The sequence below is a fragment of the Polynucleobacter sp. AP-Titi-500A-B4 genome (assembly GCF_018688095.1).
Lineage (GTDB): Bacteria > Pseudomonadota > Gammaproteobacteria > Burkholderiales > Burkholderiaceae > Polynucleobacter.
This window is the reverse complement of record NZ_CP061311.1, coordinates 1,009,575-1,067,245: the sequence shown is the minus strand read 5'-3', so window position 1 is coordinate 1,067,245 and position 57,671 is coordinate 1,009,575. Positions and strand designations below refer to the sequence as shown.

Sequence of the window (57,671 nt, the reverse complement as noted above, 5' to 3'; positions counted from 1 at the left end):
TAACTACGGTAATGCGCTATTTGATTTAGGTCGCTTTGATGAGGCGAGATTAGCTCATGAAAAAGCATTAACTCTTAACTCAAATTACCCTGAGGCTTGGTCAAATCATGGAAATGCCTTGCTTGAACTTAAGCTTGATGAGCTAGCATTAGAAAGCTACCAAAAAGCCTACTCCTTAAAGCCTTTTCATCCTTACTTAATGGGTCAGCTGATCGGCGCAAGGCATTCATTATGCATTTGGAATGATTACGAACCATCGGTATCTCAATTACTTGATGCCTTGGGTTCTAAAAAATTGGTCACTATTCCTTTTGGCATTTTGCAAACTCCAGCAAATAGTGAATTACAAAAACGCTGTGCAACGATTTTTGTTAAAGATCGCTTTCCCACAATCGAGGCTCAAGAGGTGCAAAAGCGCATTAAGCCTCCAGAAGACAGGATCAGAATAGGCTATTTTTCATCTGATTTCAAGAATCACCCCGTTGGCATCCTCATGCTCAATCTGATTCAGGCGCATGATCGCTCTAAGTTCGAGGTTTTAGGATTTTTCTTAAATAAAAAATCTGGTGATGAAGTTGAACAAGGGTTGATTGCAAGTTTTGATCGAACCTTCGATCTCTTTGGATTAAATGATGTAGCAGCTAAAAATTTGGTCCTAGAGCAGGAGCTTGATATAGCCATAGATCTTAATGGCCATACAGCTGGTGCTAGGACAGGCTTATTTGCCAAGAAAATTGCGCCAATTCAAATAAACTATCTTGGTTATGCAGGAACCTCTGGCGCTGATTTCTACGATTGTTTGATAGCAGATTCGGTAGCCATTCCTAAGGTACATGAAATGCATTACACCGAGAAGATTGCTCGGTTACCGCATTCTTTCTTTCCAGTGGATACAAGCATTTCTCCTGATGAATTCGGTGAGTTACCTACTAGGGAGAGTCAGGGTCTGCCACAAACTGGCTTTATATTTTCTTGCTTTAACAATCCTTATAAAATCACGCCACAAATTTTTGATCTATGGATGAGATTATTGAAGCAGGTTCCCGAAAGTGTTCTCTGGCTTTCAAAGACTTCTGAGAAGGCGATGAAGAATCTACAAGGCGAGGCAGTTGCGCGTGGAATTGATTCCAATCGACTAGTATTTGCTACACGAGTGCCAGCCAGAAAAGATCACTTAAGCCGTTTGCGCTTAGCAGATTTATTTTTAGATACACCAAACTACAATGCTCATGCAACGGCGGCTGATGCTTTATGGGCTGGTGTTCCCGTTTTAACGCAAATAGGTGAGACCTTTGCTGGAAGGGTGGCGGCCAGTCAATTAGCCGCCTTAGATATGCTTGAGTTGATCGTGAATACTCCTGAGGAGTATTTTGAAAAGGCTTTAGAGCTTGCCTCCAACCCTCAAGCATTAAAAGATTTACGTTTTAAGCTGGAGGCTAATCGTTTAACGGCGCCCTTGTTTAATACAAATCAATACGTTCAGGATCTTGAACAACTCTATACGGAGCTTCTAGAGCAGAAGTCTTAGCTAGCAGTACTCACAGGACTCCAAACGGGATCCTTCTTGCTCGATTTAGCGATTTCCGCCAAAATCTTTTCATGCTGCTCGAGATCTTCATTACTTGCAGTTAAGACTTTTAGGCTAGTTGGTAAAGCTTTAGCATGGCCATCAGAGTCAGCACCCACGGTGTAATCAATGAGATCTATAGAAAGATCTTCTTGACCTCTCGTCATGGCGATATAGACTTCAGCTAGTAACTGGGCATCTAATAGCGCGCCGTGAAGAGTACGGTGCTCGTTACTGATTGAGAAGCGATCACACAGTGCATCCAAGGAGTTGCGTTTACCTGGGAACATCTGACGTGCATCGAGAAGCGTATCGATAATTTTGGACGCTAAACCACGAAATGGCGGTCGTTTAAGTAGCGCAAATTCATTATCCAAAAAGCCCAAGTCAAAGGCTGCGTTATGAATCACGATTTCAGCACCATCCACAAATTCAATGAGTTGCTCTACGATGTTTCCAAATAATGGTTTGTCAGACAAAAATTCTCTAGAAAGACCGTGGACTGCAAAAGCGCCGGCATCAATATCACGTTCGGGGTTTATGTAATAGTGGAAAGTGCGGTCTGTGAGGCGCCGATCAATGACTTCAACACAGCCGATTTCAATAATACGATCGCCAGTTGCAGGATTTAAACCAGTAGTTTCAGTATCGAGAATGACTTGACGCATTAAGTTCCCTCAAGCACAGATGGCGGAATTTCCATAGGACCATTGCCAGCATATTTATCTAGATACAGATAAATCACGGGAGTAATGATCAGCGTTACAAATTGAGAGAAGATCAAACCACCAGCTACACTAATACCCAATGGTTGACGTAACTCCGCGCCAGCACCTAGGCCCAAGGCAATTGGTAATGCACCCATTAAGGCTGCAACAGTGGTCATCATGATCGGACGAAAACGCAAAATACACGCTTCACGAATTGCTTTTTCTGGAGAGAGGCCTTTAGTACGTTGCGCCTCTAATGCAAAGTCGATCATCAAGATCGCATTCTTCTTGACGATGCCGATCAGCAGTAAGATGCCAATCGAGGCCACAATAGTCAGCTCAAAGCCGAAAATGCGCAAAGACAAAATTGCACCAATAGCTGCAGAGGGCAATCCCGCCAGAATGGTCAATGGATGAATATAGCTTTCATATAAACATCCTAGCAATATATAAATGACGCCAAGCGCTGCCAGAATCAAAATAACTTGCCCGGACTGGTTGTCTTTAAATACAGCTGCATCACCACCATAGCTTGTGATGATTGAAGGGGGTAAATCAATTTCTCTCTGAAATTTATCTATCGCTTTAGTGGCGTCACCCAAAAATACATCTGGGGCTAAGTTAAAAGAGATTGTCACTGCAGGGATTTGCCCTTGGTGATTAACAGCAGTAGGTCCAACGGTTCTTACAAACGTTGCCAAGCTAGAAAGTGGTATTAACTTATCGGTGGATCTACCTCTAACGAACACCTTATTCAAGTCGGTTTCAAACTGCCTATCGGTTTCAGCTGTTTCAAGGATGGCGTAGTAGGTATTCACGGGTGTGTAGATTGTGGATACCTGTCGCTCGCCAAAAGAGTTATAGAGTGCCGCGCGAATATCGGCAATCGTTACGCCTGCAAGGGCGGCTTGTTCACGGTTAATTTCAATCTTGACGTTCAGACCTTTTAGCTGCGAATCACTTGTGACATCCCTAAAAATTGGGTCAGCACGCATTTTTTGAGCCATCTTATCTGCCCACTCATTTACTCCTTCAAAGCCTACGCTCTGTAGTGTGAATTGGTAACGGCTTTTACTAGAGCGACCACCCAATTGTAGATTTTGAACTGGGCGCATATAGACCTGAAGGCCTGGAATTTCTTTGAACTTATTGCGTAAACCCTCAATCACTTTGCTCATCTTTTCTCTATCGCCTTTGGGCTTGAGAATGATGAAGAATCGACCGGTATTTCTACCGGCGCTTTGACCGCCGCCCAGGATGGAAATAGAGGTAGCAACATTGGGATCGTTATTGACAATTTCTGCTGCACGATCTTGTAGGGCTAGCATCGCTTTAAATGAAGTATCTTCAGATGCTTCAGTAGTGGCAGTAATTTGCCCAATATCTTCTTCAGGGAAAAAGCCTTTTGGACTATAGATAAACAAAGCCACTGTAATAAAGAAGGTAGAAATTGCGCCCCATAAAACTACCTTACGATTTTTTAATGCTTTATCTAAATAGTGGACATAAACCTTTAGAGTCCAATCGAATAGTTGGTCAAATTTTTTGGTGATTGCATATTCTTTGGCATGGTGCCCAGGTTTTGGAAGAAACCTGCTGCAAAGCATTGGCACAACCGTCAGAGAGACCACTGCGGAAACTAAAATAGACAAGGAAACGACTACTGCAAATTCTCTAAAGAGTAGGCCAATTGGACCAGCCATAAAAAATAGCGGAATAAAGACAGCCACTAGAGAGATCGAAATCGAGATGATCGTAAAGCCAACTTCTTTGCTACCTTTGAGTGAGGCTTTTAGCGGATCCATGCCTTCTTCAATGTAGCGCATGATATTTTCTAGCACCACAATGGCATCGTCCACCACTAAACCTACAGCAAGAGTAATACCCAGCAGTGAAATGTTGTCTAGGCTATAACCTAAAAAATACAGCAGAAAGAATGCGCCAATTAACGAAATCGGCAAGCTAATAGAGGGGATTAAGGTAGCCGATATGCGCTTTAAAAATAAGAAGATGACCAGCACCACTAATAATATTGTCAATATTAGGGTTATGTTGACGTCGTGTATTGCTTCAATAATTGAGAGGGAGCGGTCATTGATCAAGGTTAACTTAATCGATGCAGGCATTTGCTCTTTAAAGGTAGGCAAAAGCTTCTTGACCGAATTAACAACATCAACAGTGTTTGCATTAGGCTGACGCAGAATGCCAATCGCAATCGAGCGTTCACCCGCAGCAGTTGCAAATGTTTTGACGTCTTCAAAACTTTCCTGAACATCTGCTACGTCACGAAGGTAGACGGGGAGACCATTACGCTGGGCTATTACCAAGTCTGCAAACTCATCTGCTTTGACCAACTGTGGATTGGCGTAGATCGTGATGAGTTGACGTGGGCCATCTAGCGTACCTACAGGACTGTTGGTGTTGGCCTTATTGATGGCTGTTGCAAGTTCTTCCATGGTGATGTTGCGATTACCCAGGGCATCTGGGCGAACATTAACCCGAACAGCGTATCTTTTGGCGCCATATACCAATACTTGTGAAACACCAGTAATAGTCGAGATGGATGGTGAAAGGAGGTTCTCAGCATAGGCGTTAATCTCCGAGAGACTCATGGAGGGAGAGCTCATCCGAATCACCAATACCGCAGTATCTGCTGGGTTTACTTTACGGTATGAGGGTGGCACCGTCATTTCAATCGGTAAACGCCTTTGGGCTCTTAGCAGGGCAGCCTGCACATCAACTGCTGCTTTATCGATATCGCGATCAGTATTAAATTCAAGGGTAATACTGGTAGTGCCCAAGGTATTGGTTGAGCTAATAACCTTGATGCCGTCGATTGTGGAGAATTCTTTTTCTAGTGGTAACGCTACAGATGAAGCCATGTTTTCAGGCGATGCACCTGGTAGGCTTGCACTTACAGAAATAATCGGCGTATTAAAACTAGGTAGTGCTGCAACAGGAATATTGAAATAAGCAACAGCTCCGGCAATAACGGTAGCTACAGATAGCAGCACCGTCATGACGGGGCGTCTAATACATATCTCAGAAAGTGTCATTTTTTCTCAGAAGTATTGGCGGTTGATGGAGCAGGACTTTCTGCAGTTTTAGCCTTTAGCTCTTTTGCCTCACGAACCTTGCTGCCAGGCCGTAAGTTTTGCTTACCTTCCACAACCACTCTGTCGCCAGATTCAATTCCGGTCACTACGGAAGTACCTTGGTACTCATAGGTTACTTTCACAGGCTTGGCAGAGACTTTATTGTCTTTATCGACCACATAAAGTAAGCGTCCCTTTGGGCTAATCACAATTGCTTCAGAGGGGACAGCAAGTCCATCCTTGATGGTATTGGCATTGAGGGTGACTCTGGCAAATTGACCAGGTAGTAATGTCATTTTAGGATTGGCCATTTGTGCCCGAACACGAACGGCTGCAATGGAGGGGTCAACTTGATTGTCAACAACGAAGACTTGCCCTTCATAAACATTTTTATTGTCACCGCCAACGGTAACTTGAACAGTCAGTGGCTTATCTGCCTGTTTGCCTTCTAAAAGAATCGGGATATCTTTTTCTGGGACGACAAATTGGACATTAATAGGATCTAGCTGGGTGATAGTAACCATCGAACTAGTGGTCGAAGTAGATGCTGCATTCGTGGTGCTCACAACCGCGTTGCTTGCTTGCACTAAAGATCCAGGAAATACGTTGATGATTCCAGCTCTTCCATTAATGGGGGAGCGAATCGAGTCAAATGAAAGTTGCACTTCAGCAGACTTGGCTGCGGCTTGTGCTGATTTTGCATTTGCCAAGGAGGTTTCAAGGCCAGCTTTTGAAATAAAGTTTTTATCTACTAGCTCTTTGGCGCGTAAATACTGCTTTTGGGCATCATCAGCCAAGGCTCTTAACTTCTCATAATTTGCTTTGTCATTGCGATCATCTAAGGTAAATAAGATTTGACCCTCTTTAACTTCGTCGCCATCTTTAATGTGAACTTTTGCCACAGTGTTGGTAACCATAGGGCGGATATCAACAATATTGCTAGATACAATAGTCCCAGTGGCCTCAATAATTAGGGGAATGTCTTTCTTTTCAACAACGACGCTAGTAATGGTTTGCGGTCCGCCACCTTTGGTACTCGCTGGAAAAAAGTAGTCGTAGGCTTTAGAGCCGGCATACAAAATGATGATGACCAATAAGATACGCCATTTATATTGAATGGCAATTGCTTTGACTGTCGCAAAATCAAGTTGTTTTAATTTGCCGACTTGTGGAGATGCTTTTTGCCATAGAGCGCACAAACGGGCTTTGCCAACATTTTTAAGTTGACCCAACTTGGCGACTAACTGATCGAGAGAAGATTCTATTTTTGACACAGTCTCGTTTTTCTAAGTTTTTTATAGTTTAAATGCGGTTTCTAGGCTATTTGAAAGCTTGCCCATTCTCTCATAAGCAGGCTAAAACAGTGGCAGAAGGGCACTTATTTGCCCTAGGGCAAAAACTCTTCAACCCCTTTGTTAGCTAGTTGATCGGCTAGCTCGTTTCCGGGGTGACCATTGTGGCCTCTGACCCAGTGCCAAGAAATCTCGTGATCAGGCAGTAGAGCGTCCAATTCTTGCCATAAATCGGCGTTTTTAACGGGGTCTCTACTGGCAGTCTTCCAGCCACGCTTTTTCCAGCCCTCTAGCCATTCTGTGACCCCTTTTTGGACATATTGGGAGTCGGTCCAAAGCTCAACTGAGCTTCTTTGCTTTAGTGCGCGCAGGGCAAAAATGACAGCGCTTATTTCCATCCGATTGTTAGTGGTGAGCTTTTCTCCACCATGAATCTGCTTTTCATGATTGCCTGAACGCAGGACCGCACCCCAGCCCCCAGGTCCAGGATTGCCTTTGCAGGCACCATCGGTGTAGATCACGATATGAGGTGGATGATGTTCGGGTTTGTTATGAGGCATATGGGTAATTTACTTGCTTTGAGTTTTCTTAAGCGTGTTGCGCAATTGATTGCGTTCAGCAGCAGGCGCTAATTGATTAATAGCCGGTAGGCGTACTGACTGCACTTGTCCAATCAACCTCATGCCCTGGTGTCGCTTGATTGCGGATACTAAAAACACAGCCCCAAAGATAGGCCACCAACGGTTACCCATGGACTCTAAGAAGTCCATACGGTTCATGGAAGATTCGCCTTGTAGTGGAAATTTATAACAACCAAAGTGACCGCGATCCAGTGAGTAATTTAAAAGTTGCAACCAATCTTTGACGCGTAAGAGGCCGATAAATTGACCGTCTCTTGGAAGATAAGGATTGCCGATGAGTCTGCTGAGATATTGTCTTGCGCCCCACAAACTGGCTGGATTAAATCCAGATATAACCAAGCGACCTTCCGGGCGCAGGACGCGATCGACTTCGCGCAAAATGTGATGAGGGTCTGCAGCAAATTCAAGAACGTGCGGCAAAACCATGAGATCAATACTTTCGTTAGCAAAAGGGAGTTCGGTATTGCTACCTTCGATGATGTGCCAAGCAAAGCGTTGCGCGACCTTGCGGCTGTCATGAGAATGAACCAAAAGTGCATGCAAAGGCATGCGGTTCTCGCTCAAGGCATTAATTTGGGGTAAGCCAATTTGTACGGCATGAAAGCCAAAGACATCAGCCACAATTTGATCAAAGCACTTTTGCTCCCAGCGCAGTACATATCGGCCAGGAGGTGACTGGAGCCACTTTTCCCAAGAGCTCCAAGGGGGTGCAGGCATCTGCGAGGGGATGGGTGGGGTTGGTATCATCGGTCTATGGATAAGAATACTTTATTGCAAGTTTGGCCCATTCCAGCCTTTGATGACAACTACATCTGGTGTATCCATGATGGAAAGTCTGCATTGGTGGTTGATCCGGGTGATTCAGCCCCTGTTTTGGAATATCTGACACAGGCTGAGCTAAAGCTTAAGGGTATTTTGGTAACGCATCACCATGCTGACCATACAGGCGGCATTCTGAATCTATTAAATGCATTGGGACCAAATATTCCGGTCTATGGTCCTGTTGGCGACAATATTCCCGGTCGTACAGTGATTGGTATGGAGGGCGACAAGATAGAGATTGAATCTCCGCGCATCAGCCTTAAGGTGTATGAGGTGCCTGGCCACACTTTAAGCCACATATCCTACTTTGCAAACATGCAGGCTAATGTTGTTGAGCCTATGTTGTTCTGTGGCGATACCTTATTCGCTTCCGGTTGTGGCCGATTATTCGAAGGCACACCAACTCAGATGACTGAGTCATTAGCCAAGTTTGCTGCCTTTCCTAAAAATACTTTGGTGTACTGCACCCATGAATACACCTTATCCAACATTCGTTTTGCTTTGGCAGTCGAACCTAATAATGTAAATTTAATTTCTTGGTCAGAGCGTGCACAAGAGTTGCGGAAAAAAGGGCTGCCAACCCTACCAACAACGATCGGGCAAGAGCTACAAGTTAACCCGTTTATGCGAAGTGATCAGGACGATGTAATAGCATCGGCCAAAACGATTTCTGGTCAGTTAGAACTGCCATCACCAGCGCATGTATTGGCTGTCATACGTGCCTGGAAAGACCGATTCTGATGCGTTTGATCTATACGGCAATAGTCATTGCCGTTTTTTTATCTGGTTGCGCCAGCACAGGAGATTGGTCCTCAGATACGCCGACTAAGCCAGGGTCCAAAGCATCTAAGGCGACGCGAGTCAACCTTCAGAGCCAGTCCGTGAGCAAGGTCTACGCACCTTCAGATAACTTGTGGATTCGCATTCGGGATGGATTCCAAATGGAACCCCTGAATAGCCCTCTCGAGATTGAGCAAGTGCGTTGGCTTAGTGCCCGCCCAGATTATGTACATCGCTCTATGGCACGTTCCTCACGCTATTTGTTTTATATCGTACAAGAAGTGAACGCACGCAACATGCCTACGGAAATTGCCTTGTTGCCCTTTGTGGAGAGCGCCTTTGTCACCAATGCGAAGTCGAGTGCAAAGGCAGTTGGCCTATGGCAATTTATGCCAGCGACTGGCAAGGATTTTCAACTGACACAAAATGTCTTTCGTGATGAACGCAGGGATGTCTTGCAATCCACTGATGCTGCCTTGGATTATTTACAACGTCTTCATAAACAATTTGGCAGCTGGGAGTTGGCATTGGCTGCATATAACTGGGGTGCAGGCAATGTGTCTAAAGCTCAGAAACGTAATCTTGCAGCAGGCTTGCCTACAGATTACGAGAGCTTAACGATGCCCCGCGAGACCCGCATGTATGTGCCCAAGCTGATGGCGTATCGCGCCATTGTGTTGGACCCATCAGCCTACGGTATTGTTTTGCCTGAACTCGAGAATCATCCTTACTTTGTTGCAGTAGAGGTAGGTAGTGATATTGATGTCTCATTAGCGATTAAGTTAGCAGAAATACCTGAAGATGAATTTCATAGTCTGAATCCATCATTCAATAAACCTGTCATCCTCAGTAACGCCAACCAGCAAATCTTATTGCCGTTCGGTCATGCTGAAATCTTTCAAGACAACCTAAAGAAATACAGCAAACCACTCTCTAGCTGGACTGCCGTCAAAGTGAGCAAGACTGAAAGTGTGGATCAAGCTGCAAAAACATTGGGTGTTGATCCGGACGCATTAAGACAAGTTAATGGTATCCCCAAGGGTATGAGAATCAAGGCAGGGTCTACTGTCATTATTCCGAAAGTCGGCAGTCGTGCAGGAGACGTTTCGTCGGCTATGGCTGATAACGCCAGCCTAAGCCTTGAAAAACCACCTCCACCAGCCCCTAAATGCCCGAAACCAGCCAAAGGCGCTAAGAATGCCAAAGCTGTGAAATGTGGGCCAGCAAAACCGAATAATGCAACCCCTTCAGTTGCTTCTAAGGGTAATTCTTCTCAAAAAAATGCTGCATCTCAGCATAAATCCGCATCGACAGGGCTTGCAAAATCTGCGAAAAATGGTAGTTCGGCGCCCGTTAGCAACAGTTCAAGTAATAAAGGGGCGAGCAAAAACCCGTAATTTCAGAAACTTTTTAGATTAGGTTGACCATGTCCTATAAAGCACATCACGAACGCTCAATAAAAGACCCAGATGGATTTTGGGGTGAGCAGGCCAAGTTGATTCATTGGGAAAAACCATTTGATAAGGTTCTGAACTACGACAACCCGCCATTTGCTAAATGGTTTGAGGGCGGTCTTACTAATCTTTGTTACAACGCAGTTGATCGTCACTACAAAACTAACCCAGATCAAACTGCTTTAGTAGCGGTTTCGACAGAAACCAACCAAGAGAAGGCATACACATTCAAAGAGCTCTACGAAGAAGTCAATCGTATGGCCGCTATTTACAAAGCCAACGGCATAAAAAAAGGCGATCGCGTATTAATCTATATGCCGATGATTGCTGAAGCTTGCTTTGCAATGCTCGCTTGTGCTCGTATTGGGGCAATTCATTCTGTAGTATTCGGAGGTTTTGCGTCCCATAGCTTGGCTTCTCGTATTGATGATGCAAAACCCAAAATGGTGGTGACTGCAGAAGCTGGTATGCGCGGCGGTAAAGCAGTTCCATACAAGCCATTGTTGGATGAGGCAATCACACTAGCTAGTTACAAGCCAGAAAAAGTCTTGATCGTGAATCGTGGCCTTTCTGAATTCACTACAGTAGCTGGAAGAGACTTGGACTATGCCTCTGAGCGCAAAAAACACCTCAATGATCTGGTTCCAATTGAATGGGTAGATGCAACCCACCCCTCTTATATTTTGTATACCTCTGGTACCACTGGAAAACCAAAGGGCGTTCAACGTGATACCGGTGGTTATGCGGTTGCATTGATGTCCACGATGAATCACATCTTCTGTGGCAAAGCTGGTGAAACCATGTTCACCACCTCTGACATTGGTTGGGTAGTTGGGCACAGCTACATTATTTATGGTCCACTACTCAATGGCATGGCGACGATCATGTATGAGGGTACGCCATTGCGTCCTGATGCAGGTATCTGGTGGGAGTTGGTTGCTAAATACAAAGTCTCCGTCATGTTCTCTGCACCGACCGCTGTTCGGGTTCTCAAAAAACAAGATCCTGAATACTTAACTAAGCATGATCTTTCTACATTACGTGCATTGTTCCTGGCAGGCGAGCCGCTTGATGAACCAACCGCAAGTTGGATTCATGATGCGATTAAGAAACCGATTGTGGATAACTACTGGCAGACCGAAACTGGCTGGCCAATGTTAGCGATTCAACGTGGTGTAGAAGTGATGCCCCACAAGTTTGGCTCACCTGGCGTCCCGTCTTTTGGCTACAACATGAAACTCTTGGATGATGCGACCTCCGCTGAGCTAGGGCCTGATCAAAAAGGGGTGATTGCCATTGAAGGTCCGCTACCTCCGGGCTGTATGCAAACCGTATGGGGCGATGACAAGCGTTTTATTAGCACTTATTGGGAAACGATCCCTGGTAAGTTGATTTATTCCACCTTTGACTGGGGTATCAAAGATAAAGATGGATATTTCTTTATCTTGGGTCGTACTGATGATGTGATTAACGTTGCAGGTCACCGACTTGGTACTCGCGAAATTGAGGAAAGTATCTCTAGCCATCCCAATATTTCTGAAGTGGCTGTGGTTGGCATCGAGGACAAGCTTAAAGGTCAGGCTGCGATTGCATTTGTGATTCCAAAAGACGCCTCTAAGGCAGAAAACTTGGAAAAAGAGTGTATGAAAACTGTGGATAGCCAACTGGGTGCGATTGCTCGACCTGGTCGTGTTTATGTTGTCACGGCATTGCCAAAGACCCGTTCGGGTAAGATCGTTCGCCGTGCATTGCAAGCGGTTGCAGAAGGGCGTGATCCTGGTGATATCAGTACCATGGAAGATCAGACTGTCTTAGCTCAAATCAAGACCATCATTGAGCAAGGTGCCGCTGCGTAAGAGTTAAAACACGACACGCTGATAGATATCCTTCTCGGCCCTAAGGGTTTGGGGAGGAAATCAGCCTCTAAAGCGCATTTGGCTGGGGATTCAAAGGCTTACAGACCAAAACTGGTATCATTGCAAGGTTCGAAACTAATTAAATACCCTAGCGCTTAAAGACACTCACCTCCCGCATACACAAGCCCCGGGTTGGTCTTTTTGGGGGTTTTGAGCGTCGGATGGAGCAGGGACTGGAGATGGTTTGTCACCCTTGCTTCCTTCTTTTCCTCCCGCCGTGTTGGCCTTAGCCGACGGCACCTTATTTCCCGGTTATAGCATTGGCGCCCCAGGCGAAACTACCGGCGAAGTTGTTTTCAATACTGCATTGACTGGTTACCAAGAGATCATCACTGATCCTAGTTATTCGCGCCAAATTGTCACCCTGACTTATCCCCATATTGGAAACGTAGGTGTTAATGCCCAAGATGCTGAGTCTGATCAGATTCATGCAGCCGGCCTAGTCATCAAAGATCTGCCAAAACGTGTTTCTAATTTTCGCTCAGAAGGTAGCTTAGACAGCTACTTAAAAGAAGCTGGCGTAGTTGGAATCGCTGGAATCGATACTCGTAAGCTGACACGCATCTTGCGTGATAAGGGTGCTCAATCGGGTGCGATTGTGGCAGGCAAATTGGGTGAGGACTCTGAGGTTTTGGGTAAAAAGGCCTTAGAACTAGCAAAAGCCTTTCCTGGCATGAGCGGCCTGGACTTGGCAAAAGTTGTTACCACTTCAAAAGCATACGAATGGCGCGAAGCAGAATGGGATTTGCATGGCCCTGATGGCAAGCCTGCATACAGAACTCTAGATAAAACTAAGCCGCTGAAAAAGGTTGTTGCTTATGACTTCGGTGTGAAGCGTAATATTTTGCGGATGCTCACTGAGCGTGGCTGCGAATTAACGGTTGTGCCTGCGCAAACAACTGCTGCAGAAGTCTTGACCATGAAACCAGATGGCGTATTTTTCTCAAATGGGCCTGGAGATCCTGGTCCTTGCGATTATGCAATTGCTGCCGCAAAAGAAATTATTGAAAAAGGTGTTCCTACCTTTGGTATCTGCTTAGGCCATCAGATTATGGGTTTAGCAGCGGGTGCCAAAACCTTGAAGATGAAGTTTGGTCACCACGGTGCAAACCATCCAGTGAAAGATTTAGATACTGGCCGTGTAGCCATTACTTCACAAAACCATGGCTTTGCAGTCGATGCCAATACACTTCCAGACAACATTCGCGTAACCCATGTTTCTTTGTTTGACGGCTCGTTACAAGGTTTGGCTTGGAAAGATAAGCCGGCTCTCTGCTTCCAGGGTCACCCTGAAGCATCGCCTGGGCCACATGACATCGCCTATTTATTTGATCGGTTTGTGGAGCTCATGAATGCTGCCAGCAAGAAGGAGGGCAAATAATGCCTAAGCGTAGCGACATTAAGAGCATTCTGATTATTGGTGCTGGCCCTATTGTGATTGGCCAAGCTTGTGAGTTCGATTACTCAGGTGCACAAGCATGTAAAGCATTGCGTGATGAGGGCTACAAAGTGATTTTGGTGAACAGCAATCCTGCCACCATCATGACTGATCCAGAAATGGCTGATGTGACTTACATCGAACCTATTACCTGGGAAGTGGTAGAGCGCATTATTGCTACTGAGAAGCCAGATGCCATTTTGCCGACCATGGGTGGTCAAACTGCCCTGAACTGCGCACTCGACTTACATCGTCATGGCGTATTGAAAAAATATGGCTGCGAATTGATTGGTGCTTCCCCCGAAGCGATTGATAAAGCAGAAGATCGCCAGAAATTTAAAGATGCCATGACTAAGATTGGTCTAGGTTCTGCTAAGTCTGGCATTGCCCACTCCATGGATGAAGCTCATGAAGTGCAACAGCGGATTCAGAAGGAAACTGGCAGCTCTGGTTTCCCGGTAGTCATTCGTCCTTCGTTCACCATGGGCGGATCAGGCGGCGGTATTGCCTATAACCGCGAAGAATTCGAAGAGATTTGCAAGCGCGGTCTTGATTTATCTCCAACTCGCGAGCTCTTGATTGAAGAATCTCTCTTGGGCTGGAAAGAATTTGAGATGGAAGTGGTGCGAGATCGCAATGACAACTGCATCATTGTTTGCTCCATTGAAAACTTAGATCCAATGGGTGTGCATACTGGTGACTCCATTACAGTTGCTCCAGCGCAAACCTTGACCGATAAAGAGTATCAAATCATGCGTAATGCATCGATTGCGGTACTTCGTGAAATTGGTGTCGATACTGGTGGTTCTAACGTACAGTTCTCGATTAATCCTGTTGATGGTCGCATGATCGTCATTGAGATGAACCCCCGTGTATCCCGTTCCTCCGCATTGGCATCCAAAGCAACCGGCTTCCCAATTGCGAAGATCGCCGCCAAACTTGCGGTGGGTTATACCCTTGATGAACTCAAGAACGATATTACTGGTGGCGCAACTCCAGCATCGTTCGAACCTTCTATTGACTATGTGGTTACGAAGATTCCACGCTTCGCCTTTGAGAAATTCCCACAAGCAGATTCACGTCTAACAACGCAGATGAAGTCGGTTGGCGAAGTGATGGCTATTGGGCGTACCTTCCAAGAGTCTTTCCAGAAAGCTCTGCGTGGTTTGGAGGTTGGGGTAGATGGTTTAGATGAAGTCTCTACAGATCTTGATGACATCATTAATGAGATCAATGAACCTGGCCCCGATCGTATCTGGTACTTAGCCGATGCATTCCGCATGGGCATGGGCTTAGATGAGATCTATAACGAAACTAAGGTTGATCCTTGGTTCTTAGAGCAGATCGAAGAGCTCATCACTGTTGAAACAGAATTAAAGCAACGCAAGATTGATAGTCTTTCACCAGCAGAGCTGCGCTTTGTTAAGCAAAAAGGATTTTCTGATCGTCGCTTGGCCAAGTTGTTGGGTGTTGACGCATCTTCAGTACGCGCTGCACGCCATCGCTTGAAAGTGCTACCCGTTTACAAACGTGTGGATACTTGTGCTGCCGAATTCTCTACCAATACTGCCTATATGTATTCCACATATGAAGCAGAACATGGTGAGTGCGAATCACGTCCAACGACCAAAGAGAAAATTATGGTCTTGGGTGGCGGTCCAAACCGCATTGGTCAGGGTATTGAGTTTGATTACTGCTGCGTCCATGCTGCCTTAGCAATGCGTGATGACGGTTATGAAACCATTATGGTGAACTGCAACCCAGAAACCGTCTCTACCGACTACGACACTTCGGATCGCCTGTACTTTGAACCATTAACACTCGAAGATGTTTTGGAGATCGTTGCTAAAGAAAAACCGAAGGGTGTCATCGTCCAATACGGTGGACAAACCCCTTTAAAGCTGGCGTTGGATCTTGAGCGAAATGGCGTACCCATCATTGGTACATCGCCTGACATGATTGATGCGGCAGAAGATCGTGAGCGCTTCCAAAAGTTATTGCAGGATCTTGGTTTACGTCAGCCGCCTAATCGGACTGCGCGTACTGAAGAAGAGGCATTGAAGCTTGCCGAAGAAATTGGCTACCCATTAGTCGTTCGCCCATCCTATGTTCTGGGTGGTCGTGCGATGGAAATCGTTCATGATGGTCGTGATCTTGAGCGCTATATGCGTGAAGCCGTTAAGGTTTCCCATGACTCTCCAGTGTTGCTCGATCGCTTCTTGAACGATGCGATTGAGTGTGACGTGGATTGCATTAGCGATGGCAATAAAGTATTCATCGGCGGCGTGATGGAGCATATTGAGCAGGCCGGCGTTCACTCTGGTGACTCCGCATGTTCATTGCCACCATATTCTTTATCTGACGCCACTGTGGAAGAGATCAAACGTCAAACGGCAGCAATGGCTAAAGGTTTGAACGTAGTTGGTTTGATGAACGTCCAGTTTGCAATTCAGAATGTTGACGGAAAAGATGTGATTTACGTTTTAGAGGTCAACCCACGCGCCTCGCGGACTGTACCGTTTGTTTCTAAAGCAACTGGTTTGCAATTGGCCAAAATTGCAGCGCGCTGCATGGTAGGTCAATCACTAGAACAGCAGGGCATTAACTCGGAAGTGAAACCTCCATACTTCTCTGTGAAAGAAGCGGTATTCCCATTTAATAAGTTCCCAGGCATTGATCCCATTCTTGGACCAGAAATGCGTTCTACCGGTGAAGTGATGGGTGTTGGCAAAACGTTCGGCGAAGCATTATTTAAGTCTCAGTTAGGTGCAAGTATTAAATTGCCCAAGAGCGGCGCTGTGCTCCTTACTGTCAAAGACAGCGATAAACCAAAGGCCGTTGAAGTGGCCAAGATCTTGCATCAGCTTGGATTCCCGATGGTTGCTACCAAAGGTACAGCCGCCGCGATTGAAGCTGCTGGCTTGCCAGTGCGTTTAGTGAATAAAGTGAAAGATGGTCGTCCTCATATCGTGGATTTCATCAAAAATGGTGAAATTTCCCTGGTATTTACAACTGTTGATGAAACCCGTACTGCCATTGCTGACTCTCGGTCTATTCGTACCAGCGCTCAGGCTAATGGCGTGACTTACTACACCACGATAAGTGCGGCTCGTGCAGTCATGGATGGTTTGCTGGCATCTCAAAATGGCAGTAAAGAGTCACTCGAGGTTTATTCGCTTCAAAACTTACATCGGACACTCATTTAATCTAAAATCAGCTTTATGGGCGTGTTTTGCGCCTGTTTTTAAGTTAGGTTAGTAGCATGAGCACAATTCCGATTACCAAACGCGGTGCAGAACTCCTCAAAGAGGAGTTGCATCGCCTTAAGCATGTAGAGCGCCCAGCAGTGATTAATGCTATCTCTGAAGCACGCGCGCAAGGCGATCTTTCAGAAAACGCTGAATACGATGCTGCCAAAGAAAAGCAAGGTTTTATCGAGGGCCGTATTCAGGAGCTTGAAGGTAAACTCTCTGCCGCTCAAATTATTGATCCTGCGTCACTAGACGTATCTGGTCGGGTGGTATTTGGCGCCACTGTAGATCTTGAAGATCTGGAAGACGGCTCAAAGCTTACATACCAAATTGTTGGTGATGATGAGGCGGATATCGCTTTACATAAGATCTCGATTAGTTCACCCATCGCCCGCGCCCTAATTGGTAAAGAAGAGGGTGATGTTGTTGCGGTTCAGGCGCCAGGTGGTAACCGTGAGGTCGAGATTCTGGTGGTTCGCTACATCTAATGATCCCAACAAGTAATGCTAAAGCTCAGAGATTCTTTAGCGTCATTTCTGGGCTTTGGGTTGGTAGCTTCATTACTATTGGCTTTCTAGTTGTTCCTGTTTTATTTTCTTCTCTAGGCGATCGTCAAGTTGCTGGAATGGTTGCTGCCTCCCTCTTTAAAGCAACAGCCTATATCGGCGTAGCTCTCAGTGGTTTCCTGATGGTCATGTCCAATTATCTGGTTCGGCATGGTCACCAGCGCTACCGTCTCATCCGCTGGATCTTATTAGGCATGCTGGCTTGCACCATCAGTGCGGCATTCATCATCATTCCTTGGATGAATTCACTAAGAGATCAAGCTCTATTTGCGGGGCTGTCTGTACGCGAGTCAACCAACGCTATTCTATTTGGCAGACTGCATGGTGTATCGAGCGCTTTATTTATGGTTCAAGCAGTACTTGGCTTAGTCTTGGTATGGCGAGCAACAAAAAACGCCGACTAGCGGCGCTCTTTCAAACTTCAGCAATACAACCCGTTACAGCTCAGGAGCCAAGGGATTTTTTCTTGTTGCTACTCATGCGAACTTTACGTCTCTTGACTGGCGCAGGTGCTGCAGCAGCTTTGCGATATCCAGGGGATGACCAACCAATCTTTGACTCGGCAGCTTCAGAACGGAGAACGCGCTTCTTCGGTGTAGTTGATTTCACAGCAGCAGCACGCTCAAACGGAGATTTATTTGAAGCAGAGCGACGATCTGATCTTTCAGAGGTGCTAGTACGAACTCCAGATTTGCTGGGTGCCCGATTGGACTGACGTTTAGTTCTTGGTGCCTGCAAAGATTTTTTGGTCTGTTTGCTGGAGCGACCTAAATTGGCATAAGCTTCATCAACGATATCTTTTGGTTTCCAGAGAACAAGTAACTTACCAATGTGTTGCACTGGGGCTGCATCTAGCTTGTCGCAAAGCTCTTCATAAATCGCAATACGTGCTTCGCGCTCATCACCAAAAACACGGACTTTAATTAAGCCATGATGATTGATCGCCAGTTTTGCTTCTTTGATCACAGCAGGTGTTAAGCCATCGCCGCCAACCATCACCACTGGACTTAAGTCATGGGCATCGGCTTTGAGGGATTTACGTTGTGCGGGGGTAATAGTCAGTGCAGTCATGGGCTCGATGATAGAGCATTGATGGGTAAAAGAGCCTCTTTGGAAGGTAATTAGCAGGTTTTCCTTCGATTCCTTTTGCTTTAGAGGGCAGAAACTAGGAAAATGTAGGGCGAAAGTGGGTAAGTTGTGGCAAAGAATAAATTTAATAAAAGTTGGTTGCAGGATCATCTAACCGATCCCTATGTGAAGATGGCTCAAAAAGAGGGCTATCGCGCAAGAGCGGTTTATAAGCTCAGTGAAATTGACGAGCAAGATCACCTCATCAAGGCGGGAATGACCATTGTTGACTTGGGTAGCGCTCCAGGTAGCTGGTCCCAGTACGCCCGTAATCGCTTAACCGAGTTGGGTAAAAGCAATCCAAATATTGAATCTGGCAAACCAGACGGTCAAATTATTGCGATTGATATTTTGCCAATGGAAGATATTGCGGATGTGAGCTTTATCCAAGGTGACTTCCGTGAGGAAGAAGGGCTTGCTGCTCTGGAAGCCTTGCTTCCTAAAAATGCAGAAGGCAAGGTGGATTTGGTCCTTTCGGATATGGCTCCCAATTTGTCAGGGGTGGGGGTGGCAGATGCGTCTCGCATGGCTTTTTTGGCAGAGATTGCCTTGGATTTTGCCGTGGCCCATCTCAAGCCTGAGGGCGCTTTACTAATTAAGTGTTTCAACGGCAGTGGTTATAGCCAGATCGTGGAATCCTTTAAAAAGGTCTTCAAAACAGTCGCCTCTAGAAAACCCAAAGCCTCTCGTGCTAGATCTTCGGAGATCTTCCTTTTAGGCAGAAACCTCAAGCCACCGAAATAAACCCAAAAAAGACCCTAAATAAGCCCAATAACCCCCTAAATTACATGGGTTTATCAAATAAAAACACCATTAGCCCTTGAAAAAGGCTGGTAGTAGAATCAAATACATAGATAGCGATTCGCTTTAACTCCTGGATCATTCCAGAAAAGGACTCATTTTGAACAGCAATATGTTCCAAAAAATCGGTGTGTGGCTCATTGTGGGCTTGGTGCTTTTCACTGTTTTCAAACAGTTTGATAAGCCTAAGGATCCCAATCAGGTCACCTATTCCCAATTCATGGATGACGCCAAAGCTGGAAAAGTAAAGCGTGTTGATGTGCAAGGTCGCACATTACAAGTCACTCCTGCTGACGGCATTAAATACTCCATCATCTCTCCGGGTGACATCTGGATGGTTGGTGACTTAATGAAGTACGGCGTACAAGTGACTGGTAAAGCAGAAGACGAACCAAATATGTTGGTTTCTGCTTTGTATTACCTAGGACCGACTCTATTGATTATTGGTTTTTGGTTTTTCATGATGCGTCAAATGCAAGGTGGCGGCAAAGGCGGAGCATTCTCCTTTGGTAAATCTAAGGCGCGTCTGATTGATGAGAATAGCAATACTGTTACTTTTGCTGATGTTGCAGGTTGCGATGAAGCAAAGGAAGAAGTTTTTGAATTAGTCGATTTCTTAAAAGACCCTCAAAAGTTTCAAAAGCTCGGTGGTCGCATTCCCCATGGCGTATTGCTGGTGGGCCCTCCTGGTACTGGTAAGACCCTCTTAGCGCGTGCGATTGCTGGCGAAGCTAAAGTCCCGTTCTTCTCGATCTCAGGTTCAGATTTCGTGGAGATGTTCGTTGGTGTTGGTGCATCCCGTGTGCGCGACATGTTTGAGAACGCGAAGAAAAATTCTCCATGCATCATTTTTATTGATGAGATTGATGCAGTCGGTCGTCACCGTGGTGCCGGCATGGGTGGTGGTAACGATGAGCGCGAGCAAACCTTGAACCAGATGCTGGTTGAGATGGATGGCTTTGAAAGCAATAGCGGCGTGATCGTTGTTGCTGCAACTAACCGTTCTGATGTTTTAGATAAAGCACTATTGCGCCCAGGTCGTTTTGACCGCCAAGTGCACGTTGGTTTGCCAGACATTCGCGGTCGTGAGCAAATCTTGCAAGTGCATATGCGCAAGGTGCCGATCGATCCTGATGTGAATGCAGCTGTGTTGGCACGTGGCACACCAGGATTCTCGGGCGCTGATTTAGCGAACTTGGTGAACGAAGCTGCTTTATTTGCTGCACGCCGCAATAAGCGTTCAGTGGATATGAAAGACTTTGAAGATGCTAAAGACAAGATCTATATGGGTCCTGAGCGTAAGTCTGCTGTGATGCGTGAAGAAGAGCGTCGCAATACGGCATATCACGAGTCTGGCCATGCTGTTGTGGCCAAAGTGCTACCTAAAGCGGATCCCGTTCACAAAGTTACTATCATGCCGCGAGGTATGGCCTTAGGTGTAACTTGGCAGTTACCAGAATTTGATCGCGTCAATCTTTACAAAGATCGTATGTTGGAAGAGTTGGCGATTTTGTTTGGCGGTCGTGCTGCTGAAGAAGTCTTCTTGCATTCCATGAGTACTGGTGCATCGAATGACTTTGAGCGTGCTACCAAAATGGCGCGTGACATGGTGACTCGTTATGGCATGAGCGATAGTCTCGGTACGATGGTCTATGTTGATACTGAATCTGAAAGTATCTTTGGTCGCAACAGCACTAAGACGGTTTCTGAGTTGACACAGCAAAAGGTTGATGCAGAAATTCGGATGTTGATTGATAGTCAATATGCTTTGGCTAAATCAATCTTGGAGCAAAACCGCGATAAGGTAGAGGCCATGGTTGCCGCTTTGCTTGAATGGGAAACCATTGATGCTGAGCAAATTACCGACATCATGGAAGGTCGTCCTCCACGCACTCCGAAGCCACCTCCTGCAACCCAGTTTGGTAACTCAGCCGGAACTCCAGGTCCTGCAGCAGGTAGCGCTCCCGCCACAGCCTAGTGTGCAGATAAGCAATAAAGATTTCGTCTGAATGACTAAGACAGGCATTCAAGAGATGCCCACAACATGGCGTTGTGGGCGTTTTCTTTTTGACTTTAGTAAACGCAAACGCCCTATTGTGATGGGTATTCTGAATGCAACGCCAGATTCATTTTCGGATGGTGGCAAATTCAGAACAGCTAAAGATGCGATCGCTCAAGCTGAGCTCATGATCCATAGCGGTGTTGATCTGATTGATATTGGTGGTGAATCGACTAGACCTGGCGCTGATCCTGTTTCTCTTCAAGAAGAGCTGGATCGGGTATTGCCGGTCATTGAGGGCTTGAAAGATTGTGGCGTACCACTATCCATTGATACTTATAAACCAGAAACTATGCGTCATGCACTGAATGCTGGCGTAGATTGTGTCAATGATATTTGGGCGCTAAGACAAGAGGGCGCAGTTAGCGCAATCCTCGAGAGCTCAAATTGCGGGATTGTATTGATGCACATGCAGCGCGATCCCATGACGATGCAGTTTAATCCGGAATACAAAGATGTCATTATTGAGGTGAAGCAATTTCTGAAGGAGCGCGCTGATCTTTTAATTTCAAAAGGGATTGAGCACAACAGAATTGCCATCGACCCTGGTTTTGGCTTTGGAAAAAGTCTTGAACATAATCTAAATATGTTGACTAATTTTCAGCGCTTCTCAGAACTAGACTATCCAGTACTGGCGGGTATATCCCGCAAATCCATGATTGGCAAAATTACTGGTAAGGAAACAAATGATCGCCTTGCCCCCAGTATTGCCGCGGCGATGATGGCGGCAGATCGTGGCACCAAGATCCTTAGGGTCCATGATGTTCCCGAGACCGTAGACGCTTTAAAGCTTTGGGAGGCTGTAAATACCTAGACTTGGCCCTAAAAATCTAAGCCTCTAAGTTTTATAATCAAGCTCATGAAAAAACAATACTTTGGTACTGATGGCATACGTGGTGAGGTTGGTACATTTCCGATCGTTCCGGAATTCATGACTCGCCTTGGCTATGCCGCAGGTATGGTGTTGAATAAAAATACTAAAGCGGGTGAGCGCTGCAAAGTGCTGATCGGCAAAGATACGCGGGTATCAGGGTACCTATTGGAAGCGGCTCTAGAAGCTGGCTTTGCAGCTGCTGGTGTTGATGTCATGCTTTGTGGCCCCATTCCAACTCCAGGCGTTGCATATCTCACTAAGGCCTTACGTTTATCTGCAGGCATTGTGATTTCTGCATCACATAACCCCTATCAAGATAATGGCATCAAATTCTTTTCTGCTAACGGAGATAAGTTAGATGATGATTTTGAGTTAGCAATTGAAGCAGAGCTTGCAAAGCCAATGGGTTGCGTTAGAGCAGAAGCATTAGGGAAGGCATTTCGCCTAGACGATGCCGCTGGCCGTTACATCGAGTTTTGTAAATCGACATTTCCTGGTGAGTTAAACCTCAAAGGTTTGAAGCTCGTTGTGGATTGTGCTAATGGCGCTGCTTATGACACTGCGCCGCGTGTATTTCATGAACTTGGAGCAGAAGTGATCTCTATCGGTGTTAGTCCTGATGGCCGCAATATCAATGATGGTTGTGGCGCAACAGCACCAGCCGCTTTGATTGCCAAAGTGAAGGAAGTCAATGCGGATTTAGGAATTGCTCTTGATGGTGATGCAGACCGCTTACAAATGGTTGATGCCACAGGGCGTTTATTTAATGGTGATGAACTTCTTTATGTATTGGCTAAAGACCGCTTAGATCGTGGACAGAAGCTTGGTGGCGCCGTAGGCACCTTGATGACCAATTTAGCAGTTGAGAACGCTATTAAAGGGCTGGGAATTGGCTTTGAGCGTGCCAATGTCGGCGACCGATACGTTTTAGAGTTACTCAAGCAAAAGGGCTGGATTATTGGCGGTGAGGGCTCCGGCCATTTACTTTGCTTGGACCAGCACTCAACAGGTGATGGCACGATTGCCGCTCTTCAGGTATTGGCAGCCATGAGTCAGAATAAAAAGAGTCTGGCCCAATTACTCGATTCAGTGAAGATTTTCCCGCAAGTACTGTTGAATGTGAAATTCAAACCCGGCTATGACTGGAAATCTGATGAGTCTCTGAAGAGACAAATCTCTAAAGTAGAAAGTGATCTCAAGGACATTGGTAGGGTGCTTATTCGTGCATCAGGAACTGAACCATTACTTCGCGTCATGGTTGAAACCAAAGATGCCGATCTGGCAATGAGCTCGGCCAAAAGCATTGCTGATTTAGTACCTATAGCTTAAAAAGATGATGAATTGCAGAAGCCTGACTGCAAGACTGAGGGCTGCATTTGTATTCTTCTCAATAGCTTTTTTGCTATCTCTGCAGCCTGTAGTTGCGCAGACAGCTCAGAGTAAGCCCAAAAATATCATCATTCTATTTGCTGATGGCGCTACCAATAGTCAATATGAATTTGGTCGTTACTCTAGCGCCCAATTACGCCAGCAGCCTTTTGCGGTTACTGATGTCGTGATGGCCAGAGGTCACTATCAGCTGATGAAAACCGAATCAGCGAACTATTTTGTTACCGATTCTGCAGCAGCTGCCTCTGCCATGTCTACGGGATATAAGGTAAACAATGGTGCGATTTCTATAACGCCTGATGGAAAATCGCCACCAACTTTAATGCAGATAGCCAAACAAAATGGCAAGCGAATAGGGCTTATTAGCACCGCCCCCATTTATGACGCTAGCCCTGCGGCATTTAGTGTGCATGCGAAATCTAGGCGTGACAATGAATCAATCGTTAATCAATATGTTGAACTTGTACCCGATGTGCTGATGGGCGGCGGCTTGAATTTCTTCTTGCCAAAAACTGTTGCAGGAGGAAAGCGTCAAGACGATCAGAATATTGTTGAGATCTTTAAAGCTAAGGGCTATCAGTATATCAGCACTCCAGTTGAGCTCAATTTAGTAAGAAACAATAAGCTGCTCGGATTGTTTGCAGAAGAAGATATTGATTACGAGATAGATCGTAACCCTCAAGAAATGCCTAACCTTGCTCAAATGGTGACTACCGGTTTGAAGGTCCTCAATGCTAAACAGGCAAAAGATAAAGGCTTTGTGCTCTTTGCCGAGAATGAAAATACTGATTCAGCTGGGCATCAAAATGACGTGGCCGCCTTAATGCGAGATCTCTGGGCATTTGATGATGCCGTCAAAGTTGCCTTAGAGTTTCAGAAGCAGAATCCAGACACATTGATTATTGTTACTGGCGATCATGAGACTGGTGGATTTTCACCTACCTATGGCCGAAAAAATCTAGGGCCAGCAGGTCCCTCTAACTATCAAAATGTTACCCCTAATCAATTGAAGCAAATAGAGCGGTACACCATGTCCTTAAATAAATTTTTTGAAAAATTCAAGGCAACAGTAAAGCAGGGGGCATCAAGCTCAGAACTGAAGACATCCCTTGATAAGCTGCTGCAAGAAGGATTCCCGGGTTTGGTGCTTGAGGATGATTTAAGAGAAAAGATCCTCAATAGTGGACAACTTGAACCCAACTCAAATTACCTGCCATCGAATATTCTTGCTTTAGCAATTGCGAGGCAGACTGGCTTTTATTGGGGTACCTCTGGCCATACTCCGACCCCAATCACAGTTGCGGCGATTGGGCCGGGTTCTCAGGTCTTTAAAGGGGTTGATGACAACACCGCATTTGCCGCCAAGTTGAGACAGCTGATTGGGCAAAAATAGCCTTTAGAGCCCCTAAAAAGCGTGTTTTTGGTATGTCATAGAACTGTCATAATCGAGTCGTATCGTCCTACTATCGCAACGTTGCGTTATACCTATCAAAGGACCGATTAAATGAAATCTTTCTTGAAAAAAGCACTAGTGATTAGCGCTATTTCACTTGCTCCTGCCGCATTTGCAGTGGACATGACAGGTGCTGGTGCAACATTTCCTTACCCAATTTACGCAAAATGGGCTGAAGCCTACAAAGCTAAAACAGGCTCAAACTTAAACTATCAATCTATTGGATCTTCTGGCGGTATCAAGCAAATCAAGGCAAAGACTGTAGATTTTGGTGCCACCGATAATCCAGTGAAATTTCAAGATCTAGAAGCTGATGGCCTCGTTCAGTTCCCAGCGATCATTGGCGGCGTAGTTCCAGTCATTAACGTCGACGGTGTGAAACCAGGTGAAATTAAATTGGACGGTCCAACATTGGCCGATATTTTCCAGGGCGTGATTTCTGACTGGGGTGACAAGCGAATTGCCATCATGAACCCAGGTGTGAAGATTCCTAGCGGTCCTATTACTGTTGTTGTCCGTGCCGACGGATCTGGTACAACAGCCATTTTTACTGATTACTTAGCAAAAACCAGCACCCTGTTTAAGGATGCAGTAGGCTCAGGCGCTTCTGTTAAGTGGCCAGCTGCTTCCACTGTAGGCGGCAAAGGTAACGAAGGTGTGGCAGCTAACGTAACCCGCGTTAAGAACTCTGTTGGTTATGTTGAGTACGCGTATGCCAAGAAAAACAAAATGACCTTTATTTCTATGAAGAATAAAGACGGTAACTATGTTGCACCTGATGATATAACTTTTGCTGCAGCAGCGGCAGGTACTGATTGGTCTACCATTCCAGGCATGGGCACCTTTATTACCAATGCACCTGGTGCTAAATCCTGGCCAATTACAGGCGCATCTTTTATCTTAATCTACAAGAATCCAGAGAACAAAACGAACGTGGCTGAAGTATTAAAGTTCTTTGACTTTGCCTTCAAGGATGGCAAAAAGATGGCAGAAGATTTAGATTACGTGCCAATGCCGGATAAAACAACTGAATATATTCGCAAGAATGTATTCACTAAGATAGTAACGAAGTAAATTTTGCAATTTAATTCCTTTTTTGAAGTTCCAAACAGCTCCACCATGGTGGGGCTGTTTGTATGTTTAACGATGATTAATTCATGATCGATAACGCTCAGTCTCATTCAGCGCCTACACCACAAGCGCTTAGAATTGCTAAGCTCCAGCGTGTGCAGGATTTCCTTTTCCACGCAATTACCCAGTTTTTTGCATGCTCAGTATTGATTGCCTTATTGGGCATTATCATTTCCTTGGTAATCAATGCATGGCCAGCGCTCAGTACATTTGGACTTGGTTTTTTCTTCACCCAAGAGTGGGATATTGTGAATGGTGAGTTTGGCGGCTTAATTGCTATCTACGGCACCTTGGTCACATCCTTCATTGCTTTGCTAATTGCTGTTCCCTTGAGTTTTGGTATTGCAGTATTTCTTACCGAACTTTGCCCTGGCCCACTGCGTCGCCCATTAGGCACTGCCGTAGAGTTGTTGGCTGCAGTTCCTTCCATTATTTACGGTATGTTTGGCCTATTTATATTCGCACCACTATTTGGTGACTACATTGAGCCTGCATTAGCCGCTACGCTCGGAAAGATTCCGGGCTTAGGCATTTTATTTTCTGGTGCGTTTAATGGTATTGGCGTTCTTTGTGCAGGCCTCATCTTGGCCATGATGATATTGCCTTTCATTGCATCTGTTATGCGTGATGTATTTGAAATTGTTCCTCCAGTCCTTAAAGAGTCTGCTTACGGTATTGGGTGTACCACCTGGGAAGTGGTAAAAAATGTAGTGCTTCCCTATACCAAAGCGGGTGTAATTGGTGGCGTCATGTTAGGCTTGGGTCGTGCACTTGGCGAAACCATGGCGGTTACTTTCGTTATTGGAAACTCACAACGCTTATCAGCTTCATTATTTGCACCAGGTACATCTATTGCCTCAACTCTAGCCAATGAATTCGGAGAGGCTGAAGCAGGAAACCATTTATCTTCTTTATTTGCGCTTGGTCTCGCGCTCTTTATCATTACCTTTATTGTTCTAGCATGCGCTAAATGGATGCTGAACAATATGGAGAAGAAGCAAGGCTTGAAATCATGAATAAAGCCACCAATATCAATCCAGAAATTTTCGCTCGTCGTAAACGCGCAAATAAAATTGGTCTAACTTTATCCATGTGCGCCATGGGCTTAGGCATGATCTTTTTGTTTTGGATCCTGAGCGTACTAGTTATTAAGGGCTTCTCCTCTATCAATCTAGATTTGTTTACGCACAGTACTCCAGCCCCAGGATCTGAAGGTGGCGGTCTTGCTAATGCCATTGTAGGTAGCTTGATGTTAATTGGCTGCTGTACCTTGATTAGCACTCCCGTTGGTGTTCTTGCTGGCCTTTATCTCTCTGAGTATGGCGACCGTAGCAAGGTTGCTGCAGTCACTCGATTTGTGACCGACATCATGCTTTCAGCGCCATCCATTGTTATCGGACTATTCGTTTATGCATTTGTAGTGGCACAGGTAAGACACTTCTCTGGTTGGGCTGGCACTATCGCCTTAGCTCTGATTGCGATTCCGGTTGTAGTTCGTACTACCGAGAATATGTTGCGTCTTGTGCCTGGCAGTTTGCGTGAAGCTGCTTATGCCTTAGGTACACCCAAGTGGAAGGTAGCTTTTATGATTACTTTGCGAGCAGCGCAAAGTGGGGTGATGACGGGTATCTTGCTTGCTCTGGCACGCGTTAGCGGTGAGACAGCACCTTTGCTGTTTACGGCATTGAATAACCAATTCTTTTCAACGAATATGAATGCGCCAATGGCGAATTTGCCTGTGGTTATCTTTCAGTTCGCGATGAGTCCTTATGACAACTGGGTTGATCTTGCATGGGGCGGTGCATTACTAATTACATTTGCAGTGCTTGGATTAAATATCCTTGCTCGTGTTGTATTCCGAGATAAGGTACAGGGATGATGAGTAATATGAGAACAATGTTTGACTTAAATGAGATTGATAGTCAAGGGGGTAGAGTGGATACATTAAACCAAGAGCCGAAAAACGCGGCAGTGAACGCTATTGAGGTTCGTAACCTTAATTTTTATTATGGCGCATTCCAAGGTCTTAAGAAAATCAATCTTGATATCGAACAAGGCAAAGTAACTGCTTTCATCGGTCCATCTGGCTGTGGTAAGTCAACGCTTTTGCGCACACTTAATCGCATGTATGACCTCTATCCAGGGCAGCGAGCTGAGGGTGAGATCAATTTTTATGGTCAAAATATTCTAGAACCAGGCCAAGACTTGAATTTACTTCGCTCTCGAATTGGAATGGTATTCCAAAAACCGACTCCATTCCCGATGTCGATTTATGAAAATATTGCATTTGGTGTACGTTTATATGAAAAGCTTGCCCGCTCTGAAATGGATGAGCGTGTTGAGTGGGCCTTAAATAAGGCTGCTTTATGGAATGAAGTAAAAGATAAACTCAATCAAAGTGGTTTATCTCTTTCGGGCGGTCAACAACAACGTTTATGTATTGCACGGGGTGTAGCAGTCAAGCCGTCCGTCATCTTGCTAGACGAGCCAACTTCAGCTTTAGATCCAATTTCTACCGGCAAGGTTGAGGAGTTGATTCATGAGCTTAAAAATGATTACACCATCGCTATCGTGACCCATAATATGCAACAGGCAGCTCGTGTTTCGGACTATACGGCTTATATGTACCTAGGCAGCTTGATTGAATACGGCAAAACTGATGAGATTTTTATTAAGCCCAAACGCAAAGAAACCGAAGATTACATAACCGGCCGTTTCGGTTAATTGGAGAATTACATGCCAGATAAGCACCTATCATCACAATTCGATGCCGATTTAAATTCCCTATCCAGCCGTTTATTAGAAATGGGCGGGTTGGTAGAATCACAAATCGCTACCGCTATGCGTGCATTCACGCAAATGGACCTCGATACCTGTAACGTTGTTATTGAAAATGAAAAGCTAGTCAATGATTTGGAAATTCAAATCGACTCTGCCTGCACAGAATTAATTGCTCGCAGACAGCCAACTGCACGCGATTTACGCCTGGTGATGGCGGTATCAAAAGCGATTACTAATCTTGAGCGTGCGGGCGATGAGGCTGAACGGGTTGCTAAGCGCACTAAACGCCTTATTGATTCTGGCGTTACTAGTAATATTAATGTTGCTGAGATTCGCCTCTCTGGTCAAATGGCAATTTCTCTTTTGAGAAGAAGTTTGGACGCATTTGCCCGCCTAGATACAGTTGCAGCTGCTGAGGTTGTCCAGGAAGACCGCCAGATCGATGAAGAATTCAGGGCTTTTGTTCGCAAGCTGATTACTTACATGATGGAAGATCCTCATACCATCACAACCGGCTTGGACATGTTGACTATAGCTAAAGCAATTGAACGAATCGGTGATCATGCTAAAAATATTGCTGAATTCGTGATTTACATTGCCAAGGGGTCTGATGTGCGACACATGCCGCATGAAGATTTGGTCCGAGAGGCTAATAAGCAGTAGGCATGGGAAAATTGTGACTCAGCGCATATTAATCGTTGAAGATGAGCCTTCAATCGCAGAGTTGATTGCGATTAACCTCACTCATGCAGGCTATAAGGTTGAAAAGGCCATGCAAACTGAATTGGCGCTTTCTCTCATGAAAGAAAGCCTACCAGACTTATTAATCCTGGATTGGATGCTACCGGGAAAATCTGGCGTTCAATTTGCAAAGGAGCTCAGATCAAATGATCGCACTAGAGGTCTGCCAATCCTGATGTTGACAGCCAAAAGTGATGAGTCAGACAAAGTGTCGGGACTAGACTCCGGCGCGGATGACTACGTTACTAAACCATTCTCACCCAAAGAGTTGATTGCTAGAGTTAAGGCTTTGCTCAGAAGAAGCACTATTGTAGAAGATACGGGGCCATTGGCTGTTGGCCCCTTGAAGTTAGATCCCAGCTCGCATCGGGTGCTTGCAATATGGCCAAACCAAGACCCAAGACCGATTTCTTTAGGTCCAACAGAATATCGGCTTTTGCAGTACTTTATGGCTAATCCCGAGCGAGTCCATTCTCGCGGGAGCCTGCTGGATAAGGTATGGGGAAATGAGGTCTATATTGAGGAAAGAACGGTAGATGTGCATATCAAACGATTGCGTGCTGCCCTTAGCCCTTTTGATTGCGACCGTTATATCGAAACAGTCAGGGGTAGCGGGTATCGGATTACCAAGACCCCCACAGAATCCTAGGCCAGTTTCTCCTGACTTTTATTGCTAATTGGCAGTCAAACCAGAAGATGATCTAAGATTGCAGCATGATTTCTGCGCTTACCCGTTTTGCAACTATCATTTGCTTGGCATTTGTCTGTGCCTTTATTGTCTTTAACAATTGGGGTGAAGTTTGGGGAATAGCTACTGGCATATTCATTCTTGCTATTCCCTTGCTATATACCTACATAAATTTAGCGCGTCTGAGAAGGCATGTTTTAGAAGATTCAGTAGAAAACATGTCGCTTCCGAGCGGCTATTGGGAGGAAATATTTTTTCGCCTCCAGCGCTTAGTCCGAAATCTTAAGCAAAGAATTAGAACCACAGAGCAACAGCATGATCACTTTATTGAGGCCTTCCAAGCTTCTCCAAATGGCATTGTCATGCTAGATGGGGATGATCAAATTGAATGGTGTAACAGTATTGCGGAGCATTTCTTTGGGTTAAGTTTTAGACGAGATGTGATGCAACGCATTAATTTTTTGATACGCCGTCCTGAATTTGTTCAATACCTCAATAAGAAAATCTTCGATGAACCATTACTACTTGAGCGCATGGGTCAAGACGGTAGTCTTAGCTTAATGCTTCAAGCTTTTCCGTTTGGTCAAAAGCGTCACCTCCTTTTAGTGCAAGATGTAACCGACCTGCAAAAGGCAGATGCCATGCGCAGAGACTTTGTGGCGAACGTTTCGCATGAAATGAGAACGCCTATTACTGTATTGATGGGTTTCTTAGAAACCGTTCAATCATTGGATCTTGAGAAGTCTCAGCAAGATCAATATTTTGACATGATGATGTCTCAGGCAAAGCGGATGAAGAGTCTTGTGGAAGACTTACTAACACTTGCCAATCTTGAGGCAAATACTTTGCCAGCGAGTTTAAATGTCATCAAGATTGAAACCTTAATGGCACTTCTTAAGAATGATGCTGAGGCCCTTTCTCATGGTAGTCACGCATTAAGTTTTACTTCTTTAACTCCCAACAATTTATTAGGCGATGAGAAAGAGGTTTTGTCTGCCTTTAGCAATCTTGTTTCAAATGCAATTCGCTATACCCCCGATGTCGGATCTGTTGAAGTTAAATGGCAAATGAACTCCAATGGTCAGGGTGAATTCTCCGTCACAGATACCGGTCCAGGCATTGCTTCAGAGCATTTATCACGCTTGACAGAACGCTTCTATCGAGTTGATAGAAGTAGATCTAGGGATACTGGTGGAACTGGACTGGGCTTGGCGATTGTCAAACATATCTCCAATAGACATCAGGCTCAATTGCTGATTGAAAGTACTCCTGGGAAGGGCAGTACTTTTATGTTGCGCTTTCCTAAAGAACGTATAAGCGCCTAATCACTACTCTTTTTTCTTTTTCTTTTTTTTGTTTGATTCTTTGGTGAGTTTATCGGTTTTGCCATTGGCATATAAACACCAAACCTTAATTTCCTCTAGAAGCTCAACCAGGTCTTCATATGGAAGTTTTTTAAAGTCATTCAGACTGATTGCGCCGGTTTCTTGAAGTTGTTTAACGGCATCTTCATATTGATATTTGCTCATAGTCTTTGCTAAAAATGAATAAGATTTAATCCTAGCAAAGTAATATGACAGTCAAGCTTAATTTACTGTCATATTTCTGTAACATTAAACAAGCAGTATGAGTGGGTGACTAATTTAACCCTATACCAGCACTCCATCATTACCTGTCCTCATTGCCTTGCAATGGAGTCACTGACTGTTCCCGCAGGGGCCACACATCATCTATATCGTTGCCCAGCATGCAAACAGATTCTTAAGCCGAAGTCAGGAGATTGCTGCATTTTCTGTAGCTTTGGAAGTCTAAATTGTTCAAGCTCCGAGCAAAACTTAGCGGCCTAATCTAAGGCGAGCCTTGGCAATTTAGGGTATGCGTTATTTAGAGTAGACTCATAGCTTGACTACTGATACTTCAATCAATTCCTCGGACTTAGTTGCTGCTGTTGACCTAGGGTCTAACAGCCTTCGTCTATTGGTTGCACAGGCCGTCAACACCCCTTCTGGCACTCAATTACGTCCAATTGATACATTACGAGAGACCGTGCGTCTAGCAGCAGGATTAACTGAGCACAAAATGCTTGGAAATGACGCATATCAAAGGGGACTTGTTGCAATTCGGCGCTTTGGCGAGCGTATTCGGGGATTTAATCCCTCAAATGTTAGAGCTGTTGCTACCAATACATTACGCGTGGCTAAGAATGCTTCGCAATTTGTAGCCGATGCTGAGAAGGCCTTGGGCTTTCCGATTGAAGTTATTGCAGGCGTAGAAGAGGCACGTTTAATCTACATTGGAGCAGCTCATGAGGTTCAAGCGGTTCATGGCAATAGATTGGTAATTGATATTGGAGGCGGCTCTACAGAGTTCATTATTGGAAAGGGTTATGAGCCTAAATTAATGGAGAGCCTTTACATTGGTTGCGTATCCCATAGCTTGAGATTTTTCCCGAAAGGCAATATTGATTCACATGCATTTAAAGAGGCTGAATTGGCTGCCCGTCGAGAGATCCAGGTCATATCTGGAGCCTATTTAAAAAGCGGCTGGAATCAAGTTATCGGCTCGTCGGGGACGGCCCGAGCATTGGCAGAGCTTATTGCCGAAAATAACTTTAATGGCCATGGTGACGGCTTGACAATGGGTAGGGTTAATGGTGGTAGTGGCCTGATCACGAGGGAGGGATTAAAGAATCTTAAAAAACATCTTCTCAAATACGAACATGTAAATCAAGTTGAGTTGATTGGCCTCAAAGACGATCGTAGATCTGTGTGGCCCGGCGGTCTAGCTATTATGCTTGCAGCGTTTGATGAGTTAAATATTGAAAGTATGGAAGTGACCGATGCTGCTTTGCGCATAGGTGTTCTTTATGATCTATTGGGTCGCTCACAGCATCACGATATGCGGTATGTCACCGTTGAGCAATTTATGCAGCGCTATACCGTAGACCGAGAGCAGGCAGAAAGGGTTGGGAAGTTTGCAGCTGAATTTCTAACGCAATTACCCAAATCGGATATCGAAAATAGGGCGGACAATATCGCTTTATTACAGTGGGCTGCAAATCTTCATGAAATTGGTCTATCCATATCCCACAATGGATATCACAAACATTCTGCTTATATTGCTGGAAACGCTGATATGCCTGGCTTCTCAAAGAATGATCAGGCACGTTTAGCGGCCTTGTTGCTTGGTCACACAGGAAAGCTAGGAAAGCTATCAAATAACCATGCATTTAATGATTGGCGCATGCTCTTTTGTCTACGATTAGCGCAAGTGTTGTGCCGTGGCAGAAGTGGTGTGAACCTGCCCAAGGTAAAAGTATCTGAAAATAATGGCGCATTCGCTGTGGAAATCCCAAAGGACTGGGCACTGAGCCATCCACTTACCGAATTTAGCTTACAAAAGGAAGCGGCCGAGTGGGAGCGAGTCGGTCGCACTTATAAAGTTCACCTAAAGTAGTTAAATGCCTAGAAAGTGTTTTGCGTAGCGCGGATTAATATCTGAAAGACGTAGCATGGTTAGTAAGTCTGCCGTGTTGAAGTCAGGATCCCAAGCTGGAGCACTGCAAATCTTTGCGCCTAATTTAAGGTAGCCCTTGATCAATGGTGGTGCATCTACTTCAAGACCGCCATTAAGTCTGTCCAAGGGTAGCGCTAGACGTGGAAAGGCGTGGAATTCAGTTGGCGCTATTTGCTCACTACCCAGAGAGTTATAGAGGCTTGCCGCAAAGTGACCGCCATCTGCCATCGGAATACTCGCACAGCCCAGCATAATTTCGTATTCATTTTTGAGCATGTACTGTGCCAAACCACTCCATAAGGCCATAATGACAGCACCAGAGCGATAGTCTTGATGAACGCATGATCTTCCAAGTTCTACTAATTTGGGGCGAAGATGATCTAGGCGAGAAAGATCAAATTCAGTGTCTGAATATAAGCGGCCGATTTCTTGAGCCTTGTGGGGAGGTAGCACGCGATAAGTACCTACAACCTTGAGCGTATCTTGATCTCTGATCAGCAGGTGATCACAATAAGCATCGAATTCATCGATGTCTAGTCCTTCCGAATTTTCAGCGAGGTTTGCGCCCATTTCTTCTGCAAATACCTTATAACGAAGGCGCTGAGCTTCTTTAATTTCATTAACACTGCTAGCCCATTCAATCTTATATGCTGGTCTCTTGGGCTTTGCTGCTTTTGGTGCAACAGCAATATCTTCGCTAGTTAATTGAGCTCTTGATTTACTGGCAAATTTTTTCCCGAAAAGCTTTTTCGCTAGTTTTTTCGATAATTTCTTTAGAGCATCAACTTTTTTGAGCTTTAACTTCTTCTCCTTTTTTGGGGAGAAGATTTCAAATGCACCAATCGGATTTGGGATATCAGACATAGTTAACCTTATATTGATTCAATTGATTAAGAGTGAAATTGCTGTTACCTGAAAAAAATGGGCGCACATATAGCAGTCCAAAGGAGTAGTGCAACAACTAATGCCAACATGACTGCCGCAGACCCAAAGTCTTTTGCTCGTTTTGATAAATCATGATGCTCAAAGGAGATGCGATCGATTGCTGCCTCAACGCTGGAATTCAGTAATTCGACCACCAAAACCATGATGAGCGATGTAACTAATAATGCTTTCTCGAAATAATTGATTGGCAAAAGAATCGCAATAGGCGATAAAAATACAAAGAGGGTAAGTTCTTGCCTGAATGCACTTTCCTCTTTGAACGCATAAACCAATCCACACCATGAATTTTTTGCAGCATGCCATGCACGAGCAAGGCCACGATTACCCTTATGTGGGTTTTGATCGATGTGATAGGGCTTGCTCAAAATGATTTCACCTTAGGCAATAGCAGTGATATGCACTGCTGGTGTAGGTACTGGCTTGAGATGTCTGGCGAACTCTTCAGTTGCCGCTCTCCATGAGAATTTTTCAGCATGTGCACGGGCAACTTCACGAGGAATTTTGAGGGCCTCTATACATGCTTTGCGTAAATCATCATTCATGGCCCCAGCTTTTGAATGCCCCAGAACATCAATGGGGCCAGTTACCGGGTAAGCTGCTACTGGGGTTCCACAAGCCATTGCCTCTAGCAGCACCAGTCCAAATGTGTCAGTCTTACTGGGGAAGACAAACACATCTGCAGCCGCGTATACCTTAGCCAATTCATGCTGTTGCAATACGCCTAGATAGTTAATATCTGGGTATTTTTCTTTAATGCCAGCCATAGCTGGACCGTCTCCTACAACCCATTTTGAACCAGGTAAATCAATTTCCAAAAATGCATTAATGTTTTTTTCAATGGCTACACGACCAACATATAGAAAGATTGGATGGGCTGTATTGAGCGCTTTCGATTCTTGAGGCTTGAAAATATCTAAATCAACGCCACGCGACCAAAGAACAACATTATTTAGACCATACTTTTCTAGATCATCTTTTACGACGATGGTTGGTGCCATTACACCCATAGATCGACTGTGAAACCAGCGAATGAATGCATAGGTAATGCCAAGTGGCATGCCAGTTCGTGCTTTGACGTACTCTGGAAATCGAGTGTGATAAGCGGTAGAGAAGGGAAGGTCATTCTTTACTGCATATGAGCGCGCAGATAAGCCCAAAGGACCCTCTGTGGCTATATGCATAGCATCTGGAGCGAATTCTTTGATGCGTCGTGCAACTTCCTTGCCAGGAAATATGGATAGTGCAATGTCGGGGTAGGTAGGACATGGGATGGATTTAAAGCCATTAGGGGTAATCATTTCAACTTCATGACCCATCGCAATTAATTCTGCGCGAGTTTGCTTTAGGGTTCGCACGACACCATTTACCTGAGGATCCCATGCGTCAGTGATGATCATAATTTTCATATTGCTACCTCTTCTATAATTGATTCAATTACGGCTTGGGTGGTTAACTGATTGATTTCAACTGGTTCGCCTTTGATATGGGGCCAGTGAATGATTTTTAGTTCACCTGTTTGTGTTTCAACTAATGCAGTGAGGCTTTCAACCCAGTCACCATCGTTGCAATACAGCAGGCCATCTATCTCGCGAATCTCAGCTTTGTGAATGTGGCCACAGACAACACCATCACAACCCCGTAAACGAGCCTCCCTAGCCATGATGTGTTCAAAATCTGCAATGTAGCTGACAGCATTTTTAACTTGATGCTTGAGGTATTGAGAAAGGGACCAGTACTGGAGCCCCATCTTTACTCGGAGCATATTGAAATAGCGGTTTATATACAAAATGAAGGAGTAGAGCGTATCACCTACATAAGCGAGCCATTTTGCATATTGCATTACGCCATCAAATTGGTCGCCATGCGTAACCCATAGACGTTTCCCATCTACAGTTGTATGAATCACTTCTTCCATGACTTTGACATCACCAAATGAAAGCCCAAAAAACTGCCTTGCGCTTTCATCATGGTTGCCGGGTACATAAATGACTTCCGTACCTTTACGGGCCTTGCGTAATAGTTTTTGCACTACATCGTTGTGCTCTTGCGGCCAATAAAACGATTTTTTAAGTCTCCACCCATCAATAATGTCGCCAACAAGATAGAACTTATCTGCTTCGTTATGCTTTAGAAAATCAAGGAGGTAGTTCGCCTGACACCCTGACGTTCCTAGGTGTATGTCTGAAATCCAGATGGCTTTGTAATGGATCATGAATCCGTATTAAGCCAACCCAGTATGAAACTAGCATGACAGTTTCAAGACACTTTTGTGACGACAGCACTTTCTTTGCAACATGATTTATATTCATGATCTATATGAGTAGTCAACATAGCCAATCCCCTAAGAATCAATCTTTATCGAACTTCTTTCGATGGATTCAGATTTGGACTCATGTCATTGTAGGTCTGGCAATCTTATTTTTGTGCTTTCCTTTTGCCAATCAGAAATCTAGAAATAAGCATATTCAAAATTGGTCGCTAAAGTTGCTCTCGATCTTTGGCATTGAATTAGAGGTAAAAAACCCAGAGATTATTCCATCAACCCCGTTTCTTTTGGCATCAAACCATATTTCCTGGATGGATATACACGCCATAAATGCATTTAGGCCAATCCGATTTGTTGCCAAGTCTGAGGTGGCGAATTGGCCAATCTTTGGATGGATGGCAAAGCAATTAGGAACGGTATTTATTAAACGCGACAATTCGCGCCATGCAAGACTTATTGCGGGTGAAGTGGCAAAGGTGCTACATGCTCAGTCAGTATGTATCTTTCCTGAAGGTACCTCTACCGATGGGGATACTGTTCTACCATTCAAGCCAAATTTATTTGAATCAGCCATCATTTCCGATGTTCCGGTTTATTCCTTAGCGATTTCTTACAAGTCTTCAATTACAGGCTTATGCAATAAGTCTTGCGCTTTTATTGGGGAAATGGGATTGTTAGAGTCTATGTCTAATATTTTGAATGATCGAAATTTAATGGTTGAATTAAGCTTTTTGCCACCCTCTAGATCTAATTCAGCAACTTCTAGGGACCGAAAATGGCTTGCAATGCAAAGTCAAGAGGCTATTTCCAGGCAAATAAAGGCTGATTTGCAGTTAATGTAATAAAAATGTCATTTTCACTCTGTATAAGTATTAAATAGGAGTGGAACTGATGACGTCTAAACATAAAGAGATGGCCGAGTGGTATCGCCGTGCCCAGGTAGAGATACTTGACAGCATGGACGAAGAGCTTGAAATGGAGCTCGATGATGATCGTCTGTCTCCAGATGGCGATAGCCATTCCCAGATACCAAGAAACTTATACTTCAAAGAACTGTTTCGCCTACAGGGTGAGCTGGTAAAGCTACAGGATTGGGTTGTGGCCAATAAAGTTAAAGTTGCCGTGTTATTTGAGGGTCGCGATTCAGCGGGAAAGGGCGGGGCAATTAAGCGCATCACTCAACGACTAAATCCACGCGTCTGCAAGGTGGTTGCTTTACCTGCGCCAAACGAACGAGAAAAGACTCAATGGTATTTTCAGCGATACATATCCCAGTTGCCAGCCGGTGGTGAGATCGCACTCTTTGATCGTAGCTGGTACAACAGGGCTGGTGTAGAGAAGGTGATGGGATTTTGTACCAAGAAAGAGTATGAAGAGTTTCTCAGAACCGTTCCCGATTTAGAGCGGATGATGATTAGCTCGGGCATCATCTTAATTAAATATTGGTTTTCTATTTCTGATGATGAACAGTACAACCGCTTTATGATGCGTATTCATGACCCATTAAAGCAATGGAAGCTTAGTCCAATGGATTTAGAGGCTCGACGCTTATGGGAGGCCTACACAAAGGCCAAAGAAACCATGTTGGAGCGCACCCATATTCCAGAGGCTCCTTGGTGGGTTGTTGCTGCAAATGATAAGAAAAAAGCACGATTAAATTGCATCAGTCATTTATTGACACAAATTCCTTACAAAGAAATTGACCATCCAACGATTAAATTGCCTGCGCGTGTGCACAACCCAGATTACTTGCGCGGACCTGTACCCCCAGAGATGTACGTCCCTGAGGTTTATTAAAACGTAGCCCGTAAACCAACCATCACACTTCTTCCGGGTTGCGGAGCATAGAGTCTTACCGCCATTGGCGTAGTAGCATAACGAATTTGCTCATTCAGCAAATTCTTCAAATTCATATAAATCGTCCAGTTCACTTCTTTAACTCTCTCTGTATAAGAGATTCCGGCATTGAGCAGGTTGTAACTTGGTGCTGGACCTTGTTCCCAAGAAGCCAGACGATTCTGTTGATAGCTGTAGATATAAGTAGCATTCGTTAACCAACCGTTTCGTTCGTGGGCAATCTCAGCACCTAAGCGCGGAGCAGGTTGAAGTGGCAGATTGCCGCCGGCATCAAAGCTGCCTTGCGATACATCGCCAAATATTCTTCCGCCCAAACCTTTTTCACGCCAGTTATAGGTCAGTTCACCTTCAATGCCTTTGATCGTTGCGGCTGCTTGTTGAGCAGTCACTACATCGAAGCCATTCGCAGCACCACCAACAATAGAGCTGCCTGTATAAAAGCCGTAGATATAGTTATTGAATCGATTGGCATAAATACTAGCCTTCGCACGCATAAGGCCACTCGTTTTTTGTAGATTGAACTCTAGGTTATGTGAAGTCTCTTTGCTGAGATTGGGATTGCCAATATCAAAGGTTGCCGTGGATTCATGAGCACCATAGGAGTAGAGTTCCTGCGCACTAGGCGCACGCTGCGATACGGTATAGGCAACGCCAATGCCATGCCCCTGCATAAAGTTCCAAAGACCGCCCGCTGAATACGACAGCAAATTAAAGTTGCGATTTTGTAATGTAATGAGTGGCGTGGTACCGGTTGGATCAGCAGTTGATTGTTGTTCTAAAGCAGTACCTAGATTCGGCTTTTGCGCCACGTTGTTGTAGCGTAAACCTAGATTACCTTGTAGCGAGTTCCATTGACCTTCTTCAATCCAAAAGACTGCATTTGAGTTCGTTTTGGTTGGGGGAACAATGGCATAGCTACCCGTGCCCACCTCAGTAGCATTAAGAGAGGCTGCAGAAGCTTGTGCCCCAAAGATGCCTTTCCATCCTGCTATCGGGTTATGTGCCAGTTCAAACCGAGCCTCATTGGCAATGTTTTTCCATACGGCGGCTGCCTCACCTACATTGGTAAATTCAGTATGGTTGTAGTTGGAGTTTGCTGCGCTAAATTTGAATGAAGAGAACCCATCAAAAGGATCTCGGGTTTGATGCTGGAAGTCGTATCGATTTTGTGACTGATTAATTGATCCACCCTCAGGGGTCGGAATGCCATAGTTATTATTTAAACGCTCAACCGATATGCCCGTATATCCATTTTGTCCGATGTAGGAGACACCAACGCCCAAATTATTTTGGTTGCTGTATGAATTCGGTAACTTACCGGTGTAATTGTTTCCGCCATTACCATCGGGTGGAACTGTCCAGCCACCAACAGGCTCACCCTGTGATTGCGTTGAATTTCCCGGAATACGATAGTTATTCGCATTGTTAATGGCCGTATCCACGTGTACCGCTACAGAGCCATATGCACCATCTACCTCTAATGAGCCTGCTCGTCCGTTATTCACCGTTTCATAGCTAGTATTGATAGCGCCTGTTGGCCTATCGGGAAGATTCGTCAAAATACGATCATTTACTACGTTGACCAAACCGCCACTAGAGCCCGAACCATAAAGCAGGGCAGCTGCGCCACGTAAAATTTCCACTTGGTGAGCATTTTGCATATTGTTTCCAACTGCATGATCTTGGGAGATATTCGAAACGTCGCCGACCGATAAACCATTTTGCAAAATCTGTACTCGTGAGCCTTCCAGGCCTCTAATAACAGGACGGGAAGATCCGGCGCCATAGCCTGTGGCAGAAACCCCTAGCTCATTAGCGAGCGTAGCCCCCAAGGTCGTACCCAATTTATTGAGTAACTCATCACCTTGCAATATTTTGGTAGGCGTCAAAATACTTTGCGTCGCCTCTTGACTCCCAGTCGCAGTAATCTCAAGACTCGGAACCTGTGTCTGTGCAATCACTTGCTTGGCTGATAGCCCGGCAATCAAGACGCAAAGCAATCGTCGTTTAAATAATCTTTTTTTCTTGTGATGCATTTGAATCCCTCAACTTCTAAAGCCTAAATGAAGGCTTAGATAAATCCAGTACTAGGCAAGGTGCCTAGTAAATAAAGCGATTTATAGAAGAAATGCTGGGGGAGCGCGCGATTGGTAGGCTGACGGATCAGCTTGCGCAGTACTAAATACTGGGGAGAGAGCTGGTGTGAAACTGGCTGCATCTAGAGTTGATGATCCATTTGATTCGCCAGACATAAAGCTAGCGAGGGTCAATGCGTCAAATAGATGGCAGACTTCTGAACTATGGGTATAACTGGGAGTTGATTCACCTGCGGAAGATTGGCTAATGCTATGTTGCTGAAAACTCGCGTGTGAAACGCTATGAGCAAAACCAATCCAATGGGTTCCCATCATGCAAACCATGAGCAAAGCTACTGCTAAAGCAGCTTGAATTTGCTTTGGTAATTTGCTGGAAAAATAGGCAACCATGCCCCGAATCTTACCCGATTTGCCTCAAATAACCCTATCGGTGTAGAATATTGGTTCCGTCGGAGTGTAGCGCAGCCTGGTAGCGCACCTGCTTTGGGAGCAGGGGGTCCAAGGTTCGAATCCTTGTACTCCGACCACTTTCCCTTATTGTTCTAGATATACCAGCATATAACTGCCCATAGCTCAGCTGGATAGAGCAACGCCCTTCTAAGGCGTAGGTCGCACGTTCGAATCGTGCTGGGCAGGCCAAATCCTCCAATACCCTAAGTTTTCACTTTCTTAGCGCTCTAATTACATTAAAAACCTTCAAATACAGGCCTTAATAAGCGTATAGCGACCATAAATTTGCTATAAATGCAGGTGTGGCTATTTTTGCCAAATAGATAGAAGTAAAAAACAGGAGAAAACGATGAAGAGCAAGTCTTTAATTAAAGCTGGCCTGGTTGCTGGGCTATTCATTAGCGCCATCAGTGCTCATGCTGCAAGCGCTACGATGGACAAAATCAAGTCCAGTGGTGCCGTCACTATGGGGGTGCGCGAATCTTCTATACCTATGTCATATACAACTGGTGATAGCCGCTTTGACGGTTACCACGTTGAAGTTTGCCGCATGATTTTGGGCAGTATTAAAGACAAGCTTGGCATGAGCACATTGCGCATCAATTACCAGCCTGTAACTTCTCAGAATCGTGTGCCTTTAGTACAAAACGGCACCGTAGATATTGAGTGCGGTACAACTACTAATAACACTGCCCGTGCTAAGGATGTTGGCTTTGCTAATACCTTATATGTTGAAGAAGTACGCATTGCAGTAAAAGCAAATTCAGGAATCACATCTATTGCACAGTTGGCAGGCAAGAAAGTTGCCACTACAACCGGCACAACTTCTGTGCAATTACTCCGCAAGCATGAAAAAGCCAATGGCGTGAACTTTGATGAAGTATTCGGTAAAGACCATGCTGACAGCTTCTTATTGCTTGAGTCTGGCCGTGCTGATGCATTCGTGATGGATGGCTCAATCTTGGCAGGCAATATTGCAAACTCTAAGAACCCAAAAGATTACAAGATTGTGGGTGAAGTGTTGAGTACAGAACCGATTGCTATTATGGTTCGTAAGGATGATCCAGAATTCAAGGCAGCGGTGAATGCAGCAATTGCCAATATTGTTGCGAATGGCAAAATGCCTGGCCTATGGAATAAATGGTTCTTGGGTCCAATTCCTCCAAAAAATATTGTAGTGGGTCTTGAGTTATCTCCAGCGACTAAAAATGCCTGGGCTAACTTGAATGACAAACCTGCCGAAGACTACAACAAGAAATAATTCAGATCGCAAACTCAATATTCAATAAGTAAAAATCTATGCGATCAGTTTTATGGATTTAGGAATCTTTTGTAAAAGTACCTTAGACGGAGAAGTAGTTGACCACTGCTTCTCCGCTTTATTAGGTATTGGTCAAAATGCTGACCCCAGTTATTTAGATTGGCTCATGAAGGCCTGGGGCTGGACTCTTGCAGTCGCAGGCTTGGGTTTAGTCATTGCCATGACACTTGGTGCTGTCATGGGAACCTTACGCACCTTGCCGCCCGAGACCGCCTTAAACCGTCTTTTGGTACGACTATCTACGGCGTGGGTAGAGCTCTTTCGAAATATCCCAATCTTGGTTCAGGTATTTCTTTGGTATCACGTTATTCCTGCCTTGATTCCACCTTTAAAAGCATTTCCATCCTATTTATTGGTCAGCATTGCTTTGGGTTTCTTTACCTCAGCGCGTATCGCTGAACAGGTGAGGGCAGGTATTCAATCATTACCAAGTGGTCAGAAGGCTGCGGCAACAGCATTGGGTTTAACCACCTTTCAAAGCTATCGTTACATCATCTTGCCAATGGCATTGCGTATTGTCATTCCACCGCTCACATCTGAGAGCATGAATCTCATTAAGAATTCATCGGTAGCGTTTGCGGTATCCGTTCCAGAGCTCACTCTATTTGCAATGCAAGCACAGGAAGAGACATCGCGCGGCGTTGAAATCTACCTAGCTGTCACACTGCTCTATGCCTTATCGGCATTTGCTGTTAACCGTGTGATGGCGCATATCGAGAAGCGCTCTCGCATCCCTGGCTTTATTGTTTCTAACACTGAAGCGGCGGCTCACTAAATGAAACAGATTATGTATTTCATGGTGACATCATGCTGAGCCTAGACCTCAGTTTCTATAACTGGGAACTCTTCACCAACTACATCATGAAGGGTATGCTGTTTAGCGTTCAGCTGACAGTCATTGCTACTCTTGGTGGAATCGTCTTTGGCACCTTCTTGGCGTTGATGCGTTTATCTGGTAAGCCTAGCTTAGCCTATCCAGCAACAATTTATGTCAACACTATGAGGTCGATTCCATTGGTGATGGTGATCTTATGGTTCTTCTTGTTGATCCCAATGTTAATTGGTCGACCCATAGGCGCAGATTTATCGGCCACCATTACCTTCATTGCTTTTGAAGGTGCATTCTTCTCAGAAATTGTGCGCGCTGGAATTCAGTCTGTACCAAAAGGGCAGGGTTATGCCGCCCAAGCACTAGGTATGACTTACGGCCAGAACATGCGTTTTATCGTCCTGCCACAAGCCTTTAGAAACATGATTCCAGTCTTTATGACACAAACTATCATCTTGTTTCAAGATACTTCCTTGGTATACGCCATTGGCGCCTATGACCTACTGAAAGGCTTTGAAATTGCCGGCAAAAACTATGGCCGCCCAATGGAGACTTATATCTTGGCCGCCTTTACCTATTTCGTTATTTGCTTCTCACTCTCGAAAATCGTCAGACGAGTGCAAGCAAAAGTCGCAATTATACGCTAAACCATTTACATACTATTTCTAGATCATCATGATTGAACTGCAAAACGTTTCGAAGTGGTACGGTGACTTTCAGGTCTTAACTGATTGCACAACCTCCATTCAAAAGGGTGAGGTAGTAGTGATTTGTGGTCCATCTGGATCAGGCAAGTCAACACTTATTAAAACCATCAATGCATTGGAACCATTTCAGGCAGGCGAAATCATTGTCGATGGAATCAGCTTGCATGATTCAAAAACCAATCTGCCGAAGTTGCGAGCCAGAGTAGGGATGGTGTTTCAGCACTTTGAACTTTTCCCGCACCTAAGTATTACTGAGAATCTCACGCTTGCGCAAATGAAGGTGCTAGGTCGTTCAGCGGAAGAAGCTAAAAATCATGGGCTGAAATACCTAGAGCGCGTAGGCCTGATTGCTCAGAAGGATAAGTTTCCAGGGCAATTATCTGGCGGCCAACAGCAGCGTGTAGCGATTGCCCGTGCATTAAGCATGGATCCGATCGTCATGCTCTTTGATGAGCCTACATCAGCACTCGACCCTGAAATGGTGGGTGAGGTTTTAGATGTCATGGTTAAACTGGCCAATGAAGGCATGACCATGTGTTGTGTGACTCATGAAATGGGCTTTGCTCGCAAGGTGAGTAATCGAGTGATCTTTATGGACCAGGGTCGCATACTGGAAGATTGCAGCAAAGACGAATTCTTTGGTAATCCCGAAGCAAGATCCCTTCGAGCAAAAGATTTCCTCTCCAAGATTTTGGCCCACTAAACGCATTCATACATGACGCCTATTCATACCAAGCTGTTGACTGTTTTAATCCTTGGTAGCTTGATACTTTCAGCCTGCACGGTAGCTAAATTAGAGGCTCGGCTTGAGGCGAATCCACAGTGTAAAGATGTGATCAATCCAAAGACTGGAGCAGTCATGCCATGCCCAGGTACCGATAAATCTTTTTATCGCTCAGTAGGCCTTGAACCTGCTAAGCCAGTACCAGCATCGTCAGTTAATGCTGCAGTACCTGCTGCGGCTGTGGCAGTTTCTAACGATTCCTTAAAAACATCTTCCTCTGCGCCTGCGCCTACTGCGGAACCAAAAGTATCTCCTGGCAGCACGTCATCAATAGATTGCAAACCTCAGCTGCATAAAAAAACCGGTGGCATGTTACCGTGTCCATCACCAGACTAATCTGTATTACTTAAAGGAAGCATCATGCGTAAATTGAATGTATTTGCTGCAATAGTATCCGCTGCCATTGTGTTGGCTGCATGTAGCAACACTCCAAAGCTGGCTTCTGAGCCAATGCCCAGGTCTGGTTTCTTGCCAAACTATGCAGTACTCGTTCCTGTGGCAACAAGTCAATCCGATGTGCGCATTTGGAGATATCGCGTATCTGGAGTGAATCCTTCCGCCTACACTGCAGTTATCTTGGATCCCATTTATTTGAATCAAAGTGCTACCAAGGATGTTAGTGCGGAGTCTATTTCTCAAGCACAAATTACTTTACAAGACTCTATGGTTGCTGCCGTAAATTCTCGTGGAGACATTCGTATAGTGACTGCTCCAGGACCAGGTGTAGCTCGAATAACCGTTGGCATTACTGGTGCTGAAAGTTCGGCTGATAGTCTCCAGCCCTGGAATTTCACGCCGATTGGTTTAGCAGCGAATGCGGCGGCTTATGCCGGCGGTGTTAATTCTAAGACGCCAGCACTACTAGTCGAAAGCAAAATTACCGATAGCCAGACTAAGCAGTTATTAGGCGAGGGCTTAGTGACTATTCAAGGTAACTCCTTCAGAACAGGCTCTGGCTCGGTAGAGTCATTTGTGGAGATGGCTAAAAAGATTGTTCGTGTTGCGATGGAAAGTTCAGCCAATCCAACGCCAACAGGTAAATAAGGCTCAACCATGAAGCAAGTTCTTTCAGCAGCGGCCCTCTGTTTAGGACTGGCTCTGTCGCCAGTATTGAGTTATGCGGATGATGCATCACGCAATAAAGAAATTGCCCAAAGATTTGCTAAGTGCGATACCAACCATGATGGCAAGTTAACAAAGGATGAAGCTAAGGGTTGTATGCCTCGTATCTATGATCACTTTAGCTATCTTGACTCTGGCAATAAAGGATATTTGACTGTTGCTCAGATTCAAGCAGTAGCAGATCGATAGGGCTCAATCAATGAGTGTGACTTTCCCTGGATTTGAGCAAAAGCTCGTAACCGTCCCCTCTGAAGATGGTCCTATCGAGATTGCTTGCCTCGTAGGCGGCTCTGGACCAGCTTTATTGCTTTTGCATGGTTTTCCACAAACCAAGGCAATCTGGCATCAGGTTGCTCCAGTATTAGCTAAGCACTACACCGTGGTTTGCTCCGATCTGCGAGGTTATGGAGGTTCTTCTAAGCCTCATGGGAAGACAGATCACTCAAGCTACTCAAAGAGATCCATGGCAGCTGACCAAGTTGCCCTCATGAAGTCCCTAGGTCACCAGCAATTTTTCTTACTTGGTCATGATCGAGGTGGACGAGTTTCACATCGCATGGCGATGGATCATCCAGAGAATGTGCTGAAGTTGATGGTCTTGGATATTTCCCCAACCCTGACTATGTACGAAAATACCACCATGGAATTTGCTAAAGGTTACTGGCATTGGTTCTTTTTAATTCAACCTGAACCTGTACCCGAAACCATGATTGGCGCCAATCCTGAATACTGGCTCAAAAATCATATGGGTAGACATGCGGGTACCGGTATTTTTAGTCCTGATCGTTGGGCAGAATATCTAGCAGGTGCTAGCAATCCACAGAGCATGCATGCCATGTGTGAAGACTACCGAGCTGCGGCCACGATTGATTTAGTTCATGATCGCGCAGACCGTGACTCTGGGAAGAAATTATCAATGCCGTTTCATGTTCTTTGGGGGGAGCATGGCCTAGTGCATAAATGCTTTAAACCATTAGAAGACTGGAAAAGGGTGGCAAATGAGGTCACCGGCAAGTCGGTGCCTTGCGGACATTACATCCCAGAAGAGCTGCCAGATACTGTTATCGATGAAGCCAGAGCATTCTTTGTCTAGCGTGCTGGTATATGGCCTATAAATGCAAAAAACCCTAAATAAATCAATTATTTAGGGTTTTATCTTAAAGCGGTTTGCTTATTCTGGATGGAAGTTATTGCTAGCCATGAAGCTGATGGTGCGTTCAAAGCCCAGAATACGGATGTAACGCCAAGCGATATCGCGGTATTTGCTATCTAGGTAGCCAATAGCCACTTCAGGTGTCCTTTTGGACAAGTCGATTTGTTCAATTGCACGGGCCCAGCGTTTTAGTCTTGTTGACATATTTGTCACCTCCATGGCCATACAACGCATCAGAAAGAGGTCGAGATGACAGGAAATACAAAATATTTATAAAAAGTTCAGAAATTTCTTAAATTGAGACGACTTTATGCGGATTGAGGATATTTTGGGGGTCTAGAGCCCTTTTTAAGGTTTTCATGAGCTCGTGGGCAACTTCACCCTTATGAGCCCGTAAATCCTCTAATTTGAGCTTTCCAATGCCATGTTCGGCAGATATGGAGCCATGGCAGCGCTCAACTTGGGCATATACCAGCTCATAAATGGGCTTTTCATTAGCCAAATTGAAGACCTTTGCATCAACATCCACAGGCGGGGCGATGTTGTAGTGCAGATTGCCATCCCCTAGATGTCCAAAATTGATAATTCGCACTCCTGGGAACTTGGACCTCACTAAGGAATCCGTTTCCTCAACAAAGCTTTCTAGGGCAGATAAGGGGATAGTGATGTCATGTTTGAGATTGGCGCCTTCTAGTGCTTGGGCTAGGGTGATGTGCTCACGCATATGCCAGAAGGTATTCGCCTGAGCCAGACTATTGGCAATGACAGCGTCTTTAATCAAGCCTGCCTCAAAAGCCTCTTCCAAAATCGTTTCTAGAAGTTGTCTAACGTGCGCCTCGCTTTCATGATCTGATAATTCAATTAAGACAGTGAAGGGTGGATTGCCTTTTAAAGGATTAGCCATTTGCGGAAAATGCTTTTCATTAAGGACTAGCGACTCTTGAGTCATCATCTCAAAACCTGTCAACAGGGAGGTGGCCCGCTTCTGAAATAGGTTTAGCAAGGTGATGGTTGACGCAAGGCTGTCTGTCGCAACTAGGGTAGTCCATTGAGAGATCGGCAATGGGTATAACTTCATGACCGCCGCTGTAATGATGCCCAAGGTACCTTCGGAACCAACAAATAGATCTCTCAGATCGTAGCCAGTATTGTCTTTACGCAAACCTTTTAGGCCATTCCAGATCTCACCCTTGGCAGTGACAACCTCTAAGCCAAGACACAGATCGCGAGTATTACCATAGCGCAGCACATTAGTGCCGCCGGCATTGGTAGCGAGATTACCGCCAATCATGCAGCTGCCTTCCGCCCCCAAACTCAAAGGAAATAAAAAATCTTGTTCAGCTGATTTCTCTTGAATCGATTGCAATATACAACCCGCTTCTAACGTGATTGTTTGATTGGCAACATCAATTTCACGAATGGTATTCATACGCTTAAGATTGAGCACAATTTGCTCACCACTATCATCAGGCGTAGCGCCACCACAAAACCCTGTGTGACCACCTTGAGGAACGATGGCAATTTGATTGGCAACGCATAGCTTTACTATTTTGGCAACTTCCTCAGAGGTTCTTGGCAAAAGTACTGCCAGGGCTTTTCCAGTGTAGCGTTTGCGCCAATCTGTAAGGTAGGGCGCCTTATCTTGATCTTCGATCAAGATATATTTTTGCTCCAGAACTTCTTTCAGCTGATCGATAAAGCGGTTCATTTTTGTTCTGCTTGCAACCTTTGCTTTGCCAGATTCTTTGCTTCCTTTTTAATGGGCTTTAGGTACATTAAAAGACAAACAAAGCCGATTGTGGCAAGAGTTGTTTCTAGCAAAGCCATCCAAAAATTTGCACCCGTTTCTAGAATGCGTACTAAACCTTCAGTGATGTAGAGCAAGATCAACATCGAGGCCCACTGCATCGTATAGACCTTGCCTTTCCAGAGGCCTGGAATGGCAAATAGTAAAGGGATGCCTTTCAGGATGAGCCATGAACCACCAGGACGCAAAGGGGAGATGAACCACTCCCATGCGATGCACAAAATGAATAGATCAATAAAAGCAGCGGTTGCTAATAACTGATAGGGATTTTTATCCAGAAGCTTTTTAAACATATCGCATTAAGCCTTAATAAGCTTAAGTGCGGTTTGCGCCAGCCGTTTGCCTTGCGCTTTTGCTAAGCGTTGCTCTTCTGGGCTTATCGGTGCTCTTCCATCTGCATGAGCTAAATGAGTGACGCCATATGGGCTACCACCAGTTGCAGAAGACATGAGGTCAGGTTCGCTATAAGGTAACCCGACAATCATCATACCGTGATGAAGCAGAGGAATCATCATCGTGAGTAAGGTGCTTTCTTGACCGCCATGCATGCTCCCCGTGCTGGTAAATACACAAGCAGGTTTGCCGATCAGAGCGCCACTCAACCATTGCGATGAACTACCATCCCAAAAATATTTCATGGGGGCAGCCATGTTTCCAAAACGAGTAGGGGATCCCAATGCTAAGCCGATGCATTCTTGTAAATCGGAATATTCCACATAAGGGGCTCCCTCACTTGGAACTGTCGATTCGGTGGACTCACAAACGGTAGAAACCGGAGGAACTGTCCGTAGGCGCGCATTAACTCCAGGAACACTTTCTATGCCTTCGGCAATCAGGCGTGCTAAATCTTTGGTGGCCCCGTAACGGGAGTAGTACAAAACTAAAATATCGTGTTGGCTCATATTCTCTTATGATACGGCGATGCGCTTAATTCGTAACCCCCAATTATGGCTCTCTCTAGCTAAAGAGATCTGGGAGGGTAATCGCGACCAAAAACTGAATCAAATTGCGGCGAGCTTGGCCTATACAACCATTCTCTCCCTGGTTCCTATGGTAACCATCGCCACCATTCTATTCGGGTATTTGCCCAGTGTCATTCAGGTAAAAAATGCCTTTAAGTCCTGGCTTTTGGAAACCTATATGCCTGGTGGCATTAATCAACAAGTATTTATCTACCTGGATCAATTTTCTGCACAAGCGAGAGGGTTAACACTTTTGGGCTTAGCGGGTTTATTTGTTACTGCGCTGATGACTCTCTCAGTGATCGAAGGCGCTTTCAATCAAATTTTTAAAGTGCAAAAAAATCGACCACTGCATAAAAAGGTTGCCATCTATACTGCTGCAACTATTTTGGGGCCAATATTATTGGGTCTTGGAATCTACTTAAGCGGCGTACTTTTTAGTGCATCGGAAGGTTGGACTGAAGCTGTATCTGTAGGGTTTAGTCTGATCGCCACCATCGCCCCAATACTCCTTGCAGTGTTGGTTTACACAGTTGTTTATAAGATTCTGCCGTATTCATTGATTTTGTGGAAAGATGCTTTCTTTGGAGCCTTCTTTGCTGCCTTCAGTTTTGAAATCATGAAGTTTGGGTTTGCCATTTTCTTAACCCATACAGCCTTCTATAAGACAGTCTATGGCGCCTTCGCCATCCTCCCGCTCGCTTTGTTGTGGATCTACCTTACCTGGTGGATTACCTTGGCCGGCGCAGTGCTAGTAGCCAATCTGCCCAGCATTCGAAGTGGTGTCATTAGGGTTATTCGTTACTAAATCAGCTAGGCAAAAGCTTGATTCGGGGGTGGCTTGGGTCTATATTGAAACCATCAGTTCATTGTTTTTGGAGACTAAATGAAAGTTCGTGACATTCTGCGCGTGAAGGGCAGCACCTTATTTACGGTTGCTCCCGAGACTCCACTGCAAACTGCAGTGCTAGTGATGAGTGAACACGACATAGGCTCTCTAGTAGTCATGGAGTACGACAAGCTCGTTGGCATTCTCACTTTCCGCGAAGTTATTGCTGCTTTGGCAACACACCATGGCAGCTTAGATGGCCTGCATGTAAGCTCGGTCATGAATCAAAACCCCTTAACTTGCAATATGGAAACTGAAATCGACGAAGTGCGTCGCATGATGTTGGTAGACCATGCACGCTACCTGCCTGTTGTTGATCAGAAGATGTTGATGGGTGTGATCTCTTTCTACGACGTCGCAAAATCTGTCGTAGAAGCGCAAGACTTCGAGAACACCATGCTTAAGGCCTACATTCGTGATTGGCCGGAAGACGCTGAAAAGGCCGCAAATTAAGCATTTCTAGTCGAATATTCCTGACAAATGACATAATGTCGGTATGTCAGGAAATACTTTAGGCCTCCTTTTTACTGTTACCACTTTTGGTGAATCTCACGGTCCAGCTATTGGTGCTGTGGTTGATGGCTGCCCTCCAGGCATGCTTCTCAGTGAATCTGACCTGCAAACTGACTTAGATCGTCGTAAGCCAGGCACCTCTCGTCATGTGACTCAACGCAAGGAAGAAGATAGGGTCGAAATTCTGTCAGGCGTATTTGAGGGCAAAACTACGGGTGCGCCGATTGGACTATTAATACGCAATACCGATCAACGTAGTCAAGACTACGGGGATATTTTGCAAACCTTCAGACCTGGTCATGCCGACTACGCCTACCACCATAAATTTGGTCTTCGTGATCCACGGGGTGGGGGTCGTTCCTCTGCTCGTCTGACTGCACCCGTAGTGGCAGCAGCAGCGATTGCAAAAAAATGGTTGCGCCAACAATATGGAACTGAGTTTTATGGCTATATGAGTCAACTCGGTGAAATTGAGATTCCATTTGAAGATGTTACTCAGATTGAACAAAATCCATTCTTTGCCGCGAATGGCAAGATCATTCCGCAACTAGAAACCTACATGGATGCGCTACGCAAAGCAGGGGATTCCTGTGGTGCTCGTATTGAGGTGCGTGCGCGTAATGTACCTATCGGCCTTGGCGAGCCCTTGTTTGACAAGCTCGATGCTGATATTGCCCATGCCATGATGGGCATTAATGCAGTCAAGGGTGTTGAGATCGGCTCTGGATTTAAGTCAGTCGCTCAACGCGGTAGCGAGCATGGTGATGAGTTATTCCCCGATGGATTTGCTAGCAATAATGCTGGCGGCACATTAGGGGGTATCAGTACCGGTCAAGATTTACGGGTATCAATTGCGATCAAGCCTACTTCGAGCATCATGAGCCCCAAGCAATCCATTGATCTCAGTGGTAAGCCAATTACTGTTCAGACTAAGGGTCGTCATGATCCTTGCGTCGGGATTCGCGCTACGCCCATTGCAGAAGCCATGCTGGCTTTAGTCTTGATGGATCATGCTTTACGTCATCGCGCGCAATGTGCTGACGTCAAACTAGATGTAGCACCCATACCTGCGGCACGCCCTGGTTCTAAAAGCGATTAGCGAATCTATTTAAGATGACGCCTGTGCTTCGCTGGGCCTTCGGGTCCTTTTTCTTTTTATATTTTGCATATGTTGGCTTGGTGTCGCCATACGCGAGCTTGTTTTTCTTAGATCATGGCTTTAATGTCATCGAGATTGCGGTATTGATGTCGATGCTTCAAATCACAAGGATTGTTGGCCCCTTTAGCTGGGGATGGTTGTCAGACTACCTCTCGAATCGCATCGGCATCATTCGTGTTTGCGCCTGTCTAGCTGCATTGGTATTTGTATGCATCTTCTTTTTACACAGCTACCTCAGTTTCTTTATTTGGATGTTTGTATTACATACAATCCTCAGCAGTCAAATGCCATTAGGCGAGACTGCAACCATTCATGCTTTATATAAAGACAATTCTTTTGATAAGCGTTATGGGCGCTTAAGGCTCTGGGGCTCTATTGGCTTCATTACCATGGTGCTTGTTGCGGGTGAGTTCTTCCAACGCAAAGGTATTGAACTCTATCCCTACGTCGGTGTAGTAGTGCTTTCTGCTTTAGCGCTAATCACCTTTTGCTTACATGAGCCGAAGATGGAACGACGCAAGATGGTGAAGGGTGAATTGCTGGTGGTCTTGTTTAATCCGGATGTGCGCTGGTTTTTGGTATCTGGCTTCTTCATGATCTTTGCGCATGCCTCGTTGTATGTGTTTTATTCCCTATACCTAGCAAATCTTGGTTACGATAAATTTCAAATCGGCCTTTTTTGGGCATTAGGTGTTGCTGCTGAAGTGATCTTCTTTTACTACCAAAACAAGGTACTTAGTCGTTTAGATGCAGAAGTGATTTTGCAAGGTGCATTCGGTATTGGTGTGATCCGCTTCATTTTGATTGCATTCTTGCCAATGACCTCTGTATTGATCGTTGCGCAATTGATGCATGCTGCAACTTTTGCAGCTCACCATAGTGCAGCTACAAAATTACTACAGCGCTGGTTTACTGGGCCACTGCAAGCCAGAGGCCAAGCGATTATGGCTACGGTTTCCTATGGTTTTGGCGGAACGATTGGCGGCTTATGCGCTGGGTGGATTTGGGATCTGTCTCAGCCAAGAGATGTCTTTGTGATGTCCGCTTTTGCTTGCGGAATAGCGGGTATGGCGATTCAGAAAATGCGTCCTCGCCGCTACCCAGCCAGAAAAGATTAATTACTTAATTCGTTTTACTGGACTTTTGCCTTAGCGCGCAATTTTTGCATCATTTCTGAAAATTTAGCCTTTTGCCAATTTTGATCAGAGGCAATCATTTGCTTGAGTTGGGCCTTGAGCTCATCAAAACTAGGTGCCTTCATATCACGAGTGTCAATCATCTTAATGATGTGCCAACCAAATTGAGACTTCACTGGTTTATCAGTCACTTGACCGTTTTTTAATTGCACCATCGCTTTTGAGAACTCTGGCACCAGTGCTTTATCAGTCACCCATCCGAGATCACCGCCATTAGGAGCTGAGCCAGGATCCTTGGATTTGGCTTTAGCGATTTCTTCAAAGTTGCCACCCGCTTTGATTTGGGCAATGATGGCTTTTGCGTCTGATTCTTTTTCTACCAAAATATGCTCGACATGGTATTCCTTGCCGGTGTACTGGGCTTTTACAGACTCATATGCAGCCTTCAGCTCTGCTTCAGTGACACCTTCTTTTTCGACATAGTCTTCAAATACAGCGGCAACCAAAATGCCAACTCGTGATTGCTCTAATTGCTCGCGAACCGATTCTTTTTGAATGACACCGCGCTTGTCAGCTTCTTGCAAAATCAATTCTCTCGTCACGAGCATTTCACGAGCTTGATCTCGCACTTGTGGATTATCGGCTTGGCCAGATTTTTGTACTAACTTATCCAACTGTGCTTTTGGTATAGCCTTGCCATTCACAATTGCTGCATTCTGGGCAAAAGCCGTGGCAGATGTCATCGAGATTAGGGAGGCGGCGACGCTAAAAGTAATGAGGTGACGTGTTTTTAACATAATGACAATCGATTAAAAGTAATGAATTTGAAGAGTGTAAAGCAGGCTAGGTCCCAGCTTCCTCTGGGGTTAGGGCTGAAATCGTTAAAGCGTGGATTTCTTTTGGGATATGGCGATTTAGGGCAGCATAAATAGCTCGATGGCGCGCAACTGGACTCAAGCCCTGAAACTGTGGCGCAACAATAGTCAACTTAAAGTGACCACCGCCAGTTGCTGCTCCTGCATGACCAGCATGCAAGTGACTTTCATCCTCTATAACTAGCTTTTGTACATCAAAAGCCTTGCGTAAATCTTCTTCGAATAAAGCAATACGCTGTTGATTGATATTCATTCCTCTGGGTGCTCCATATGGCGAGCCAACCAAATACCCTGAATGATGACAAAGACAACTAAGAGGCCGGTGCTACCAAAAAGCTTGAAATTGACCCAAGCCTCTTCAGAATATTCAAATGCAACATACAAATTGAGGGCGCCCATAAAGAAAAAGAACGCGGACCAGGCAAGATTCAGTCGATGCCATACCGACTGAGTTCCCTCTGGTTTGAGAGTAACTTGCTTACCCATGAGCACCTGAATCCAATTTTTATTAAAGAACTGTGCGCTGATGAACAGGGCTCCTGAGAATAACCAATAAAGAGCAGTTGGCTTTAACTGAATAAATGTTTTGTCATGCAAGAAAATCGTTAAGCTACCAAAGACGATGATCATGACTAAGCTGACCCACTGCATGACATCGATTTTGCGATGACGGTAATACACCCAGAGGATCTGGCAAATCGTAGCTACCATGGCCACGATGGTTGCGGTATAGATATCGCCTAGTTTGAAGGCGACAAAAAACAGAATGATGGGGAAGAGGTCAAATAAAAATTTCATAAAAGAGATTATCCAGCTATTTATCTTTCTTCACGGATTGAGCATTCTCGCTAGGCTCAAAACTCAAAGAAGCAGAGTTAATGCAATACCGCAGACCGGTGGGCATAGGACCATCATCAAAAACATGCCCTAAATGAGCATCACAATGAGCGCAGCGTACTTCAGTACGAATCATTCCATGAGTCGCGTCTCTGACCTCTTTGATTACAGAGTCTTCTTCTGGTGCGTTATAGCTAGGCCAGCCGCAACCAGCATCAAATTTGGTTTCTGATAAGAAGAGTGGGGTGCCACAGCAAACACAGGTGTACTTGCCTTGATCCCAATGATCCCAATATTTACCTGTAAAAGGCCTCTCGGTTGCTGCCTCTCGGGTTACCCGATATTCAATATCACTTAAGGTCTGTTTGTATTCTTGATCTGTTTTCTTCATATAGTCTCCGATAAGAAAAGTCTGCTCGTGATCTTAAGAGGAGCAACTAACTTCGACTCGCTCCAGATCTTCAGGCGGTGGCACTGCATATGCTTCAAATTCAGGTTGTTCGTCATACGGCCTACTCAGAATATTCATCAATCGACTGACTTCAGAAAAGTCATGCTGTTGTGCTTTTTCAATAGCCGTTTGTGCCAAATGATTGCGCAAAATATATTTAGGATTGACCAGATTCATAGATTTCATTCTGGCGGAATCTACACTCGATTCAGATTGCAAGCGCAGCGCATAGTCCGTAAACCACTGATCGATTAGCTCACGATCAATAAAGTGATCCCTCAAAGTGATTTGATGTATGGGCTGGTCTAGCTTAATTTGACTGAGCGTTCTAAAAAAACTGGTGAAATCGACCTTTGAATCATGGATTGCTTGGAGTAAACGCTCTATCAGACTAATATCTGCTTCATCAGCAGTAAGTAAGCCTAATTTTTGCCTAAATAATGACTGCCAAGTTTGGGCATACATCACTGGAAACTCTTCCAAGACTCCTCTTAATCGAGATTGAGCCTCTTCCTCGTCATGCGTGAGCTCGAGAAGTGGCAGAAAGCCACTAGCCAGGCAAGCCATATTCCAATGCATGATCTGCGGTTGGCGATGATAAGCATATCGACCACCATGATCGCTATGGTTGCAGATGTGGTCAATTTCAAATTGGTCTAAAAATCCAAATGGTCCATAGTCCATGGTGAGACCTAAGGCACTTATGTTGTCGCTATTTAACACTCCATGACAAAAGCCAACGGCCTGCCATTGCGCTACTAGCTTTGCATTGCGAATACAAATTTGCTTGAATAATTCAAGGTAGGGCTCTGAATCGCTTTCGCACTCCGGGTAATGGTCTTGAATGAGTAAATCAGCAAGCTCTTTTAGTCGAACTATGTTTTGCGTAAAAGCAAAGTGCTCGAAATGTCCAATGCGAATAAAGCTTGGCGCTAAGCGGGCACAGACAGCGGCTGTCTCCAATGATTCTCTGAGCACTGGCAAGGAAGAGCCCACAACAGAGAGTGCCCGAGTAGTAGGAACACCCAGCGCATACATAGCTTCACTACATAAGTACTCGCGGATGGACGACCTTAAAACAGCCCGACCATCACCCATGCGCGAATAGATCGTTTTACCTGCACCCTTCAGTTGTAATTCCTGCCCCTGAATGTTACCCAGCAAAATTGCGCGACCATCACCTAATTGACCAGCCCAAACCCCGAACTGATGACCGCTATAGACGGTTGCAATGGGGTTAGCAAAATTATGTTTGCTTGTGCTCAAAGTATTGCCTGCAAGAAGCTCTAGCCATGCGGGGTCAGATGGTAATCCAGAGGCATCTAAATCTAATTGAATGAGTTTTGCGGCAGAAGGGGAAAACGCAACCCAATAGGGGTCGGGAATTGGACTGGGATATGTGAGCTGGCAGACGTCATC

58 protein-coding genes and 2 tRNA genes (2 of these 60 cut by a window edge) are annotated in these 57,671 nt (G+C 45.1%); 38 read left to right on the top strand and 22 right to left on the bottom strand.

The features are described from left to right. Positions 1–1,528, top strand: the 3' portion of a protein-coding gene (locus FD968_RS05525; protein ID WP_215364440.1) for a tetratricopeptide repeat protein. The gene continues 536 nt to the left of window position 1, outside the view; only the last 1,528 of its 2,064 coding nucleotides appear in the window; the start codon falls outside the window, past its left edge; it ends in the stop codon at positions 1,526–1,528. Here the strand turns inward: FD968_RS05525 and dnaQ are convergent. The 5 genes from dnaQ to FD968_RS05500 form a co-directional block, all read right to left on the bottom strand. Then, the gene (gene dnaQ, locus FD968_RS05520; protein ID WP_215364438.1) at positions 1,525–2,235 is read right to left on the bottom strand and encodes a DNA polymerase III subunit epsilon; all 711 of its coding nucleotides are present in this window, start codon (positions 2,233–2,235) and stop codon (positions 1,525–1,527) included. The genes FD968_RS05525 and dnaQ overlap by 4 nt on opposite strands. Continuing rightward, entirely contained in the window at positions 2,235–5,333 is a 3,099-nt protein-coding gene (locus FD968_RS05515; RefSeq protein WP_215364437.1) for an efflux RND transporter permease subunit, read from the bottom strand. Before FD968_RS05515 ends, dnaQ begins: the two co-directional genes overlap by 1 nt. Further along, positions 5,330–6,646, bottom strand: coding sequence for an efflux RND transporter periplasmic adaptor subunit (locus tag FD968_RS05510; RefSeq protein ID WP_215364435.1), 1,317 nt, complete (start codon positions 6,644–6,646; stop codon positions 5,330–5,332). Before FD968_RS05510 ends, FD968_RS05515 begins: the two co-directional genes overlap by 4 nt. Positions 6,647–6,759: 113 nt before the next feature. Next, complete coding sequence (rnhA, locus tag FD968_RS05505; RefSeq protein ID WP_215364433.1) at positions 6,760–7,224, bottom strand: ribonuclease HI; 465 nt, start codon at positions 7,222–7,224, stop codon at positions 6,760–6,762. A gap of 9 nt (positions 7,225–7,233) precedes the next feature. Next, the gene (locus tag FD968_RS05500; protein ID WP_251367500.1) at positions 7,234–8,022 is read right to left on the bottom strand and encodes a class I SAM-dependent methyltransferase; all 789 of its coding nucleotides are present in this window, start codon (positions 8,020–8,022) and stop codon (positions 7,234–7,236) included. Between the two features lie 36 nt (positions 8,023–8,058). Here FD968_RS05500 and gloB point away from each other — a divergent pair, with 36 nt between their 5' ends. From gloB to FD968_RS05465, 7 genes are all read left to right on the top strand, one after another. Next, positions 8,059–8,868 carry a hydroxyacylglutathione hydrolase gene (gene gloB / locus FD968_RS05495; protein ID WP_215364429.1) on the top strand — a complete coding sequence of 270 codons (810 nt, stop codon included), beginning with the start codon at positions 8,059–8,061 and terminating at the stop codon, positions 8,866–8,868. After that, the gene (locus FD968_RS05490) at positions 8,868–10,304 is read left to right on the top strand and encodes a transglycosylase SLT domain-containing protein (RefSeq protein ID WP_215364427.1); all 1,437 of its coding nucleotides are present in this window, start codon (positions 8,868–8,870) and stop codon (positions 10,302–10,304) included. The genes gloB and FD968_RS05490 overlap by 1 nt, the downstream gene beginning before the upstream one ends. 29 nt (positions 10,305–10,333) lie before the next feature. Next, on the top strand, positions 10,334–12,217 hold the full coding sequence (locus FD968_RS05485) for a propionate--CoA ligase (protein ID WP_215364424.1): 1,884 nt from the start codon (positions 10,334–10,336) through the stop codon (positions 12,215–12,217). A gap of 253 nt (positions 12,218–12,470) precedes the next feature. Next, positions 12,471–13,658 (top strand): glutamine-hydrolyzing carbamoyl-phosphate synthase small subunit, encoded by a 1,188-nt coding sequence (carA, locus tag FD968_RS05480; RefSeq protein ID WP_215368063.1) that lies wholly within the window; start codon positions 12,471–12,473, stop codon positions 13,656–13,658. Continuing rightward, entirely contained in the window at positions 13,658–16,921 is a 3,264-nt protein-coding gene (gene carB, locus FD968_RS05475; RefSeq protein ID WP_215364421.1) for a carbamoyl-phosphate synthase large subunit, read from the top strand. The genes carA and carB overlap by 1 nt, the downstream gene beginning before the upstream one ends. A gap of 56 nt (positions 16,922–16,977) precedes the next feature. Further along, positions 16,978–17,454 (top strand): transcription elongation factor GreA, encoded by a 477-nt coding sequence (gene greA, locus FD968_RS05470; protein WP_215364417.1) that lies wholly within the window; start codon positions 16,978–16,980, stop codon positions 17,452–17,454. Further along, a complete protein-coding gene (locus FD968_RS05465; protein WP_215364414.1) occupies positions 17,454–17,936 on the top strand; it encodes a DUF4149 domain-containing protein in 483 nt (160 codons plus the stop codon). The genes greA and FD968_RS05465 overlap by 1 nt, the downstream gene beginning before the upstream one ends. 40 nt (positions 17,937–17,976) lie before the next feature. On the opposite strand, the gene FD968_RS05460 is transcribed toward FD968_RS05465, so the two are convergent. Continuing rightward, entirely contained in the window at positions 17,977–18,603 is a 627-nt protein-coding gene (locus FD968_RS05460) for a YhbY family RNA-binding protein (protein WP_215364412.1), read from the bottom strand. 126 nt (positions 18,604–18,729) lie between these two features. On the opposite strand from FD968_RS05460, the gene FD968_RS05455 reads away from it, so the two are divergent. The 12 genes from FD968_RS05455 to phoR all read left to right on the top strand — a co-directional run bounded on the left by FD968_RS05455 (position 18,730) and on the right by phoR (position 31,902). Continuing rightward, positions 18,730–19,404 (top strand): RlmE family RNA methyltransferase, encoded by a 675-nt coding sequence (locus FD968_RS05455; RefSeq protein ID WP_215364410.1) that lies wholly within the window; start codon positions 18,730–18,732, stop codon positions 19,402–19,404. A 157-nt stretch (positions 19,405–19,561) separates the two neighbouring features. Further along, on the top strand, positions 19,562–21,439 hold the full coding sequence (gene ftsH / locus FD968_RS05450) for an ATP-dependent zinc metalloprotease FtsH (RefSeq protein ID WP_215364408.1): 1,878 nt from the start codon (positions 19,562–19,564) through the stop codon (positions 21,437–21,439). A gap of 31 nt (positions 21,440–21,470) precedes the next feature. Beyond that, a complete protein-coding gene (gene folP / locus FD968_RS05445; protein ID WP_215364406.1) occupies positions 21,471–22,334 on the top strand; it encodes a dihydropteroate synthase in 864 nt (287 codons plus the stop codon). A 45-nt stretch (positions 22,335–22,379) separates the two neighbouring features. Continuing rightward, a complete protein-coding gene (glmM, locus tag FD968_RS05440; RefSeq protein WP_215364404.1) occupies positions 22,380–23,723 on the top strand; it encodes a phosphoglucosamine mutase in 1,344 nt (447 codons plus the stop codon). A 4-nt stretch (positions 23,724–23,727) separates the two neighbouring features. Continuing rightward, positions 23,728–25,176: an alkaline phosphatase gene (locus tag FD968_RS05435; RefSeq protein ID WP_215364402.1), complete on the top strand. Its 1,449-nt coding sequence runs from the start codon at positions 23,728–23,730 to the stop codon at positions 25,174–25,176. A 111-nt stretch (positions 25,177–25,287) separates the two neighbouring features. After that, entirely contained in the window at positions 25,288–26,310 is a 1,023-nt protein-coding gene (gene pstS, locus FD968_RS05430; RefSeq protein ID WP_215367873.1) for a phosphate ABC transporter substrate-binding protein PstS, read from the top strand. Between the two features lie 83 nt (positions 26,311–26,393). Next, complete coding sequence (pstC, locus tag FD968_RS05425) at positions 26,394–27,383, top strand: phosphate ABC transporter permease subunit PstC (RefSeq protein ID WP_215367871.1); 990 nt, start codon at positions 26,394–26,396, stop codon at positions 27,381–27,383. After that, complete coding sequence (gene pstA, locus FD968_RS05420) at positions 27,380–28,246, top strand: phosphate ABC transporter permease PstA (RefSeq protein WP_215367869.1); 867 nt, start codon at positions 27,380–27,382, stop codon at positions 28,244–28,246. The genes pstC and pstA overlap by 4 nt, the downstream gene beginning before the upstream one ends. Positions 28,247–28,263: 17 nt before the next feature. Further along, the gene (gene pstB / locus FD968_RS05415; protein ID WP_371817757.1) at positions 28,264–29,091 is read left to right on the top strand and encodes a phosphate ABC transporter ATP-binding protein PstB; all 828 of its coding nucleotides are present in this window, start codon (positions 28,264–28,266) and stop codon (positions 29,089–29,091) included. A gap of 12 nt (positions 29,092–29,103) precedes the next feature. Continuing rightward, positions 29,104–29,811, top strand: coding sequence for a phosphate signaling complex protein PhoU (phoU, locus tag FD968_RS05410; RefSeq protein WP_215367867.1), 708 nt, complete (start codon positions 29,104–29,106; stop codon positions 29,809–29,811). Positions 29,812–29,824: 13 nt separating this feature from the next. Next, positions 29,825–30,538 carry a phosphate regulon transcriptional regulator PhoB gene (gene phoB, locus FD968_RS05405; protein WP_215367865.1) on the top strand — a complete coding sequence of 238 codons (714 nt, stop codon included), beginning with the start codon at positions 29,825–29,827 and terminating at the stop codon, positions 30,536–30,538. Positions 30,539–30,603: 65 nt separating this feature from the next. Next, positions 30,604–31,902 (top strand): phosphate regulon sensor histidine kinase PhoR, encoded by a 1,299-nt coding sequence (gene phoR, locus FD968_RS05400; protein ID WP_215367863.1) that lies wholly within the window; start codon positions 30,604–30,606, stop codon positions 31,900–31,902. A gap of 3 nt (positions 31,903–31,905) precedes the next feature. Here the strand turns inward: phoR and FD968_RS05395 are convergent, their stop codons facing one another. After that, positions 31,906–32,106, bottom strand: a complete 201-nt coding sequence (locus tag FD968_RS05395; protein WP_215367861.1) for a hypothetical protein — start codon at positions 32,104–32,106, stop codon at positions 31,906–31,908. Positions 32,107–32,268: 162 nt separating this feature from the next. Between FD968_RS05395 and FD968_RS10595 the strand changes: the two genes are divergently transcribed. Continuing rightward, positions 32,269–32,424 carry a GDCCVxC domain-containing (seleno)protein gene (locus tag FD968_RS10595; RefSeq protein WP_305848947.1) on the top strand — a complete coding sequence of 52 codons (156 nt, stop codon included), beginning with the start codon at positions 32,269–32,271 and terminating at the stop codon, positions 32,422–32,424. A 55-nt stretch (positions 32,425–32,479) separates the two neighbouring features. Further along, the gene (locus FD968_RS05390) at positions 32,480–34,033 is read left to right on the top strand and encodes a Ppx/GppA phosphatase family protein (RefSeq protein ID WP_251367655.1); all 1,554 of its coding nucleotides are present in this window, start codon (positions 32,480–32,482) and stop codon (positions 34,031–34,033) included. Here FD968_RS05390 and FD968_RS05385 read toward each other — a convergent pair whose 3' ends face one another. From FD968_RS05385 to FD968_RS05370, 4 genes are read right to left on the bottom strand one after another with little or no spacing between them, the layout of a single operon-like run. Then, complete coding sequence (locus FD968_RS05385) at positions 34,034–34,957, bottom strand: GNAT family N-acetyltransferase (RefSeq protein WP_371817750.1); 924 nt, start codon at positions 34,955–34,957, stop codon at positions 34,034–34,036. It abuts the gene before it with no gap. Positions 34,958–35,001: 44 nt separating this feature from the next. After that, a complete protein-coding gene (locus tag FD968_RS05380; protein ID WP_215367859.1) occupies positions 35,002–35,403 on the bottom strand; it encodes a diacylglycerol kinase in 402 nt (133 codons plus the stop codon). Positions 35,404–35,415: 12 nt separating this feature from the next. Continuing rightward, the gene (locus FD968_RS05375) at positions 35,416–36,444 is read right to left on the bottom strand and encodes a glycosyltransferase family 1 protein (RefSeq protein WP_215367857.1); all 1,029 of its coding nucleotides are present in this window, start codon (positions 36,442–36,444) and stop codon (positions 35,416–35,418) included. After that, positions 36,441–37,250, bottom strand: coding sequence for a UDP-2,3-diacylglucosamine diphosphatase (locus FD968_RS05370; protein WP_251367654.1), 810 nt, complete (start codon positions 37,248–37,250; stop codon positions 36,441–36,443). Before FD968_RS05370 ends, FD968_RS05375 begins: the two co-directional genes overlap by 4 nt. A 104-nt stretch (positions 37,251–37,354) precedes the next feature. Here FD968_RS05370 and FD968_RS05365 point away from each other — a divergent pair, with 104 nt between their 5' ends. Both FD968_RS05365 and ppk2 read left to right on the top strand, forming a co-directional pair. Beyond that, positions 37,355–38,146: a 1-acyl-sn-glycerol-3-phosphate acyltransferase gene (locus FD968_RS05365; protein ID WP_215367855.1), complete on the top strand. Its 792-nt coding sequence runs from the start codon at positions 37,355–37,357 to the stop codon at positions 38,144–38,146. Between the two features lie 49 nt (positions 38,147–38,195). After that, positions 38,196–39,101, top strand: a complete 906-nt coding sequence (gene ppk2 / locus FD968_RS05360; protein WP_215367853.1) for a polyphosphate kinase 2 — start codon at positions 38,196–38,198, stop codon at positions 39,099–39,101. Here ppk2 and FD968_RS05355 read toward each other — a convergent pair. Further along, a complete protein-coding gene (locus FD968_RS05355; RefSeq protein WP_215367851.1) occupies positions 39,098–41,197 on the bottom strand; it encodes a TonB-dependent receptor in 2,100 nt (699 codons plus the stop codon). The two genes, ppk2 and FD968_RS05355, sit on opposite strands and share 4 nt — an antisense overlap. 81 nt (positions 41,198–41,278) lie before the next feature. Further along, positions 41,279–41,647, bottom strand: a complete 369-nt coding sequence (locus FD968_RS05350; RefSeq protein WP_215367849.1) for a hypothetical protein — start codon at positions 41,645–41,647, stop codon at positions 41,279–41,281. 60 nt (positions 41,648–41,707) lie between these two features. Between FD968_RS05350 and FD968_RS05345 the strand changes: the two genes are divergently transcribed. The 10 genes from FD968_RS05345 (at position 41,708) to FD968_RS05300 (ending at position 47,563) form a co-directional block, all read left to right on the top strand. Then, positions 41,708–41,784: transfer RNA gene (locus FD968_RS05345), tRNA-Pro, on the top strand. 35 nt (positions 41,785–41,819) lie between these two features. After that, positions 41,820–41,896: transfer RNA gene (locus FD968_RS05340), tRNA-Arg, on the top strand. Positions 41,897–42,056: 160 nt separating this feature from the next. Beyond that, complete coding sequence (locus tag FD968_RS05335) at positions 42,057–42,968, top strand: transporter substrate-binding domain-containing protein (protein ID WP_215367848.1); 912 nt, start codon at positions 42,057–42,059, stop codon at positions 42,966–42,968. Between the two features lie 52 nt (positions 42,969–43,020). Next, on the top strand, positions 43,021–43,803 hold the full coding sequence (locus FD968_RS05330) for an amino acid ABC transporter permease (protein WP_215367846.1): 783 nt from the start codon (positions 43,021–43,023) through the stop codon (positions 43,801–43,803). A 29-nt stretch (positions 43,804–43,832) separates the two neighbouring features. Then, positions 43,833–44,504: an amino acid ABC transporter permease gene (locus tag FD968_RS05325; RefSeq protein WP_215368053.1), complete on the top strand. Its 672-nt coding sequence runs from the start codon at positions 43,833–43,835 to the stop codon at positions 44,502–44,504. A 28-nt stretch (positions 44,505–44,532) separates the two neighbouring features. Then, positions 44,533–45,267 carry an amino acid ABC transporter ATP-binding protein gene (locus tag FD968_RS05320; protein ID WP_215367844.1) on the top strand — a complete coding sequence of 245 codons (735 nt, stop codon included), beginning with the start codon at positions 44,533–44,535 and terminating at the stop codon, positions 45,265–45,267. Between the two features lie 12 nt (positions 45,268–45,279). Then, on the top strand, positions 45,280–45,684 hold the full coding sequence (locus tag FD968_RS05315; protein ID WP_215367842.1) for a hypothetical protein: 405 nt from the start codon (positions 45,280–45,282) through the stop codon (positions 45,682–45,684). A gap of 24 nt (positions 45,685–45,708) precedes the next feature. After that, positions 45,709–46,392, top strand: coding sequence for a DUF3313 family protein (locus tag FD968_RS05310; protein WP_215367840.1), 684 nt, complete (start codon positions 45,709–45,711; stop codon positions 46,390–46,392). Between the two features lie 9 nt (positions 46,393–46,401). Beyond that, positions 46,402–46,659 carry a hypothetical protein gene (locus FD968_RS05305; RefSeq protein WP_215367838.1) on the top strand — a complete coding sequence of 86 codons (258 nt, stop codon included), beginning with the start codon at positions 46,402–46,404 and terminating at the stop codon, positions 46,657–46,659. Between the two features lie 10 nt (positions 46,660–46,669). Then, positions 46,670–47,563: an alpha/beta fold hydrolase gene (locus tag FD968_RS05300; RefSeq protein WP_215367836.1), complete on the top strand. Its 894-nt coding sequence runs from the start codon at positions 46,670–46,672 to the stop codon at positions 47,561–47,563. A gap of 78 nt (positions 47,564–47,641) precedes the next feature. Here FD968_RS05300 and FD968_RS05295 read toward each other — a convergent pair whose 3' ends face one another. The 4 genes from FD968_RS05295 to wrbA form a co-directional block, all read right to left on the bottom strand. Continuing rightward, entirely contained in the window at positions 47,642–47,827 is a 186-nt protein-coding gene (locus FD968_RS05295) for a hypothetical protein (protein WP_143744363.1), read from the bottom strand. An 88-nt stretch (positions 47,828–47,915) separates the two neighbouring features. Beyond that, positions 47,916–49,331 (bottom strand): FAD-binding oxidoreductase, encoded by a 1,416-nt coding sequence (locus tag FD968_RS05290; protein WP_215367834.1) that lies wholly within the window; start codon positions 49,329–49,331, stop codon positions 47,916–47,918. Then, positions 49,328–49,723, bottom strand: a complete 396-nt coding sequence (locus tag FD968_RS05285) for a DUF2069 domain-containing protein (protein ID WP_215367832.1) — start codon at positions 49,721–49,723, stop codon at positions 49,328–49,330. Before FD968_RS05285 ends, FD968_RS05290 begins: the two co-directional genes overlap by 4 nt. Positions 49,724–49,729: 6 nt before the next feature. After that, a complete protein-coding gene (gene wrbA, locus FD968_RS05280; protein WP_215367830.1) occupies positions 49,730–50,332 on the bottom strand; it encodes an NAD(P)H:quinone oxidoreductase in 603 nt (200 codons plus the stop codon). Between the two features lie 19 nt (positions 50,333–50,351). Between wrbA and FD968_RS05275 the strand changes: the two genes are divergently transcribed. From FD968_RS05275 to FD968_RS05260, 4 genes are all read left to right on the top strand, one after another. Beyond that, positions 50,352–51,200 (top strand): YihY family inner membrane protein, encoded by an 849-nt coding sequence (locus tag FD968_RS05275; protein ID WP_215367828.1) that lies wholly within the window; start codon positions 50,352–50,354, stop codon positions 51,198–51,200. A gap of 78 nt (positions 51,201–51,278) precedes the next feature. Next, positions 51,279–51,734, top strand: a complete 456-nt coding sequence (locus FD968_RS05270) for a CBS domain-containing protein (protein ID WP_215367826.1) — start codon at positions 51,279–51,281, stop codon at positions 51,732–51,734. A gap of 43 nt (positions 51,735–51,777) precedes the next feature. Continuing rightward, positions 51,778–52,893: a chorismate synthase gene (gene aroC / locus FD968_RS05265; RefSeq protein ID WP_215367824.1), complete on the top strand. Its 1,116-nt coding sequence runs from the start codon at positions 51,778–51,780 to the stop codon at positions 52,891–52,893. Positions 52,894–52,907: 14 nt separating this feature from the next. Then, on the top strand, positions 52,908–54,071 hold the full coding sequence (locus tag FD968_RS05260; RefSeq protein WP_215367822.1) for an MFS transporter: 1,164 nt from the start codon (positions 52,908–52,910) through the stop codon (positions 54,069–54,071). Positions 54,072–54,085: 14 nt separating this feature from the next. Here FD968_RS05260 and FD968_RS05255 read toward each other — a convergent pair whose 3' ends face one another. The 5 genes in view from FD968_RS05255 to FD968_RS05235 are tightly spaced (at most 46 nt apart) and all read right to left on the bottom strand, a layout consistent with a single transcriptional unit that may run on beyond the window. Beyond that, complete coding sequence (locus tag FD968_RS05255) at positions 54,086–54,886, bottom strand: peptidylprolyl isomerase (RefSeq protein WP_215367820.1); 801 nt, start codon at positions 54,884–54,886, stop codon at positions 54,086–54,088. Positions 54,887–54,932: 46 nt separating this feature from the next. After that, positions 54,933–55,217 carry a BolA family transcriptional regulator gene (locus tag FD968_RS05250; protein WP_215367818.1) on the bottom strand — a complete coding sequence of 95 codons (285 nt, stop codon included), beginning with the start codon at positions 55,215–55,217 and terminating at the stop codon, positions 54,933–54,935. Next, positions 55,214–55,762, bottom strand: coding sequence for a septation protein A (locus FD968_RS05245; protein ID WP_215367816.1), 549 nt, complete (start codon positions 55,760–55,762; stop codon positions 55,214–55,216). Before FD968_RS05245 ends, FD968_RS05250 begins: the two co-directional genes overlap by 4 nt. Positions 55,763–55,778: 16 nt before the next feature. Then, positions 55,779–56,192, bottom strand: a complete 414-nt coding sequence (gene msrB / locus FD968_RS05240) for a peptide-methionine (R)-S-oxide reductase MsrB (protein WP_215367814.1) — start codon at positions 56,190–56,192, stop codon at positions 55,779–55,781. Between the two features lie 33 nt (positions 56,193–56,225). Further along, positions 56,226–57,671: the 3' portion of a YdiU family protein gene (locus tag FD968_RS05235; protein WP_215367812.1), read on the bottom strand. 21 nt of this gene lie beyond the right edge of the window; only the last 1,446 of its 1,467 coding nucleotides appear in the window; its start codon lies beyond the right edge, outside the window; the stop codon is at positions 56,226–56,228.

Coding starts and splice junctions, on each gene's coding strand:
- FD968_RS05260 (WP_215367822.1), top strand. CDS start 52,908: ATGACGCCTGTGCTTCGCTGGGCCTTCGGGTCCTTTTTCTTTTTATAT.
- FD968_RS05365 (WP_215367855.1), top strand. CDS start 37,355: ATGAGTAGTCAACATAGCCAATCCCCTAAGAATCAATCTTTATCGAAC.
- FD968_RS05270 (WP_215367826.1), top strand. CDS start 51,279: ATGAAAGTTCGTGACATTCTGCGCGTGAAGGGCAGCACCTTATTTACG.
- FD968_RS05295 (WP_143744363.1), bottom strand. CDS start 47,827: ATGTCAACAAGACTAAAACGCTGGGCCCGTGCAATTGAACAAATCGAC.
- FD968_RS05245 (WP_215367816.1), bottom strand. CDS start 55,762: ATGAAATTTTTATTTGACCTCTTCCCCATCATTCTGTTTTTTGTCGCC.
- FD968_RS05310 (WP_215367840.1), top strand. CDS start 45,709: ATGCGTAAATTGAATGTATTTGCTGCAATAGTATCCGCTGCCATTGTG.
- FD968_RS05290 (WP_215367834.1), bottom strand. CDS start 49,331: ATGAACCGCTTTATCGATCAGCTGAAAGAAGTTCTGGAGCAAAAATAT.
- FD968_RS05515 (WP_215364437.1), bottom strand. CDS start 5,333: ATGACACTTTCTGAGATATGTATTAGACGCCCCGTCATGACGGTGCTG.
- FD968_RS05255 (WP_215367820.1), bottom strand. CDS start 54,886: ATGTTAAAAACACGTCACCTCATTACTTTTAGCGTCGCCGCCTCCCTA.
- FD968_RS05435 (WP_215364402.1), top strand. CDS start 23,728: ATGATGAATTGCAGAAGCCTGACTGCAAGACTGAGGGCTGCATTTGTA.
- carB (WP_215364421.1), top strand. CDS start 13,658: ATGCCTAAGCGTAGCGACATTAAGAGCATTCTGATTATTGGTGCTGGC.
- pstB (WP_371817757.1), top strand. CDS start 28,264: ATGTTTGACTTAAATGAGATTGATAGTCAAGGGGGTAGAGTGGATACA.
- phoU (WP_215367867.1), top strand. CDS start 29,104: ATGCCAGATAAGCACCTATCATCACAATTCGATGCCGATTTAAATTCC.
- FD968_RS05370 (WP_251367654.1), bottom strand. CDS start 37,250: ATGATCCATTACAAAGCCATCTGGATTTCAGACATACACCTAGGAACG.
- aroC (WP_215367824.1), top strand. CDS start 51,778: ATGTCAGGAAATACTTTAGGCCTCCTTTTTACTGTTACCACTTTTGGT.
- folP (WP_215364406.1), top strand. CDS start 21,471: ATGACTAAGACAGGCATTCAAGAGATGCCCACAACATGGCGTTGTGGG.
- FD968_RS10595 (WP_305848947.1), top strand. CDS start 32,269: ATGGAGTCACTGACTGTTCCCGCAGGGGCCACACATCATCTATATCGT.
- wrbA (WP_215367830.1), bottom strand. CDS start 50,332: ATGAGCCAACACGATATTTTAGTTTTGTACTACTCCCGTTACGGGGCC.
- FD968_RS05305 (WP_215367838.1), top strand. CDS start 46,402: ATGAAGCAAGTTCTTTCAGCAGCGGCCCTCTGTTTAGGACTGGCTCTG.
- FD968_RS05460 (WP_215364412.1), bottom strand. CDS start 18,603: ATGACTGCACTGACTATTACCCCCGCACAACGTAAATCCCTCAAAGCC.
- FD968_RS05250 (WP_215367818.1), bottom strand. CDS start 55,217: ATGAATATCAATCAACAGCGTATTGCTTTATTCGAAGAAGATTTACGC.
- FD968_RS05490 (WP_215364427.1), top strand. CDS start 8,868: ATGCGTTTGATCTATACGGCAATAGTCATTGCCGTTTTTTTATCTGGT.
- pstS (WP_215367873.1), top strand. CDS start 25,288: ATGAAATCTTTCTTGAAAAAAGCACTAGTGATTAGCGCTATTTCACTT.
- FD968_RS05500 (WP_251367500.1), bottom strand. CDS start 8,022: ATGCCTGCACCCCCTTGGAGCTCTTGGGAAAAGTGGCTCCAGTCACCT.
- FD968_RS05335 (WP_215367848.1), top strand. CDS start 42,057: ATGAAGAGCAAGTCTTTAATTAAAGCTGGCCTGGTTGCTGGGCTATTC.
- rnhA (WP_215364433.1), bottom strand. CDS start 7,224: ATGCCTCATAACAAACCCGAACATCATCCACCTCATATCGTGATCTAC.
- FD968_RS05275 (WP_215367828.1), top strand. CDS start 50,352: ATGCGCTTAATTCGTAACCCCCAATTATGGCTCTCTCTAGCTAAAGAG.
- msrB (WP_215367814.1), bottom strand. CDS start 56,192: ATGAAGAAAACAGATCAAGAATACAAACAGACCTTAAGTGATATTGAA.
- FD968_RS05395 (WP_215367861.1), bottom strand. CDS start 32,106: ATGAGCAAATATCAATATGAAGATGCCGTTAAACAACTTCAAGAAACC.
- greA (WP_215364417.1), top strand. CDS start 16,978: ATGAGCACAATTCCGATTACCAAACGCGGTGCAGAACTCCTCAAAGAG.
- FD968_RS05355 (WP_215367851.1), bottom strand. CDS start 41,197: ATGCATCACAAGAAAAAAAGATTATTTAAACGACGATTGCTTTGCGTC.
- gloB (WP_215364429.1), top strand. CDS start 8,059: ATGGATAAGAATACTTTATTGCAAGTTTGGCCCATTCCAGCCTTTGAT.
- pstA (WP_215367869.1), top strand. CDS start 27,380: ATGAATAAAGCCACCAATATCAATCCAGAAATTTTCGCTCGTCGTAAA.
- FD968_RS05330 (WP_215367846.1), top strand. CDS start 43,021: ATGGATTTAGGAATCTTTTGTAAAAGTACCTTAGACGGAGAAGTAGTT.
- FD968_RS05315 (WP_215367842.1), top strand. CDS start 45,280: ATGACGCCTATTCATACCAAGCTGTTGACTGTTTTAATCCTTGGTAGC.
- FD968_RS05485 (WP_215364424.1), top strand. CDS start 10,334: ATGTCCTATAAAGCACATCACGAACGCTCAATAAAAGACCCAGATGGA.
- FD968_RS05285 (WP_215367832.1), bottom strand. CDS start 49,723: ATGTTTAAAAAGCTTCTGGATAAAAATCCCTATCAGTTATTAGCAACC.
- FD968_RS05350 (WP_215367849.1), bottom strand. CDS start 41,647: ATGGTTGCCTATTTTTCCAGCAAATTACCAAAGCAAATTCAAGCTGCT.
- FD968_RS05320 (WP_215367844.1), top strand. CDS start 44,533: ATGATTGAACTGCAAAACGTTTCGAAGTGGTACGGTGACTTTCAGGTC.
- pstC (WP_215367871.1), top strand. CDS start 26,394: ATGATCGATAACGCTCAGTCTCATTCAGCGCCTACACCACAAGCGCTT.
- FD968_RS05375 (WP_215367857.1), bottom strand. CDS start 36,444: ATGAAAATTATGATCATCACTGACGCATGGGATCCTCAGGTAAATGGT.
- FD968_RS05300 (WP_215367836.1), top strand. CDS start 46,670: ATGAGTGTGACTTTCCCTGGATTTGAGCAAAAGCTCGTAACCGTCCCC.
- phoR (WP_215367863.1), top strand. CDS start 30,604: ATGATTTCTGCGCTTACCCGTTTTGCAACTATCATTTGCTTGGCATTT.
- ppk2 (WP_215367853.1), top strand. CDS start 38,196: ATGACGTCTAAACATAAAGAGATGGCCGAGTGGTATCGCCGTGCCCAG.
- FD968_RS05465 (WP_215364414.1), top strand. CDS start 17,454: ATGATCCCAACAAGTAATGCTAAAGCTCAGAGATTCTTTAGCGTCATT.
- glmM (WP_215364404.1), top strand. CDS start 22,380: ATGAAAAAACAATACTTTGGTACTGATGGCATACGTGGTGAGGTTGGT.
- dnaQ (WP_215364438.1), bottom strand. CDS start 2,235: ATGCGTCAAGTCATTCTCGATACTGAAACTACTGGTTTAAATCCTGCA.
- FD968_RS05385 (WP_371817750.1), bottom strand. CDS start 34,957: ATGTCTGATATCCCAAATCCGATTGGTGCATTTGAAATCTTCTCCCCA.